This window comes from Novosphingobium huizhouense (genome assembly GCF_020179475.1).
Classification (GTDB): Bacteria; Pseudomonadota; Alphaproteobacteria; order Sphingomonadales; family Sphingomonadaceae; genus Novosphingobium; species Novosphingobium huizhouense.
This window is the reverse complement of the sequence record NZ_JAILXZ010000002.1, coordinates 391,026-445,605: the sequence shown is the minus strand read 5'-3', so window position 1 is coordinate 445,605 and position 54,580 is coordinate 391,026. Positions and strand designations below refer to the sequence as shown.

60 protein-coding genes (2 of these 60 only partly in view) are annotated in these 54,580 nt (G+C 68.6%); 28 read left to right on the top strand and 32 right to left on the bottom strand.

Annotated elements, in window-relative coordinates:
- The 3 genes in view from K3A85_RS10480 to K3A85_RS10470 are tightly spaced (at most 11 nt apart) and all read right to left on the bottom strand, a layout consistent with a single transcriptional unit that may run on beyond the window.
- On the bottom strand, positions 1–265 hold the start of the coding sequence (locus tag K3A85_RS10480) for a CpsD/CapB family tyrosine-protein kinase (RefSeq protein WP_225206455.1). It extends 437 nt beyond the left edge of the window; the window shows 265 of its 702 coding nt (coding positions 1–265); it begins with the start codon at positions 263–265; its stop codon lies beyond the left edge, outside the window.
- Positions 262–1,593, bottom strand: a complete 1,332-nt coding sequence (locus K3A85_RS10475; RefSeq protein ID WP_225206454.1) for a Wzz/FepE/Etk N-terminal domain-containing protein — start codon at positions 1,591–1,593, stop codon at positions 262–264. The genes K3A85_RS10480 and K3A85_RS10475 overlap by 4 nt, the downstream gene beginning before the upstream one ends.
- An 11-nt stretch (positions 1,594–1,604) precedes the next feature.
- Positions 1,605–2,471 (bottom strand): polysaccharide biosynthesis/export family protein, encoded by an 867-nt coding sequence (locus K3A85_RS10470; RefSeq protein WP_225206453.1) that lies wholly within the window; start codon positions 2,469–2,471, stop codon positions 1,605–1,607.
- Between the two features lie 302 nt (positions 2,472–2,773).
- Here K3A85_RS10470 and K3A85_RS18025 point away from each other — a divergent pair, with 302 nt between their 5' ends.
- The 4 genes from K3A85_RS18025 to K3A85_RS10445 all read left to right on the top strand — a co-directional run bounded on the left by K3A85_RS18025 (position 2,774) and on the right by K3A85_RS10445 (position 8,690).
- Positions 2,774–4,690, top strand: a complete 1,917-nt coding sequence (locus K3A85_RS18025; RefSeq protein WP_263624789.1) for a right-handed parallel beta-helix repeat-containing protein — start codon at positions 2,774–2,776, stop codon at positions 4,688–4,690.
- Positions 4,691–4,867: 177 nt separating this feature from the next.
- On the top strand, positions 4,868–6,106 hold the full coding sequence (locus tag K3A85_RS10455; RefSeq protein ID WP_225206452.1) for a polysaccharide pyruvyl transferase family protein: 1,239 nt from the start codon (positions 4,868–4,870) through the stop codon (positions 6,104–6,106).
- A 95-nt stretch (positions 6,107–6,201) separates the two neighbouring features.
- A complete protein-coding gene (locus K3A85_RS10450; protein WP_225206451.1) occupies positions 6,202–7,344 on the top strand; it encodes a Coenzyme F420 hydrogenase/dehydrogenase, beta subunit C-terminal domain in 1,143 nt (380 codons plus the stop codon).
- Between the two features lie 62 nt (positions 7,345–7,406).
- Positions 7,407–8,690 (top strand): porin family protein, encoded by a 1,284-nt coding sequence (locus K3A85_RS10445; protein ID WP_225206450.1) that lies wholly within the window; start codon positions 7,407–7,409, stop codon positions 8,688–8,690.
- A gap of 12 nt (positions 8,691–8,702) precedes the next feature.
- Here K3A85_RS10445 and K3A85_RS10440 read toward each other — a convergent pair whose 3' ends face one another.
- Genes K3A85_RS10440 through K3A85_RS10405 form a run of 8 tightly spaced genes read right to left on the bottom strand, consistent with a single transcriptional unit; the run spans position 8,703 to position 16,713 of the window.
- A complete protein-coding gene (locus tag K3A85_RS10440) occupies positions 8,703–9,662 on the bottom strand; it encodes a glycosyltransferase family 2 protein (protein ID WP_225206449.1) in 960 nt (319 codons plus the stop codon).
- The gene (locus K3A85_RS10435) at positions 9,659–10,990 is read right to left on the bottom strand and encodes a glycosyltransferase family 2 protein (protein WP_225206448.1); all 1,332 of its coding nucleotides are present in this window, start codon (positions 10,988–10,990) and stop codon (positions 9,659–9,661) included. The genes K3A85_RS10440 and K3A85_RS10435 overlap by 4 nt, the downstream gene beginning before the upstream one ends.
- Complete coding sequence (locus K3A85_RS10430; RefSeq protein ID WP_225206447.1) at positions 10,983–12,155, bottom strand: glycosyltransferase family 2 protein; 1,173 nt, start codon at positions 12,153–12,155, stop codon at positions 10,983–10,985. The genes K3A85_RS10435 and K3A85_RS10430 overlap by 8 nt, the downstream gene beginning before the upstream one ends.
- On the bottom strand, positions 12,152–13,387 hold the full coding sequence (locus K3A85_RS10425) for an ABC transporter ATP-binding protein (protein WP_225206446.1): 1,236 nt from the start codon (positions 13,385–13,387) through the stop codon (positions 12,152–12,154). Before K3A85_RS10425 ends, K3A85_RS10430 begins: the two co-directional genes overlap by 4 nt.
- Positions 13,387–14,202 (bottom strand): ABC transporter permease, encoded by an 816-nt coding sequence (locus K3A85_RS10420; RefSeq protein ID WP_225206445.1) that lies wholly within the window; start codon positions 14,200–14,202, stop codon positions 13,387–13,389. The genes K3A85_RS10425 and K3A85_RS10420 overlap by 1 nt, the downstream gene beginning before the upstream one ends.
- Positions 14,199–15,209, bottom strand: a complete 1,011-nt coding sequence (locus K3A85_RS10415; protein WP_225206444.1) for a glycosyltransferase family 2 protein — start codon at positions 15,207–15,209, stop codon at positions 14,199–14,201. The genes K3A85_RS10420 and K3A85_RS10415 overlap by 4 nt, the downstream gene beginning before the upstream one ends.
- 2 nt (positions 15,210–15,211) lie before the next feature.
- Positions 15,212–16,087: a glycosyltransferase family 2 protein gene (locus tag K3A85_RS10410; protein ID WP_225206443.1), complete on the bottom strand. Its 876-nt coding sequence runs from the start codon at positions 16,085–16,087 to the stop codon at positions 15,212–15,214.
- On the bottom strand, positions 16,087–16,713 hold the full coding sequence (locus tag K3A85_RS10405; RefSeq protein WP_225206442.1) for a CatB-related O-acetyltransferase: 627 nt from the start codon (positions 16,711–16,713) through the stop codon (positions 16,087–16,089). The genes K3A85_RS10410 and K3A85_RS10405 overlap by 1 nt, the downstream gene beginning before the upstream one ends.
- A 295-nt stretch (positions 16,714–17,008) precedes the next feature.
- On the opposite strand from K3A85_RS10405, the gene K3A85_RS10400 reads away from it, so the two are divergent.
- A complete protein-coding gene (locus tag K3A85_RS10400) occupies positions 17,009–18,097 on the top strand; it encodes an NAD-dependent epimerase/dehydratase family protein (RefSeq protein ID WP_225206441.1) in 1,089 nt (362 codons plus the stop codon).
- 20 nt (positions 18,098–18,117) lie between these two features.
- Here K3A85_RS10400 and K3A85_RS10395 read toward each other — a convergent pair whose 3' ends face one another.
- Positions 18,118–19,107: a glycosyltransferase family 2 protein gene (locus K3A85_RS10395; protein WP_225206744.1), complete on the bottom strand. Its 990-nt coding sequence runs from the start codon at positions 19,105–19,107 to the stop codon at positions 18,118–18,120.
- Positions 19,108–19,206: 99 nt separating this feature from the next.
- Between K3A85_RS10395 and K3A85_RS10390 the strand changes: the two genes are divergently transcribed.
- The 5 genes from K3A85_RS10390 to rfbD all read left to right on the top strand — a co-directional run bounded on the left by K3A85_RS10390 (position 19,207) and on the right by rfbD (position 23,879).
- Positions 19,207–20,388 carry a glycosyltransferase family 4 protein gene (locus K3A85_RS10390; protein ID WP_225206440.1) on the top strand — a complete coding sequence of 394 codons (1,182 nt, stop codon included), beginning with the start codon at positions 19,207–19,209 and terminating at the stop codon, positions 20,386–20,388.
- Positions 20,389–20,459: 71 nt separating this feature from the next.
- Positions 20,460–21,341 carry a glucose-1-phosphate thymidylyltransferase RfbA gene (rfbA, locus tag K3A85_RS10385; protein WP_225206439.1) on the top strand — a complete coding sequence of 294 codons (882 nt, stop codon included), beginning with the start codon at positions 20,460–20,462 and terminating at the stop codon, positions 21,339–21,341.
- Positions 21,338–21,889 carry a dTDP-4-dehydrorhamnose 3,5-epimerase gene (rfbC, locus tag K3A85_RS10380; protein WP_225206438.1) on the top strand — a complete coding sequence of 184 codons (552 nt, stop codon included), beginning with the start codon at positions 21,338–21,340 and terminating at the stop codon, positions 21,887–21,889. The genes rfbA and rfbC overlap by 4 nt, the downstream gene beginning before the upstream one ends.
- Entirely contained in the window at positions 21,889–22,962 is a 1,074-nt protein-coding gene (gene rfbB, locus K3A85_RS10375; protein WP_225206437.1) for a dTDP-glucose 4,6-dehydratase, read from the top strand. Before rfbC ends, rfbB begins: the two co-directional genes overlap by 1 nt.
- Complete coding sequence (gene rfbD, locus K3A85_RS10370; protein ID WP_225206436.1) at positions 22,959–23,879, top strand: dTDP-4-dehydrorhamnose reductase; 921 nt, start codon at positions 22,959–22,961, stop codon at positions 23,877–23,879. The genes rfbB and rfbD overlap by 4 nt, the downstream gene beginning before the upstream one ends.
- Positions 23,880–23,899: 20 nt before the next feature.
- Here rfbD and K3A85_RS10365 read toward each other — a convergent pair whose 3' ends face one another.
- On the bottom strand, positions 23,900–24,112 hold the full coding sequence (locus K3A85_RS10365) for a hypothetical protein (RefSeq protein ID WP_225206435.1): 213 nt from the start codon (positions 24,110–24,112) through the stop codon (positions 23,900–23,902).
- A gap of 232 nt (positions 24,113–24,344) precedes the next feature.
- On the opposite strand from K3A85_RS10365, the gene K3A85_RS10360 reads away from it, so the two are divergent.
- The 3 genes from K3A85_RS10360 (at position 24,345) to K3A85_RS10350 (ending at position 26,226) form a co-directional block, all read left to right on the top strand.
- Positions 24,345–24,953, top strand: coding sequence for a PEPxxWA-CTERM sorting domain-containing protein (locus tag K3A85_RS10360; RefSeq protein ID WP_225206434.1), 609 nt, complete (start codon positions 24,345–24,347; stop codon positions 24,951–24,953).
- A complete protein-coding gene (locus tag K3A85_RS10355) occupies positions 24,943–25,626 on the top strand; it encodes a L,D-transpeptidase family protein (RefSeq protein WP_225206433.1) in 684 nt (227 codons plus the stop codon). The genes K3A85_RS10360 and K3A85_RS10355 overlap by 11 nt, the downstream gene beginning before the upstream one ends.
- Before the next feature lie 78 nt (positions 25,627–25,704).
- Positions 25,705–26,226 (top strand): CAP domain-containing protein, encoded by a 522-nt coding sequence (locus K3A85_RS10350; protein ID WP_225206432.1) that lies wholly within the window; start codon positions 25,705–25,707, stop codon positions 26,224–26,226.
- 262 nt (positions 26,227–26,488) lie between these two features.
- On the opposite strand, the gene K3A85_RS10345 is transcribed toward K3A85_RS10350, so the two are convergent.
- Positions 26,489–27,544 (bottom strand): zinc-dependent alcohol dehydrogenase, encoded by a 1,056-nt coding sequence (locus K3A85_RS10345; RefSeq protein ID WP_225206431.1) that lies wholly within the window; start codon positions 27,542–27,544, stop codon positions 26,489–26,491.
- Positions 27,541–29,079 (bottom strand): MFS transporter, encoded by a 1,539-nt coding sequence (locus K3A85_RS10340; RefSeq protein WP_225206430.1) that lies wholly within the window; start codon positions 29,077–29,079, stop codon positions 27,541–27,543. Before K3A85_RS10340 ends, K3A85_RS10345 begins: the two co-directional genes overlap by 4 nt.
- Before the next feature lie 242 nt (positions 29,080–29,321).
- Between K3A85_RS10340 and K3A85_RS10335 the strand changes: the two genes are divergently transcribed.
- The 5 genes from K3A85_RS10335 to K3A85_RS10315 are packed head-to-tail and all read left to right on the top strand — an operon-like array spanning position 29,322 to position 34,060.
- Entirely contained in the window at positions 29,322–29,567 is a 246-nt protein-coding gene (locus K3A85_RS10335) for a hypothetical protein (protein WP_225206429.1), read from the top strand.
- Between the two features lie 4 nt (positions 29,568–29,571).
- Positions 29,572–29,820 carry a hypothetical protein gene (locus tag K3A85_RS10330; RefSeq protein WP_225206428.1) on the top strand — a complete coding sequence of 83 codons (249 nt, stop codon included), beginning with the start codon at positions 29,572–29,574 and terminating at the stop codon, positions 29,818–29,820.
- Positions 29,821–29,860: 40 nt separating this feature from the next.
- Positions 29,861–31,555, top strand: a complete 1,695-nt coding sequence (locus K3A85_RS10325) for an N-acyl-D-amino-acid deacylase family protein (RefSeq protein WP_225206427.1) — start codon at positions 29,861–29,863, stop codon at positions 31,553–31,555.
- The gene (locus K3A85_RS10320; protein ID WP_225206426.1) at positions 31,552–32,520 is read left to right on the top strand and encodes an alpha/beta fold hydrolase; all 969 of its coding nucleotides are present in this window, start codon (positions 31,552–31,554) and stop codon (positions 32,518–32,520) included. Before K3A85_RS10325 ends, K3A85_RS10320 begins: the two co-directional genes overlap by 4 nt.
- Before the next feature lie 16 nt (positions 32,521–32,536).
- Entirely contained in the window at positions 32,537–34,060 is a 1,524-nt protein-coding gene (locus tag K3A85_RS10315; RefSeq protein WP_225206425.1) for an NAD(P)/FAD-dependent oxidoreductase, read from the top strand.
- On the opposite strand, the gene K3A85_RS10310 is transcribed toward K3A85_RS10315, so the two are convergent.
- Positions 34,027–34,701: a TetR/AcrR family transcriptional regulator gene (locus K3A85_RS10310; protein ID WP_225206424.1), complete on the bottom strand. Its 675-nt coding sequence runs from the start codon at positions 34,699–34,701 to the stop codon at positions 34,027–34,029. The two genes, K3A85_RS10315 and K3A85_RS10310, sit on opposite strands and share 34 nt — an antisense overlap.
- 32 nt (positions 34,702–34,733) lie before the next feature.
- Between K3A85_RS10310 and K3A85_RS10305 the strand changes: the two genes are divergently transcribed.
- The gene (locus tag K3A85_RS10305; protein WP_225206423.1) at positions 34,734–36,761 is read left to right on the top strand and encodes an oxidoreductase; all 2,028 of its coding nucleotides are present in this window, start codon (positions 34,734–34,736) and stop codon (positions 36,759–36,761) included.
- Between the two features lie 9 nt (positions 36,762–36,770).
- Here K3A85_RS10305 and K3A85_RS10300 read toward each other — a convergent pair whose 3' ends face one another.
- Together K3A85_RS10300 and K3A85_RS10295 are read right to left on the bottom strand one after the other, a co-directional pair.
- Positions 36,771–39,407: an HWE histidine kinase domain-containing protein gene (locus K3A85_RS10300; RefSeq protein WP_225206422.1), complete on the bottom strand. Its 2,637-nt coding sequence runs from the start codon at positions 39,405–39,407 to the stop codon at positions 36,771–36,773.
- Positions 39,340–39,876: a biliverdin-producing heme oxygenase gene (locus K3A85_RS10295; protein WP_225206421.1), complete on the bottom strand. Its 537-nt coding sequence runs from the start codon at positions 39,874–39,876 to the stop codon at positions 39,340–39,342. Before K3A85_RS10295 ends, K3A85_RS10300 begins: the two co-directional genes overlap by 68 nt.
- A 254-nt stretch (positions 39,877–40,130) precedes the next feature.
- Here K3A85_RS10295 and K3A85_RS18130 point away from each other — a divergent pair, with 254 nt between their 5' ends.
- From K3A85_RS18130 to K3A85_RS10270, 4 genes are all read left to right on the top strand, one after another.
- A complete protein-coding gene (locus K3A85_RS18130; RefSeq protein WP_318248081.1) occupies positions 40,131–41,243 on the top strand; it encodes a calcium-binding protein in 1,113 nt (370 codons plus the stop codon).
- A 119-nt stretch (positions 41,244–41,362) separates the two neighbouring features.
- Positions 41,363–41,803: a PaaI family thioesterase gene (locus tag K3A85_RS10280; protein WP_225206420.1), complete on the top strand. Its 441-nt coding sequence runs from the start codon at positions 41,363–41,365 to the stop codon at positions 41,801–41,803.
- An 83-nt stretch (positions 41,804–41,886) separates the two neighbouring features.
- On the top strand, positions 41,887–42,411 hold the full coding sequence (locus K3A85_RS10275; RefSeq protein WP_225206419.1) for a hypothetical protein: 525 nt from the start codon (positions 41,887–41,889) through the stop codon (positions 42,409–42,411).
- Between the two features lie 111 nt (positions 42,412–42,522).
- The gene (locus tag K3A85_RS10270; protein WP_225206418.1) at positions 42,523–42,927 is read left to right on the top strand and encodes a GFA family protein; all 405 of its coding nucleotides are present in this window, start codon (positions 42,523–42,525) and stop codon (positions 42,925–42,927) included.
- Positions 42,928–42,933: 6 nt separating this feature from the next.
- Here the strand turns inward: K3A85_RS10270 and K3A85_RS10265 are convergent, their stop codons facing one another.
- The 3 genes from K3A85_RS10265 to K3A85_RS10255 all read right to left on the bottom strand — a co-directional run bounded on the left by K3A85_RS10265 (position 42,934) and on the right by K3A85_RS10255 (position 44,564).
- A complete protein-coding gene (locus K3A85_RS10265; RefSeq protein ID WP_225206417.1) occupies positions 42,934–43,410 on the bottom strand; it encodes a hypothetical protein in 477 nt (158 codons plus the stop codon).
- A 169-nt stretch (positions 43,411–43,579) separates the two neighbouring features.
- Entirely contained in the window at positions 43,580–43,855 is a 276-nt protein-coding gene (locus tag K3A85_RS10260; protein ID WP_225206416.1) for a hypothetical protein, read from the bottom strand.
- A gap of 280 nt (positions 43,856–44,135) precedes the next feature.
- Positions 44,136–44,564 (bottom strand): OsmC family protein, encoded by a 429-nt coding sequence (locus tag K3A85_RS10255; protein ID WP_225206415.1) that lies wholly within the window; start codon positions 44,562–44,564, stop codon positions 44,136–44,138.
- A gap of 234 nt (positions 44,565–44,798) precedes the next feature.
- On the opposite strand from K3A85_RS10255, the gene K3A85_RS10250 reads away from it, so the two are divergent.
- Positions 44,799–45,443 carry a DUF4142 domain-containing protein gene (locus K3A85_RS10250; protein WP_225206414.1) on the top strand — a complete coding sequence of 215 codons (645 nt, stop codon included), beginning with the start codon at positions 44,799–44,801 and terminating at the stop codon, positions 45,441–45,443.
- Positions 45,444–45,463: 20 nt separating this feature from the next.
- On the opposite strand, the gene K3A85_RS10245 is transcribed toward K3A85_RS10250, so the two are convergent.
- Positions 45,464–45,766, bottom strand: a complete 303-nt coding sequence (locus tag K3A85_RS10245) for an alkylphosphonate utilization protein (RefSeq protein WP_225206413.1) — start codon at positions 45,764–45,766, stop codon at positions 45,464–45,466.
- Between the two features lie 74 nt (positions 45,767–45,840).
- On the opposite strand from K3A85_RS10245, the gene K3A85_RS10240 reads away from it, so the two are divergent.
- Positions 45,841–46,437, top strand: coding sequence for a GNAT family N-acetyltransferase (locus K3A85_RS10240; protein WP_225206412.1), 597 nt, complete (start codon positions 45,841–45,843; stop codon positions 46,435–46,437).
- On the opposite strand, the gene K3A85_RS10235 is transcribed toward K3A85_RS10240, so the two are convergent.
- The 8 genes from K3A85_RS10235 to K3A85_RS10200 form a co-directional block, all read right to left on the bottom strand.
- Complete coding sequence (locus K3A85_RS10235) at positions 46,388–46,825, bottom strand: DoxX family protein (protein WP_225206411.1); 438 nt, start codon at positions 46,823–46,825, stop codon at positions 46,388–46,390. The two genes, K3A85_RS10240 and K3A85_RS10235, sit on opposite strands and share 50 nt — an antisense overlap.
- Positions 46,822–47,262 carry a cupin domain-containing protein gene (locus K3A85_RS10230; RefSeq protein WP_225206410.1) on the bottom strand — a complete coding sequence of 147 codons (441 nt, stop codon included), beginning with the start codon at positions 47,260–47,262 and terminating at the stop codon, positions 46,822–46,824. Before K3A85_RS10230 ends, K3A85_RS10235 begins: the two co-directional genes overlap by 4 nt.
- 46 nt (positions 47,263–47,308) lie before the next feature.
- Positions 47,309–47,776: a hypothetical protein gene (locus tag K3A85_RS10225; RefSeq protein WP_225206409.1), complete on the bottom strand. Its 468-nt coding sequence runs from the start codon at positions 47,774–47,776 to the stop codon at positions 47,309–47,311.
- Positions 47,777–47,796: 20 nt separating this feature from the next.
- A complete protein-coding gene (locus K3A85_RS10220; protein WP_225206408.1) occupies positions 47,797–48,018 on the bottom strand; it encodes a hypervirulence associated TUDOR domain-containing protein in 222 nt (73 codons plus the stop codon).
- Positions 48,015–48,218 carry a hypothetical protein gene (locus K3A85_RS10215; RefSeq protein ID WP_225206407.1) on the bottom strand — a complete coding sequence of 68 codons (204 nt, stop codon included), beginning with the start codon at positions 48,216–48,218 and terminating at the stop codon, positions 48,015–48,017. The genes K3A85_RS10220 and K3A85_RS10215 overlap by 4 nt, the downstream gene beginning before the upstream one ends.
- A gap of 117 nt (positions 48,219–48,335) precedes the next feature.
- Positions 48,336–49,172, bottom strand: coding sequence for a 2,3,4,5-tetrahydropyridine-2,6-dicarboxylate N-succinyltransferase (gene dapD, locus K3A85_RS10210; RefSeq protein ID WP_225206406.1), 837 nt, complete (start codon positions 49,170–49,172; stop codon positions 48,336–48,338).
- A 57-nt stretch (positions 49,173–49,229) separates the two neighbouring features.
- Positions 49,230–49,910, bottom strand: coding sequence for a pyrimidine 5'-nucleotidase (locus K3A85_RS10205; RefSeq protein WP_225206405.1), 681 nt, complete (start codon positions 49,908–49,910; stop codon positions 49,230–49,232).
- Between the two features lies 1 nt (position 49,911).
- Positions 49,912–51,054, bottom strand: a complete 1,143-nt coding sequence (locus K3A85_RS10200; RefSeq protein ID WP_225206404.1) for a PQQ-dependent sugar dehydrogenase — start codon at positions 51,052–51,054, stop codon at positions 49,912–49,914.
- On the opposite strand from K3A85_RS10200, the gene K3A85_RS10195 reads away from it, so the two are divergent.
- Complete coding sequence (locus K3A85_RS10195) at positions 51,053–51,688, top strand: ribonuclease HII (RefSeq protein ID WP_225206403.1); 636 nt, start codon at positions 51,053–51,055, stop codon at positions 51,686–51,688. The two genes, K3A85_RS10200 and K3A85_RS10195, sit on opposite strands and share 2 nt — an antisense overlap.
- A gap of 255 nt (positions 51,689–51,943) precedes the next feature.
- On the top strand, positions 51,944–53,044 hold the full coding sequence (locus K3A85_RS10190) for a site-specific DNA-methyltransferase (protein ID WP_225206743.1): 1,101 nt from the start codon (positions 51,944–51,946) through the stop codon (positions 53,042–53,044).
- A gap of 58 nt (positions 53,045–53,102) precedes the next feature.
- Here the strand turns inward: K3A85_RS10190 and K3A85_RS10185 are convergent, their stop codons facing one another.
- Entirely contained in the window at positions 53,103–53,519 is a 417-nt protein-coding gene (locus K3A85_RS10185; RefSeq protein ID WP_225206402.1) for a hypothetical protein, read from the bottom strand.
- A 90-nt stretch (positions 53,520–53,609) separates the two neighbouring features.
- Positions 53,610–53,933, bottom strand: coding sequence for a GIY-YIG nuclease family protein (locus K3A85_RS10180; RefSeq protein WP_225206401.1), 324 nt, complete (start codon positions 53,931–53,933; stop codon positions 53,610–53,612).
- A 252-nt stretch (positions 53,934–54,185) separates the two neighbouring features.
- Between K3A85_RS10180 and K3A85_RS10175 the strand changes: the two genes are divergently transcribed.
- Positions 54,186–54,580 carry the 5' portion of a 23S rRNA (adenine(2030)-N(6))-methyltransferase RlmJ gene (locus K3A85_RS10175; protein ID WP_225206400.1) on the top strand. The gene runs 436 nt beyond the window's last position, so 395 of the gene's 831 nt are visible here — the first part of the coding sequence; the start codon lies at positions 54,186–54,188; its stop codon lies beyond the right edge, outside the window.

The following is a 54,580-nucleotide window of genomic DNA, read 5'->3' as shown; positions in this document are numbered from 1 at the left end:
CGGTCTGCGCGATGGCGAAGGCCGCGTTGGCCGCGACGAAGGTGGAACCTGCATCGCCGGTGGGCGAGCAAACCGCGAGCGAACGCCGGCCGACGCGGAAGTGTCCGGACAGGAGGTTGGCGCGAAGCGAGGCGAAAGCCTGCATTGCCGGCGTGTCCTCGCCGGCCAGGCTCACCAGCGAACTCGAGAAATAGAAACGCTGCGCCGGTGCCTGGTCGCCTGCGACCGAAGGCGGATGAAGTGCTGTGGCAATCTGGGCGTTCATGTGGCCGGCTCCGGTTGTGGCTGGTTGAGGCCGAGGCGTTTGAACAGTCGCTCGTCGGCGCCTTCGTCGTTGCGTCGTTCGACCATGCTGCCAAGCAGCGGCACCCCGTCGATCGCAAGATCCTCCTCACCGCGAATTCGCCGGTAAATCATCTCCAGCCCCAGTCCGATCGCGAGCCCGAGTCCGCCGCCCAGGATCAGGCCGATCAGGATGAACAGCCAGGTCCCCGGCGAATCCGGCGACATCGGGGTGACCGCTTCGCCGAGCGGTTCGATCCGCGTCTCGGTGGTCTGCGCCTCGAGCTGGAAGTCTGCGGCCTTCTGCCGAGTCTTGGTCAACTGGTCGCGCAGCACGCTGACTTCGCCGGCGAGCATCTGCGCCTGGCCCACCAGCCCGCGAGAGGCGAGCACCTTGCGGGTTTGTGCGTCGAGCATTGCCTGGAGCGACGGCCCCTGCTGCACTGCGCCCGGACGCGCAGCGGCGGTTTCGCGGCCCACCGCGGCGGCGAGCGCGGCGCGTTGGCGCTGCAGTGCGACCATCTGCGGGTGATTTGGCCCGAGGGTCTGCTGGAGGCTGGCGATCTGTGCGTCCACCGCGGCGAGCTGGCCCGACGAGGGGGCGGCGGCGACGGGCGCGGAGGCGACGGCGGGGGAAGCAGGCGGCGGACTCGCCGCGAGCGCCTTGAGCTTGGCCGACTCCGTGTCCTGGTTGTCGTCCTGCAGCACGACGTTGTTCGCGCGCTCGAACTGTGCCTTGCGTTGCTCGGCATCGGCGAGGCGGCGCTTGAGATCGTCGGACTGCCGTCCGAACCATTGCGCATTGCGCTGCGCTTCCTCGCGCCGCGTGGCCGCGGTCCGTTCGATGAACGCGGCACGCACCGCATTGGCGCCGAGTCGCGCGGTTTGCGGATCGTTGGCGGTGAAACTGATCTCGAAGATGTTGCTGTTGGCCAGCATCTTGCCTTCGGTGTTGGCCGAGACGAAGCGGCCGAGCCAGATCGGGAAGCTTGCCGAAGGATCGGCGCGATAAGCGGCCTGCATCGCAGCATCGTTTTGCCAGCCGAGCTTTTCGGCCGCGCTCGCCGCGACGTTGTCGTCGTGGACGAGCTCGGCCATCGTCTGTGCATAGGCCTGGATGTTGCGCACCGGCACGGCCTCGCCCGTCACCGGATCGGGCTCCGTCGCCTTCATCACCATCCGGGTACGCGCGGTATAGTGATCGGGACGGACTTGCGAGACGATCGCGCCGAGCAGGCCCCCGGCCACGAGCAGGGCTGCGATGACGGTCCGGCGCGCTCGCAGCATGCGCCAAATCTGGACGAGGCTCACCGGCGCACTCCTCAGAAGAAACGTTCGCCGACGTCGATCACGTCGCCGGCCAGGAGAGGTTCGGACAGGCGAACCTTCAGTTCACGGTCGTTACGGATCAGCTTGACCTTGTTCTGGCTGCCCAGCGCCGTCAGCCCGCCGCCCCGCGCGAGCGCCATGCGTACGGTCATGCCCTCGACGATCGGATAGGCGCCCGGCGCATTGACCTGACCGTAGATGTAGAACGTCTCCGGCGGCGCGACGAAGACCTTGTCGCCGTCGACCAGCACGGGGTCGGCCTCTGGACCGCTGGTGGCGATCTGGCGCAGCGAGACCTTCTGCGACGATCCATCGCGGTGCGTCAGCGTGATTGCGTCGATCGCCTGGTCCTTGAGGCCACCGACCCGCGCCACCACTTCCGAGAGCCGATAAGGGCGATCGAGAATGACCACGCCGGGAGTGCGGACCTGGCCGAGGATCGTGGCCGTGCGGCTGACCGGGCTGGTGACGGTAAGGTTGACCGCCGGTCGGGCAAAGTACCCGCCACTGCGCAGTTTCCCTGCGATTTCGTTACGCAGCTGCTGCGCGGTTTTCCCGGCGGCCGTCACCGTATCGATCAGCGGGAGCGCGATGGTGCCGTCCTGCTGGACCTGGGTCCGGACATTGAAGGTGTCGGTCCCGAGCACCGAAATCTCGATCGTGTCGCCCGCCCCAAGCACGTAGCCCTGCGTCGGCGCTGCCTCGGCAGCAGCGCTGGCGACAGGGCTGGCCTGGGTGCTTGCCTGGCCGTTTGCAGCGGCAATCGGTGCAGGTGGTGCGAGCGGCGACGGCAGGGCCGTTTGCGCGTGGGCGGGCGCGGCGCCCAGCAGAAGGGAGGCGGTAGCGAGCAGTGTCTTCACGCGTGGTCCGATCGATTCGCAGGAATCCGGCCGGGTGCATGCCCCGACCTCGTCCGCCAACGCCGCCGGGTCGGTCTGGTTCCTGCATAAGAACCTAATAACGTTGCATAAATTCAGGATATGCAAAAAATCGCACGACCCGTCGCCACGAACCCCCGTTCCCTGCGGCCTGCGCCTAGAGGGCCGGCGCCGAAGGTTAAGGACGCCTAACTAAGGTTCTAAATTTCACTGTTATATCATGCACTTAAATTCGGGGCGACGCCGGCGCTGGGGGCCGGCGCGATTGGACGGGATTATCTTCGATGACGGACTTTCAGGTAAACAGCGCCTCGGCGCTGACCACTGCCTTGCGCGCGGCGCAGGCAGGCGACACGGTGTACCTTGCCTCTGGAACGTACTCCGCCGTCAGCCTGCTCGGCTTCAACTTCGGCTCGGGCGGAGTCAAGGTCGCTTCTGCCGACGCCGCGAACCCTGCCGAACTGCTCGGACTCAAGGTTACGCAGAGTTCGGGGCTGACCTTCTCGGGCGTGGTGCTCAAGGATGTCGACGCCACGACCGACTACGATTTCCAGGTCAAGGATTCGTCGAAAATCGTATTCGACAACATCAAGCTCGTCGGACAGGAAGGCGATGCCGGGTACACCGCCAATCCCTTCATGATCCGCTCGAGCACCGACGTGACCGTGCGCAATTCGTCGGTCTCGCATGTCCGCTACGGCATCAACATGCTAGACAACAAGGGCGTGACGATCGCCAACAACACCTTCCGCGATATTCGCACCGACGGCGTGCGCGGCGGCGGCAACTCGGACATCCTGATCACCGGCAACAAGTTCACCGACTTCTTCCCGGCAGCCGGCGACCACCCCGACGCGATCCAGTTCTGGACGACCAACACGACCGCGGTCGCCAGCAACATCACGATCACCAACAACCTGGTGATGCGCGGCAACGGAACCCCGATGCAGGGGATCTTCATGCGCGATGAATCGACCAAGCTGCCGTTCACGAACGTCGTCATCAGCGGCAACGAGATCATCGGCGGGCTCTACAACGGCATCGCGGTCAGCAATGCCAGCAACCTCAAGATCACCAACAACATCGTTGCGGGCTATGCCGACCAGAAGTCGTGGATCTCGGTCAACAATCCCCTCGAATGGTCGGGCAACGGCGCGCAGATCTACATGGTCAACGGCAAGCAGGTCGCGACGCCGGTCGGCAACCTCGCCCTGTCGGTGGTGAGCGACGGTGGCTCTGCGCTCTATTCGCTGTGGCAGTCGCTCGGCGGTGGCGCGCTCACCTCGAGCCTCCTCGCATCGCTCTCGGGCTCGCTCGACACGGGCAGCCTCGCCGTGAACATCAACGGCACCACGGGGAACGACAATCTTGCCGCGCCGCTGAGCGGCGACAGCGTGCTCAACGGACTTGCCGGCGACGACTGGCTTTCGGGCGGTGCCGGGAACACCCGCATGGTCGGCGGCCTCGGCAACGACACCTACGTCGTCGCATCGAGCCGCGACGTGGTGGTCGAGCTCGCAGGCGAGGGCACCGACACGGTCATCACGTCGATCAACTACAAGCTCCCCGACAATGTCGAGAAGCTGCAGCTCGCGGCCGAAGGTCTTACCGTGACCGGCAATGCGCTCGACAACCAGATCACCGGTTCGGCAGGGATCGACACGATCTACGGCGGCGCCGGCAACGACGGGCTCGACGGCCAGGCCGGCAACGACACCTTGTTCGGCGACGCCGGCAACGATCGCCTGACCGGCGGAGCAGGCAACGACACGATGTACGGTGGAGACGGCAACGACACGCTCATCGGCGGCACCGGCAACGACACGTTCTTCGGCGGCGCGGGCAACGACACGCTCGACGCCGGCGCGGGCAACAACCTGATGTGGGGCGAGGGCGGCGCCGACCAGTTCCTGTTCCGCAAGGACGCGATCGGGTTCGTATCGGTGATCAACGATTTCAACGCGGCCGAGGGCGACAGGATCAGCCTCTCGCTGATCGACGCCAATACCAAGACCACCGCCGACGATCCGTTCAAGTTCATCGGCACCCGCGCCTTCACCGGCCATGCGGGTGAATTGCGCTACGTCGTTTCGGGGACGGACGCCAAGGTGATGGGCGACGTCAACGGTGACAAGGTGGCCGACTTTACCATCATTCTCCACGATGTGACGAGCATCGACGCATCGTTCTTCATCCTCTGACCCCATGCGGGCATCGGCGGGCGGCCAACAGGCGCCCGCCGATGCCCGACCCCTGTGCGCGGTTTCGGCATCGGCCCGGGAACATAAGCCAGAACAACGAGTTATGCGGCCCTGTGGGGGCTGTCTGCAGGCTCGTCTGTCTTTCCCGGGAGTGCCGTCTTGCCCAACTCGCCGACCTTGGCTCCGGTCGCTGCGCGCGTCGAAGCCATGCCGCATCCAAGGCCTGCGCCGCGTGCCGCGCGGCCGATCCGCATCGGGCTCGCCTGGCATTCGCTCGACTCTGGCAATCTCGGGATCGGCGCGCTTACCGTCGCCAATCACGCTCTTGCGCGCGAGGCGGCGCTCGAACTCGGTCTCGCCCCGCGGTTCGTGGTCTATGCCCCGATCGGCGGCGATGCCCAGACCCTCGACCTTCCGGATACCGAAGTCTTCGCGATCAACCGACGCACCCTATTAGCGCGTGACGGGTTCCTCGCATCGGTGCGCGCGCTCGACTGCATGCTCGACATCGGGGCAGGCGACAGCTTTGCCGACATCTATGGGCCCCGGCGCTTCGCCTTCCTCTGGCTGACCAAGATGATGACGTCGTGGCGCGACGTCCCGCTCGTGCTCTCGCCGCAGACCATCGGCCCGTTCGAGAAGCCCGTCTACCGTGCGCTCGCGGCAAGCGCTATGCAGCGCAGCGCGATCGTCTTCGCCCGCGACCGGCGCTCGGCAGACGTTGCGCGCGCGATGACACCGCGCGCCGACGTGAGGCTTGCGGTCGATGTGGCGTTCGAACTGCCCTACGAGGACCATTCGGTCGCCCGCGGCGGACGGCGCGTCCGCGTCGGAGTCAATGCCTCGGGCCTGCTGTTCCACGAGGCGGAGGCGGGAACCAACCGCTTCGGCCTGTCCTACGACTATGCCGCAATGACCCGGGCGCTGCTCGGCGAACTCTGCGCGCGTCCCGATGTCGATGTGTTCCTTATCGCCCATGCAATCAGTGCACGCGACCCGCGCGATGACGATTCCCGCCTTGCCGACCGCCTCGCCACGGAATTTCCGGGGGCCGAGCGCGTGCCCGATTTCGCCGGTCCGTCGCAGGCCAAGAGCTTCATTTCCGGGCTAGATGTGCTCGTTGCCGCGCGGATGCACGCCTGCATTGGGGCGCTTTCGTCGGGGACGCCGGTCGTGCCGGTGGCCTATAGCCGCAAGTTCAGCGGGCTGTTCGGACTGCTCGGATACGATGTGCGCCTGCCTGAAACGGGTTACGATGCGCCGCGCGCGGTCCAGCATGTCCTCGACGCCATCGACCGCCGCGACCAGCTGGCGCGCGACGTCGAACAGGCGCGAGCAAAGGTGCGACCGCTGATGGACACCTACCGCGCGGGTCTGCGCGAGGTCTTTGCCCGCGCAGTGGCGGCGAAGGCATGAAGGCGTTCGCGTCGCCTGCCCTGCAGCGCGTAGCAGACGGTAATCTTTGCTCGGGCTGTGGCCTCTGTGCGGGGATCTCCCGGGGCGCGGTGGCGATGACGATGCGCGATCCGGGCTTTGCACGCCCGGTCCAGTCGCGCCCGCTCTCCCCGACGATGGAAACGCTTGTCGCCGAGGCCTGCCCGGGGCTCGCCGTCGCGTCGTGGGACACGGACGTGCCGGGTGCGGCGAGGGGGCCCGATCCGCTGTGGGGCCCCGCGCTCTCGACTTCTGTCGGTCACGCGACCGATCCGGTCCTCCGTTTTGCCGGCGCATCGGGCGGGGCGCTGTCGGGGTTGCTCGCCCACGCGCTGGCATCGGGCCTGGTCGAAGCGGTCCTCCATGTCGAGCCGGACCCGGACGACCCGCTCGGCAACCGGATGCGCTGGTCGCGCACGGGGGCAGAGGTCGAGGCGGGCAGCGGGTCGCGCTATGCCCCGTCCTCGCCGCTCGCGGCGATCGATGGCGCGCTCGCCGCGGGGCGGCGCTTCGCCTTCGTCGGGAAGCCGTGCGATGTCTCGGCGCTGCGCCGCCTTGCGCTTCATGACCCCCGGGTGGCGGCACGGGTCCCGCTGATTCTCTCCTTCTATTGCGGCGGGTTGCCCAGCCGGCGCGGGGCCGTCGGCGTCGTTGCCGCGATGGGGGTTTCGCTCACCGAAGTGACTGGTTTCCGCTACCGCGGCAACGGCTGGCCAGGACTTGCCCGCGCGGTGACCTCCCGCGGCGAGGAACGGACGATGACATACGCGCAGTCCTGGGGCGAGCACCTCAGCCGCGAAGTGCAGTTCCGCTGCAAGATCTGCCCCGACGCTGTGGGGGCGAGCGCCGATATCGCGTGCGCCGATGCGTGGTTCGGCGATGCGGACGGCTATCCCACGTTCGACGAGCAGGATGGCCGAAGCCTGATCCAGGCGCGCACCGAGCGCGGGCAGGCCTTCCTTGAAGATGCGCTTCGTGCGGCCGCCGTGGTCGCGGAACCCATTGATGTTTCAGCAATTGAGGCGATGCAGCCGTTCCAGGCCCGCCGCAAGCGCGCGATCCGCTATCGCGTCGCGGCGTGCAAGGTGCTCGGTCGCCCTGTCCCCGAGATGCGCGGCACGCGCGTTGCCGAGGCGGCGCGGCAGGCCCCGCTCGGAGAGCGGTTGCGCGCGTTCTTCGGCACGCTTCGCCGGCTGGCCCGCAAATCGGCGCGCAGCTAGGCGGGGCGGACCGGATCTTGCGAGAAAAGGGGGCACGGATGATTGCAGGCAGGACCATTGGAGTGTCGCATCGCGGCGTGCGCGCCTTGTCGTTGCTGCTCGCGCTGGGCGCTGCACCGGGCGCTTTTGCGCAAACGCTCGATCCTTCGGCTCTTGCCTTCGACCCTTCCGGGCTGACGTTCGACCGGCCGGCGCCGCGCCTTCACATCGCCGGCGCGGTCGATGCCCATTACGACAGCAACGTCGCGCGCGCCTCGGATGCGGTGACCGAGCGGCGCAACCTCGACAAGTCGGACTTCGTCCTTTCGCCATCGATCAATGCCGACATCGTCGCCCCCACATCTGCGGCGACATTCACATTGGCTGGCTCGGTCGGCTACAATTTCTATTTGCGCAATTCGCGGCTCAACCGCGAACGGATCGACCTTAACGCCACCGCGCAACGCCGCATCGCGATCTGCGACGTCGGTCTCAATGCCGGCATCGCCCGCCGGCAGACCGACCTCGGCGACCTCCAGATCCTCAACGACGACGGGACGCTGATCGACGGAGGCGAGGGGACCATCGTCAATACCGAGACGCAATGGCGGGTCGGCGGCACAATCAGCTGTGGTGCGGCGGTCGGAATCGAGCCGAACGCCTACGCAAATTACCGACAGCTGCGCAACAGCGCCGAGGTGCGCAAGTTCAACAACGCCAACGTGTTCGATTACGGGGGCGGGGTTGCCTATGCGAGCCCTGCCTTCGGCCGGATCGGCGTGTTCGCGGGGCGCACCGATTTCAACTATACCGATCGCGCCAGCGACCCGCTGTTCGCCGCGACCGACCGGTTCCATTATTCCTACATCGGCGCCAAGCTCGACCGCCGGCTCGGGGCAAGGCTGCAGGTCCAGGGCCAGGTCACCTATACCAGGGTCTCGGTTCCGGGCCGCGATCTGTCGCGCTTCGACGGTCTCAATTGGAACATCGCCGCGCAATTGCGGGTGGGCGGCAGCACGCGCGTTTCCGTGGCGACCGCCCGTTCGATCGACGTCTCGGCCGGCTTCCGCTCGGACTTCGCGCGCACGACGATCTACAGCGGCAAGGTGGAACGGGCGCTGACCGCGCGAACCCGGCTCACCTTCACCGCCCTGCGCCGCGAGCGCGACTTCGCGCAAGTCCAGAGCGCGGGCTTTCCGCTTGCCGCGAACGACCGCACCGATCAGCTCGGGCTGGCGCTCGGCTTCGAGAAATCGCAGCGGCTGAACTTCGCCGGCTATGTCCAGGGCCAGCGTCGCCGCTCCGACCTCGCCGCGCTCGATTACGATGCGGTCCAGGTCGGCCTGACCGCCAGCCTGCGCTTTTAGGCCGCCTCGGGGCTAGCGCAGCCAAGCCGGCACGCCGCGCCGATTGCGCGCGCCGTCCCACCAACCTTGCAGCGCGTACGCGAACTGTCGGCGCGCGCCGCGTCGCGCAAACCGCAGGAACGCGAGCGCGGCGGCCAGCGGAATTGCCACCGGCAGGCGCGCGGGCGTCGTGTCGCGGACCACCAGCAGCTTGTTCCGCTCGTCGAGGAAGATCGGCAGCTTCGGCCTGCTGCGGATCGGGTCGGCCGAACCGGTGGTCGCGCCTTGGCCGTGGCAGATCCGCGCGCTCGGCGCAAAGCCCAGCCGCGCGCCCGACCGGAGCGCGCGCAGGCACCATTCGATCTCCTCGGCGTAGAGGAAATAGTCCTCCTGCATCAGCCCCGCCCGGGCCACGAACGAGCGGTCGATCAGCATCGCGGCGCCGAGCAGGTAGTTCATCTCGCGCTCGACCCCGGCTTCGTCGGCGATCTCCTCGACCGACCGGCCCTGGCCGATCGATTCTGCGCGGGCGAGCCAGCCGCGCCAGCGGCCGCCATAGGCCTGGACCTTGCCCGAGGGGTAATGCAGCACGCCGCCGACAGCGTCGCAGTCGCCCCGCTCGAGCCGCGCCACGAGTTCGCCCAGCGCGTCGGGCGCCACGGTTGCATCGGGGTTGAGCACGAACCAGGCCCGGGCCCCCGGACGCGCCCGGATCGCGAAGTTCACGCCGCCCGCATATCCGAGATTGCCCGGCGCCATCAGGCAGGTCACGCCCTGGCCGCCGGGAAGGCGCGCCGGAAGTGCCGCCTCCAGCCGGGCAAAGGCTTCGGGGCCGCCGTTTTCGCAGATCACCACTTCGAAGTCGGCGAAGGACGAACGTTCGAGGCTTGCGAGGCACTGGGCAACGATCGCGCTGTCGCGAAACGCCACGATGCACACCGCAATCGGCGAGCTGGGCGCGAGGGCGGCTTCGGGGAGTCGTGCGATCGTCATGTCCGGTTCCTGGCGCGCGCCCACTGCAGCGCGTTTTCGTGGACGAAGGCGTTGAAGCCCGCGGTGTGGAAGAAGCTGGGCGCTGCCGGCTCGAGCAGCTTCGGCAGCGTTGTCGCATCCCGACCGTCGAGCGCTTCGAGAAGGCGCGCGGGCTTTGCGCGCTCGAGCAGCGCCTGGCGCAGATGGCGTCCCGCCCACGGTTCGTAGCCCGGCACGTCAGGCAGCCGGGCGATCTCGGCGTCGCCGCACGTAACCAGCACGCTCGCCGGGCGAGCCCGGTCCAGCGCGGCTTCGGCAGCAGCGAGGCCTTGCTGCAGGTCGATCCGCAGGCCCGGTTCGGTCGGGGCCTCGTCGGGGAAGATCTTCCACCAGTGTCCGCCCAGCACCTCGCCCGCCGCGCGATGGTACGAGAGGCTGTGCAGCGCATTGAACAGCCGCCGGTGCCTCTGCCGCGACCCGACCTTCTCGAGCGCGCGCAGCGCGGCGATGGCGACCGGGTTGAGCCGCAGCGCGACGGCGCCCTTGCGCCCCAGCAACAGCGTCCGGGTGATGCGGCGGCGCGGGACCATCGCGGTGCGCGTTACCGGCAGCGACCGCCGCAGGTGCGGGTGCTTGAGCGCAAGCAGCGCGTCCGAGCGCCCTTCGTCGCTGGCGCGCTGGAACGCGCGGCGCAGGCTCGAGGTCAGGTGTTCGTGGTGCCAGGCGAAGGCCTCGTCGCAGTAGCGGATCGGCACGCCCTCGCGGATCAGCCGCACGCCCAGTTCGTGATCCTCGCGCGCCCTTGCGAAGGCCTCGTCGAGCCCGCCCATCTCGCGCCAAAGGCTGCGCGCGATCGAAAGGTTTCCGGTCAGCAGGTCTCGGAAGCCGAAACGGTGTCCGGGACGGCGCAGCGCGGCGAAGTGCTCGAGCCAGCTCGCGCGGATGCGCGCCCGGAAGATGTCCTCGCCGGGGTGCGGCCACGGGGGATAGGGGCCGATCACCGCGGTCCCGGCCTCCCGCCGGTGCATCGCGGCATGGGCGCTGACGAGCCCCGGCGAAGGCATCACGTCGTCGTCGAGGAACAGCAGGATCGCGCCGCGGGCCAGTTCGGCGCCGCGATTGCGGGCGAAGGCGGGACCGCGCCCCGGCGTTTCGATCACCCTGTGTACGAAATCCTCGCGCTGCGCGCCGAGCCAGGCGACGGTGTCGTCGCGGCACCCGTCGGCGACCACGATCACCTCGAACGCCGGCGTGCCCGGCGCCTGCGCCGCAAGCGCCGCGAACAACGCCGCCAGCAGGTCGCGCCGGTTGTGCGAAGGGACGACGATGCTGATCGCGGGGTCAGCCATGGCGCACCTGCCGCAGCGCGCGCAGGTATCGCCCCGGCCCGCTCGCCGCGCCGCGCCCCTGCAGCCGCGTATAATCGACCTCGCGTTCGGGCAGCGCCGGGGCGCGCCGCTCCCGCAGGCGCGCCGCGAAGTGGTGGCGCAACCAGCGCGCGGCGAAAGTCGCGGCGCTGGGGTTGCGCTCCTTCAGCAGCGTCTTGGTGACGATCGCGAACGCGCCTGCTTCGTAGGAAAAGACCTGGTGCGCCAATTCGTCGAGCGTGCGCCGGTGACGGTGCCAGTTGAGCGCCTGCGGGTCGTAGACGATGCGATAGCCGTGCCCGATGATCCGCCGGAACAGGTCGAAGTCCCCCCCGGCCAGCGATGCGGAGCCCGCATCGAGTGCGGGATCGAACGGACCGACGAGGTCGAGCGCGCTGCGCCGCACGGCCATGTTCGCGCCCACGCCCGCTTCCCAGGCGAAGAAGGGATCGCACGAACCGGCGTCGAATTCGCGGCGGCGGAAGCCGCGCGACAGGCCGCCGATGCGCTGGAAGGCGATCTGCGCCTCGGTCTCGAGCTCGCTCGCCAGGGTGAGCCCGGTCACCGCAAGCACCGTCGAGTCGGCAAAGCCGGCGAGAAGCTGCGCGAACCAGTGCCGATCCGGGCGCGCATCGTCGTCGATGAACGCGACCACGTCGGTCGAGGTCTCGGCAAAGGCGCGGTTGCGCGCATTGTCGAGGCCGGGGCGCGGTTCGACGACGTAGCGGACTGCCGGATGACGCGCGACCACCGCGCGGCTCTCGTCCGTCCGCGGTGCGTTGTCGATCACCAGGATCGGCGCCTCGCCTGCCATCTGCATCAACCCTTCGAGACAGGTGGCGAGGTCGTCGGGCCGGTCGCGGGTGCAGATCGCGATCGTTCCGGTGACCGGCGCGCCGCGCGGCGGGCTGTCGTCGGGAACGCCCAGGCGCCAGGCCAGCCAGGACTCCCAGGCGGTGCAATCGGCGTGCGCCAGCAGCACATCCCGCAAGGGCGCGTCGGCGTCACCAAGCGGAAGTCCCAGGATGGCCTGACCAGCGATCCTGCCGGCGACCCGCAGCAGGATCGCAGCCCCGTCGTGGCGCGGATCGACGTCGAGACGATCGGGCAGATCGGCAAGATCGAGCTCGAGCACCGCGTAGCTCATTCCGCGGCCTCTGTCCCTGCAGCGTGCTGCTGGTCGGCGGGCGCCCCGGTCCTCCACGTCATCGGCGGTGCGACGACTCCGGCCTCGACTTGCGCACCGACCACATCGAAGCGGGCGGCCTCGTTGACGAAATCGAAGATCGTCTGCCAGTCGCCCGAATAGAGTCCGGCCGAAACGGTGTAGGCGCCGGGCGCTAGGTCGAGCCGTTCCATCCGCAGCGATACCGCGAGGTTCTCGAAGGCCCCCAGCGAGACGCCGCCGAGCGCAGTGTTGGTCTGCAGGCACACCGTGCCCTGCGCATCGTGGATCGCGAAGCCGACGATCGGGCCGAGCGCCAGCCCGTTTTGCCGGACCTGTGCATGGAGCATCACCGCTTCGCCGCTGGCGATCGTGGCGACCGGGCGGCCCCGGTCGTCGTGCACGGCAATCCTCTCCAGCGCGATCGGCCCGCGCGCGCCACGCTCTTCGCCGCCGTGTGCCGGGGCAGTCGGGGCGTCGGGCGCCTGCGTCTGGCTGTACCGCGCCATCGTCGCGTCGAGCGGACCATAGGCCAGCACGCGTCCCTCGCGCATGAACAGGACATCGCTGCAGATCGTGCGGATCTGGGCTTCGTCGTGCGAGACCAACAGGATGGTGCAGCCCCCTGCCTGCATCTCGCGGATGCGCGCGATGCATTTGCGCTGGAAGGCCTGGTCACCGACGGCGAGAACTTCGTCGACCAGCAACACGTCGGGGCCGGTGTGGATCGCGACCGAGAACGCCAGCCGCATGCGCATCCCGGTGCTGTAGGTGCGAACCGGCTCGTCGATGAAGGTGGCGAGTTCGGAAAAGGCGATGATCGCGTCCATCCGTTCGTCGATCTCGCTGCGCAGCAGGCCGGCAATGACCCCAAGCAGACGGACGTTCTCCCGGCCGGTCAGGTCCTCGGTCAGGCCCGCGTCGATCTCGAGCAGGGCGCCGATGCGACCCTCGATCGTCACGCTGCCTTCGTCGGGCAGGCCGACCCCACCGATCAGGCGCAGCAAGGTCGATTTGCCCGCGCCGTTGGTGCCGACGATCCCCACGGCCCGCCCCGGCGGGACCGAGAACGTCACATGGCGTACGCCCCAGAACGCGCTCTGCGCCTGCTGCTTGTAGCCCGAGAGGATCCGCCCCTTGAGCGAACTCGGGCGACCGCGATCGTGCTTGCGGTAGCGCTTGCCGAGGTTCGAGACGGTAATCGCACCGCGCATCACAGCGCCTCGTCGAAGCGCAGCGCCGCGCGGCGGAAGACGGCGAGGCCGATCCCGAATGCGAGCACGCTGACCGCAAGCAGTTCGGCCATGGTCATCGCGGGCGGCAGGTGGTGTGATACCAGCACCTCGCGATAGCAGCGCAGCAGCCAGGCGAGCGGATTGGCCGTGGTCAGCAACTCGAGGTCGGCTCCCGCCGGGATCGGGCGGTAGAACACGGGCGTGACGTAGAAGCCCAGCATCATCGCGATCCCGGTCAGGTGCTCGGCATCGCGGAAATAGACGTGAAGCGCTGCCAGCAGGTAGGCGATCCCCAGCGTCAGCAGCGCCTGGAGCGCGACCACCAACGGCAGCGCCAGCAGCGGCACAAGCGCGAGCGAGCCTGTGTCGATCGCCGCGCACAGCAGCAGCAGCGGCAGCGCCAGCACGAAATGGATGCCCTGGCTCGCCACCACCAGGGTCGGCAGCAGCACTGATGGGAATCCGGGCCGCATTGCCAGCGTCTTGTTCGCGGTGACCGATCCCACCGCTGCCGTCATCGACCCGCTGAACCAGGTCCACGCCAGCACCCCGGTGAACACGAAGGTCGTGTAGTTCTCGATGTTGAGCGGCAGCACGCGGGTGAACACGATCGAGAACACGATCAACTGGCTCAGCGGCTTGAGCAGCGACCAGCCGATCCCGATCAACGAACGCTGGTAGCGCACCTTCAGATCGCGCAGCACGAGCTGGACCAGCAGGTCAAGGCGCTGCTGCAGGCTTCGCGTCGAAGGGGAGGAGGGCGACACTGCGCTCGCTGCGGTTGCGCGGGTCATGCAGGTGTGCTCGCCGCTAGGTAGTCCGCGCCGATCGCAAAGCGTGCGCGCGGTGCGGGCCGGCCTTCAGCGGCGGCGGCATCTGCGGCGGGACGAACCCGGTCGTAGAAGGTCCGCGGCGCTTCCACCAGCGCCAGTCTTGCGCCGATGGCCGGGTAGGCGAGGGCGAGACGTGCGAGGATGCGGGTAAGGACAACCGGCCTGCGCCAGTGAATCGCGCGTCGCACCAGCCAGCGGCCATAGCGCCGCACGCCCTCGCGCAGCAGGCGCTCCTTGCCGGGATGGCGGGCACGCATCTCGTCGACCACCAGCAGCCACGAGCGCAGCATCGCGGCAAGATCGCCCGACATGCTCTCGCGATACTGGCGATAGCCGACAAGGTAGTCCGGGACGACGACGATGGCGTAATGCTCGGCGACGCGGCAATAGAACAGGATGTCCTCGCAGCCTTGCGCGCCGGCCGCGCGCAGGGCGGGATCGAACCCGCGCGCGGCCTCGAATGCCGCGCGGCGCACCAGCGCGGAGCTGCCGTTGCCGATGAAGTTGGTGATCAGCAGCGCGTCGAGCAACCAGCCCGACCGCTCGACGAAGTCCTCGCAATAGAAGATGCGGCTCTCGGCATCGATCATCGCGTACCAGGTGTAGCAAAGCCCCGCCTGGGGCCCCGCGGCCTCCAGCACCGCGCGCTGGCGCGCCAGCTTGTCCGGGGCCCAGAGATCGTCGGCGTCGACGAAGGCGAGGAGGTCGGATCGCGCCAGCGCCGCGCCCTTGTTGCGCGCCGCCGCGACGCCTGCATTGTCCTGCCGGACCGTGCGAACCCGTTGGTCGTACTCGCGCGCATAGCGCTCGGCGAGCTCGGCCGTGCGGTCGCTCGATCCATCGTCGATCACCAGCACTTCGATCGCGGCATGGCTTTGCGCCGAAATGCTGCGCAGCGTCTCGATCAGGGTCGTCTCGGCGTTGTAGGCCGGGACGATCACGCTGATCAGCTCGTCGTCTTGCGCCATGCTCACGCGACTGCGCCGTCCGACGCCAGTTGCAGCGCGTGTTTCATCCGCCACAGCCGGATCCGCGCCAGCGCCGCCAGCGTCACCATCCGCGCCCGCCAGTCGGGCAGGGCGTCGTGCCCCAGCACGCGCGGCGCATGGAAAAGCACCGATGCGGGAAGCGCGAGCGCGCGCAGCCGCCAGTTGAGAAGCCGCCACTTGCGGCCTTCGGTCGCCGCATAGGCCTCGCGGTTGAGCCGCTCCCACTTGCGCTGCAACTGCGTCCAGTCCGCCCGCGCCGGGTGCCACACGCACGCCTCGGCCACATAGCCGATGCTGAAGCCATGCCGCACCGCGCGGTGGCCCCAGTCGGCGTCCTCGGGGACGCCGTTGCGGAAGGCGCCGACGGTGTCGAACGTTGCGCGCCGGCAAAACATGTTGGCGGTGACGGTGAAACCCTTGGTTTCGACGTAGGCGCGATTGTCGAAGGCGAAGACCAGTTCGAACCCCTCGGCGCCGGTAAGTTCGCGCCCGGGCGTCGTCGCCACGCGGACCCGGCCGCCGACGACATCGAGCCGGTCGAGGCCGCGCAGGCCCGCTTCGAGCCAGTCCGGTTCGGGGATGCAATCGGCGTCGGTGAAGGCAAGCAGCGGCGCTTCGCTTGCCTGCACGCCCGTGTTGCGCGCCGGACCCGCGCCGCGCTCGTAGGCGGTCACTAGCCGGGCGCGATCCGCGATGACGCGCTTCAGTTCAGCCGCGGGCACCGGGCTGTCGTTATCGGCCACGACGATTTCGTAGTCGTCCCGCGGCAGCGTCTGCCGGGACAATGCGGCGAGGCAACGGTCGAGCCCGTCGAGGTCGTTGTAATGCGGGACGATGACCGAGGCGCGCGGGGGCATCAATGCCGGACCTTCGCAAAGCGGGCCTCGATGTTCGCCACGGTCGGATGGTGCAGCACGCTGTCGTCCTCGGCCGCGAGCCTCGCCAGCGCCGGCGGATCGAGCTCCCACCACCGGCTCGCCTCGATCGCCTCGATCAGCGCAGGCTCGAAGCGCTGGCGCAATACGCGCGCGGGATTGCCTGCGACGATCGTGTAGGGCGCGACGTCGCGAGTGACGATGGCGCCGGCGCCGATGATGCTGCCGCGCCCTACCCGGCGGCACGAGGGCAGGATGATCGCGTTGTGGCCGATCCAGACATCGTCCTCGATCACTTGCGGATCGTCGTACGCGATGTCGCGGGGGACCACGCCGAACCGCGCCTCGTACAGCACCGGATGGGTGGTCAGCGCCTCGAAGGGATGGTTGATCGGCGCCGAGCGGACGGTGTTGGCGATCGAGCAGTAGCGCCCGATGATCAGCGGACCCGGCATCCGCCACTGGTCGAAACAGCCGTAGCTGTAGAGCCCGACGTCGATTCTTTGCTTTTGTCGGAACCACTTACGCAGACGCAAGTTGTCGAACTGGCTTCGGCGCTGGCGCCAAAGCCACACCTTTTCGGCAAGATTGCGAAGAGCGCTTGTCATCGTTCGTTCCCTGCGGGCGCCGCAGGCAGGTGGGATCGGCGGAGCCTGACGCTCCCACCCGCCGCCGGCAGCCCCGTAACAAACACGGCGTGTGGCATCGAGTTCCAAGCTATTGAAAAAATAAAAAATTTGTAATCTTGGGAAGGGCTGCGTTAAGTTCGCACTCATAAGAGCGTATCAGCCAAGGGTTCGCGTGGCCGCTATTTGGCCACAGCAATTGCTGTTCTTCAGCATCGTGCCGTTTTTCGGCGTATCGACTTCGTGTCGGTCAGGCGCTCTCGGGGATAATTCGTTTATGAGGAAGATACTGGTTTCGGGGGGATCCGGTTTCATCGGATCGTACATCGTCGAGCGTCTCTGCCGGCGATCCGATTTCGACACTCTGGTCGTCGTCGACAATTACTGGACCGGCCTGCCCGAGAACCTCGCCCATATCCGTGATCCCCGGCTCAAGCTGGTGAACCAGGACATCGAGACGTTCGCCACTGCCGAAAAGTTCGACGAGATCATCCACCTCGCCTCGCCGGCCTCGCCGCCGTGGTACATGCGCGAACCGATCCGCACGATCAGCGCCAATCTCATCGGCGGCATGCACCTGGTCGAGATGCTCAAGCCTCGCGGCCGGATCTCGTTCACGTCCACCTCGGAGGTCTACGGCGATCCGCTGATCACTCCGCAGCCCGAAAGCTACCGCGGCTCGGTCGACTGCACCGGCCCGCGCTCGTCCTACGACGAGAGCAAGCGCTGCACCGAATCGCTGCTGTTCGAGTGCCAGCGCACCCGCGGGATCGAGGCCCGCATCGTGCGCCTGTTCAATGTCTACGGACCCCGCACCCGTCCCGACGATGGCCGCGCGGTTTCCAATTTCCTCAGCCAGGCGCTCACCTCGGGCGTGCTCACGGTCTATGGCGATGGCGCGCAGTCGCGTAGCTGGGGCTACGTCGAGGACATCGTCGATGCGATGGAGCGCTTCTTCTGGCTCGACCAGATCGACTACCAGGGCCCGCTCAACATCGGCAACGACCGCGAGATCTCGGTGCTCGAAGTCGCCGAGTTCATCGCCAGCATCGTTCCCGGCGTCCGCCTCGAGTTCTGCCCGCCGGTCCCGCAGGATCCCACCAACCGCCGCCCCGACCTGACGATCTGCCGGCAGGTGCTGCCGGGCTGGGTCGCCAGGACCAGCTACGAAGACGGCGTCCGCCGGACGCTCGACTGGTTCCGCTCGCAAATCGAAGGCGGCGCCAACACCGAGCCGCCCAGCCCGATCCGGCTTGTCGACGGCGACGACGAGGATGGGGAGAAGGACGAGGGCGGCGATCGCGCTCGCGAAGTTGACGATGCGCAGCCCCTAGTCGCGCCGATCGCGGCGGCGGGTGGCGCCTGACCGGTTACGCAGCCTTCGCGTCAGGACGGCATGTGGTCGTCGTAATGCTGCAACCGGCGCAGATAACCTGCCGCCTGTCGGGTGACCCAGGGCCCGTCGGCAACGGTCGGGTCGGCCTCGGCGAAGGCAGGTCCGGGCGCGAGCCGCCCGGTGCCGGCGGCCAGCCGGGTCAGGCCCGCGGCCCCCGTGTTGCGCAAGGCTTCGACGGGATCGGCGCGGAGCGCGGCGGCACAGCGTCGCGCACTCTCGCCGAACCTTGCACGGCGCAGCGCATCGCGTGCAAGCCGCGCGTGCATCTCGGCGCGACGCCGGGCAAGGACCGGTCGCGCACTGGCCGGAAGCAACGGCCCAATCCGGTCGAACATCGCCAGATGCGCCAGCTCCATCGTGCGGCGCGAGGCGGACAGCGATCCGGGCGAACGGCGGTAGCCGACAAGGAACTGCGGCACGCAGGCGAATGGGTGGTCCAGCGCGATCCGCAGCTGGTGCAGGTAATCCTCGCAGCCCGAGCGCAGGTCCGGATCGAAGCTGATCCGCCGCGCCACGTTGCCGCGCACCAGCAAGGCGCTGCCGTTGGCGATGAAGTTCCAGGCAAGGTGCCGGTGCAGCACGCGTCCCTCGACGAACGGATGGGGCGAGGGCGGCAGGATCCGGTCCTGTCCGTCGATCCGCCGGAACCAGGCATAGGCGAGCGCAGCATCCGGCGCGGCCCGCAGCGCGGCGAGCTGCAGCGCGAGCTTGTCCGGGGCCCACAGGTCATCGGCGTCGAGATAGGCGACGAACTCGCCCGAGCTGGCGGCCAGCGCGGCATTGCGCGCCGCGGCGACGCCGGCATTGTCCTGGCGCAGCAGGCGCAGGCGCGGGTCCTGTGCGGCGATCGCTTCAACGATCTTCGCGCCCGCATCGCGCGATCCATCGTCCACCACCACGATCTCGAGTTCGCGATGGCTCTGCCCGAGCGCCGAGCGCAAGGTCGCTTCGATCGTCGTCGCTGCATCGAACATCGGCACGATCACCGAGATCAGCGGCGCGCCTGAGATGATCGCGGGCGTTGTCCAACTCCTTGAAACAGCGCGGGCATTTTTCCGCACGCGGGGAGGATTCGCCCGGTGCGGGTAGTGTTCGTCGCGATTGCCTCGCCGTTCAAGCGGCAATCGTGGAGCGGCATCCCGTTCTTCGCCCTGCGCGAAGTCGAACGCCGCTTTCCAGGGACACAGGTGATCGAGACGCCCCGCCTCGACCGGCTGGTCGAGCGCATCGGCGGGCTCGAACGGCACGGCCTGATGGTCCGTCGCCAGCCCGGCCTCGTGCGGCTCTATTCGCGCCGGATCGAGGCCGAGCTGGAGCGTCTTCGACCCGATGTCGTCGTCGCGATCGGCGCAGCCCACAAGCTCGCCTTCATCGACCGCAAGTGGCCGCTGGTCTACGCTGCCGACTGCCTCTTCGCCTCGGTCGTGTCGTACTACGGCAAGTACCGCAGGCTTTCTCAACGAGCGCGCGCCAAGGGCGAGGCGATCCAGCGTGAGCTGCTCGCGCGCGCCGACCGGGTGCTGCTCGCATCGCAATGGGCGGTCGACGAGGCGCGCATCCACTACGGGCTCGATCCTGACGTGGTCCGCGTCGCGCCGATGGGGGCCAATCTCGAAGAAGATCCCGGTTTCCAGCCGCCGCAGCGTGGCGAGCCGTTGCGTCTGCTATTCGTCGGATTTGATTGGGAACGAAAGGGCGGGTCGAGAATTTTCGCGGTGTGGCAATGCCTTAGGCGTGAATTTCGCGATGTGGAGCTGCACATCGTGGGGTCCGAGCCTGCGGAACTGGACGGTATCGAGGGAGTGCACGTGCACGGACGCATCGACAAGACCGATCCGCTCGCCTTCGCTCGTCTGCGCGAACTCTATGCGCGCTGCTCGTTCCTCGCCATGCTCAGCCGCCAGGAAGCCTACGGCCTCGTCTATTGCGAGGCGGCGGCCTTCGGGCGCCCGTCGATCGCGGCGCGCACCGGCGGCATCGAAACGATCGTCGCGGATGGCGAAAGCGGCCTGCTGGTCGATGCGGCGGAGACCCCGCAGGGCATTGCCGATCGCATTGCCGCGGTGTGGCGTTCGCCCGCCCGCTACCGCGCGATGTGCCTCGCCGCCAGGGCCCGGTTCGAGCAGGCGTTGAGCTGGCGCGCATGGGGCCAGCACGTTGAGGCTGCAATCGTGGAACTCGCGCGCCCGGCCGCCGCTGCCGAGCCTGCTCCTCCTGCGGCGCCTTCGCGCACGGTGCCGCGCCCGCTGTTCGGCCTTTAGGTCCGGCGCTTCTTTCGTATTGTTCCGGTGGTCGCCGCTCGCGCGATGCACCTCGTGAAAGGTGGATGGCGATGAAGGGGATCATTCTCGCAGGCGGGAAGGGGACACGGCTTTATCCCGCGACGCTCAGCATCTCCAAGCAGCTGCTGCCGGTGTTCGACAAGCCGATGATCTACTACCCGCTGACCACGCTGATGCTCGGCGGGATCCGCGAGGTGCTGGTCATTTCGACCCCGCGCGATCTGCCAATGTTCCGCGAGCTGCTCGGCAGCGGGGAGGACTTCGGCATCTCCATCGATTATGCCGAGCAGCCGGAGCCCAACGGCCTGGCCGAAGCCTTCATCATCGGCGAGCGCTTCATCGACGGTGGCCCCGCAGCGCTGATCCTGGGCGACAACATCTACTACGGCGCCGGCCTCGGCGAGAAGTGCCGCGCGGGGGTGCGCAGCGCGCAGGGCGGCGGCGCCTGCATCTTCGCCTACCAGGTCGAGGATCCCGAGCGCTATGGCGTGGTCACCTTCGATCCCGCCACCGGCACCGCCACCTCGATCGAGGAAAAGCCGGCTGCTCCCCGCTCGAACTGGGCGGTCACCGGGCTCTACTACTACGACGAGCAGGTCAGCGAGATCGCGCGCACGCTCAAGCCCTCGCCGCGCGGCGAGCTCGAGATCACCGATCTCAACATGGCCTACCTCGAGCGCGGCGCGCTCACCATCGAGCGGCTGGGCCGCGGCTTCGCCTGGCTCGATACCGGCACCCACGAAAGCCTGCAGGACGCCGGGGCCTTCATCCGCACGATCGAGCACCGCACGGGCATCAAGATCGCCTGCCCCGAGGAAGTCGCGCTCGATCTCGGCTACATCGACGCAAGTCTCGTCCGCCAGCGCGCCCGCGGCCTCGGTCGCACCGGCTATGCGGATTACCTCGATCGCCTCGCGAGCAGCGTCGCATGACGCAGATCCGCGCTCTCGACCTGTCCGGCGTGTTCGAACTCGTGCCGGTGCGCCGCGAAGATCCGCGCGGCTACTTCTGCGAAGTGTTCAACGCGCGCGATTTCGCGCGGACCGGCCATACCATCGACTTCGTCCAGGACAACCAGAGCCTGTCGCTCGCGGCCGGCACGGTGCGCGGCCTGCATCTCCAGGCGCCGCCGCACGCGCAGGCCAAGCTCGTGCGCGTGCTGCGCGGCGCGATCTTCGATGTCGCCGTCGACCTGCGGCCGGGCTCTGCCACCTATGGCCGCTGGACAGGGCTCGAGCTTTCCGCGGACATCGGCAACCAGCTGTTCATTCCCGCCGGCTTCGCCCACGGCTTCATGACCCTAACGGCCGAGGCCGAGGTCCACTACAAGACGAGCGCCTTCTACGATCGCGAGAGCGAGATGGCGCTGCGCTGGGACGATCCCGATCTCGGTATCGCCTGGCCAAAGGCCTTCGCGCCCGTCCTTTCCGACAAGGACGCGGCCGCTCCCTTCTTCCGCGATTTCGTGAGCCCCTTCTGATGTCCGACGAACAGCGCACTTTCCTCGTCACCGGCGGCGCCGGCTTCATCGGTTCGGCCGTGGTCCGCCACCTCGTCGCCAGCGGCAATCGGGTCGTGGTGCTCGACAAGCTGACCTACGCCGGCAACCTCGCCTCGCTCGATCCGGTGGCGCGCTCGCCGCTGCTGCGCTTCGTCCATGGCGACATCTGCGATACCCGGCTGGTTCGCGATCTGCTCGCCGCCGAAGCGGTCGAGATCGTGATGCATCTCGCGGCCGAAAGCCATGTCGACCGCTCGATCGAGAACCCCGGCAGCTTCGTCGAGACCAACGTCGTCGGCACCTCGTGCATGCTCAATGCCGCGCTCGAGCACTGGACCGCCGCGCCCGACGCGTTGCGCGCGCGCTTCCGCTTCCATCACATCTCGACCGACGAGGTCTTCGGCGATCTGCCCTTCGATGACAGCCGCTTCACCGAGACCACGCCCTATGCGCCGTCCTCGCCCTATTCGGCATCCAAGGCGGCGAGCGACCACCTCGTGCGCGCGTGGGGCCACACCTATGGCCTGCCGGTGGTGCTGTCCAACTGCTCGAATAACTACGGGCCGTACCACTTCCCCGAAAAGCTGATCCCGCTCACCATCCTCAACGCGATGGAGGGCAAGCCGCTGCCGGTCTATGGTGATGGCAGCAACGTGCGCGACTGGCTCCATGTCGAGGACCACGTGCGTGCGCTCGAGATGATCGCGCGGCACGGCGCGCTCGGCGAAAGCTACAACGTCGGTGGAGATGCCGAGGTGAGCAACATCGAAGTGGTGCGCACGATCTGCGATTCGCTCGATGCGCTGCTGCCGCCCCCTGCGGGGACGCAGACGCGCCGCGACCTGATCCGTTTCGTCACCGACCGGCCGGGGCACGACCGTCGCTACGCGATCGATGCCGGCAAGATCCGTCGCGAACTCGGCTGGCGCCCGACCCGCACTTTCGCGCAAGGGATTGGCGAGACCATCGCCTGGTATCTCGACAATGCCGCCTGGTGGGAACCGATCCGCAGCGGCACCTATCGCGGCGAACGCCTCGGGCTCGTCGCGTGAGGGTGATCGTCACCGGCAGCCGCGGCCAGCTGGCGCGATGCCTCGCCGACCGCGCCGCGCCGGGCGACGACATTTTCTATGCCGCGCGTCCCGAGATCGACCTCGAATCCCCCGAAGCGCTCGCCCGGCTGGTTGCCGCGCATCGTCCCGAGTTGGTGATCAACGCCGCCGCCTTCACCCAGGTCGACGCCGCCGAAAGCGAGCCTGCGCGCGCGATGCAGGTCAACGCCGTCGCGCCAGACGTGCTCGCGCGCGCGGCGGCCGAGGTCGGGGCGCTGCTCGTCCACGTCTCGACCGACTACGTGTTCGACGGCCGGGCGCCGACGCCCTATGCCGAAGATGCGGCGCCTTCGCCGATCAACCTCTATGGCCGCTCGAAGCTGGCGGGCGAGCAGGCGATCGCGGCCTCGGGCGCGGCGCACGTGATCGCGCGGGTGTCCTGGCTGTTCAGCGAATACGGCCGGAACTTCGTCCGCACGATGCTTGCGCTTGCGGAAAGCCGCGACGCGATCGACGTCGTCGCGGACCAGCGCGGCGTGCCCAACTATGCGGGCGACGTCGCCGATGCGCTTTGGCGCATCGCTCGCACGCGGATTGCGGAACGGCGCGCGGACGGTGAGATCGTCAACGTCGTGGGTCGCGAATCCTGCACCTGGGCCGATTTCGCCGAGGCCATCTTCGCGCAGAGCGCGCGTCTCGGCGGACCGGTGGCGGAGGTGCGGCGCGTACCGTCCAGCGCCTTCCCCACGCCGGCCGCGCGCCCGGCCAATTCGGTGCTCGATGCCCACCGGCTCGAGGCGGACTACGGCTTCGCTCTGCCGTCGTGGCGCGACGCGCTCGAGGTGGTGGTCGGGAGAATCCTCGCCGAGCGCGGCATCGCGTGCGCTTCGGCGCAGCAGAGCACCGCCAGCGCCTGATCCTCCGGGGCGATCGGCTGTCAGTGAAGCTGGGGCGCGCCTTCTAGGCAGACGTGGTCGACGAGGTCGAGGTCGGCGATCAATTTGCTCACCATGTGGCGCTGCATGCCGGGCTCGGTGCGGATATAGGCGTAGGCCCCGCACGTGCAGGCCTGGTCGCGCAAGCCGTTCAGCGCCGCGGCAATGTCGCTCCAGGCGGCGCGGCGAAAGTCGAAGCGGGACGTCTTGATCATCGGCAAACCTTCCCTGAACGTCCGCGCAGGGCATGCCGCGGTCGTCCTGTTCGCCCAATCAACCATCGGTTATTCGTTTAGTTTCAAGTTTTTAACATTTCAGGGAGACGCTGGCCCAAGGCGCGTTATCGATCGATTCCGGACCAGTTTACGGTTGCGCCGGCGGGAAATTTTCCCTTGGTCCGCCGTATTGGAAGAAACTTCTGAAAAAACAATGTCATGGGGATGAGCCGTGTTGTCGAGACGCCAGAAAGTCACCCTTGCTGCGGCCCTTCTGGCAACCGGCACGGCCGGCGCGGTGGTCGAGCTCGGGTTTCCGGTCGAGCGCACGCTGGCGGCGGTGGGTGCAGCGCTGCGCGATCCTGCCGCGCTGATCGCGGGCCGCTCGCCGGGCGATCGCGGCGGCGAGCTGGTGCAGAGCAAGGCCCGTCTTGCCGCTGCCGGCCCAGCGCAGGGACCGGCCCCACACGAGCGGGTCCTCGACGAGGCGCGCACCCGCACCCCGGCGCCGGCGATCCCCGACGAGGCGCTGCCCGCCGCGGTCGAACGCGCCACGGCAGCGCCCGAAACGCCGATCGCCTTTGCCGCGCCCGCCGAGGTTCCGTTGATCGACCAGGGCAGTCCGCTGGTCATCGCGCCTACGGATGGTGGCGGCGGCATCATTCCCGGCGGATCGAGCGGCGGCGGGGGCAGCAGCGGTGGCGGCAGCAGCGGCGGAGGACCGGTCGGTCCGGTGCCCGAGCCTTCGACCTGGGCGCTGATGATCCTCGGCTTTGGAGCGATCGGCGCTGCGCTGCGCCGTCGCCAGCTGCAGCTGCTACGCCGCGCGGATGCAGCATAGCCGCCGGGCGCGACCCGGGCGGGGCCTCGTCGCCCGCACGGTCGTGCTGCCTGTCGCCCGCGCGATCGTTCTCTTCGCGCTTCCGGCCGCCATCGTCGCGGGAGCCCGCGCGCTGCGCCCGGCCACGGTCCCGCGCGCGCCGTCGCCTGTCGCATCCGCGCCTGTCGCTGCCCATCGGCTCGTTCTCGCCCCGCGCGAGCGCCGGGTGGAAGTCGCGCCCGACGGAACCCGTCTGCCCATCGCCAGCCTGCTTCCGGTCACCGGCCCGCAGGCCTGGGGCGCTTCGACCTGGGACGAGAGCGGGGCGGGCGCAGGTCCGGCCTGGGCGCGCGTCGACCTTGCCGCGCAGACCATCTCGGTGTTTCGCGGCGGCGACGAGATCGGCACAGCCGTGGTCGTGTTCGGCACCGACGACTTTCCCACCCCCACCGGCTGGTTCCGCGTGCTCGAAAAGCATCGCGACTACTATTCGCACAGCTACGACGCGCCGATGCCGTGGATGCTGCGCCTCACCGCCGACGGGGTCGCGCTCCACGAAAGCGACGTCGTGCGCGGCCATGCAAGCCACGGCTGCGTCGGGTTGCCGGGCGATTTTGCCCGGCGCGTGTTCGGAGCGCTGCCGGTCGGCGCCTGGGTGCTGATCGTCCCCCGAACGCCGGCAAGCAAACCTTGATATCGGTTAACCCTCTGAACTAACGAAAGATTATGGGCGCAGGCAGGAAACTGCCGCCTTCCGCAAGGGAGGTGCACGATGCTGCCGCGCTGCCGCAGGGTTCTTGCCGTTCTGGTGCTGGCGCTCGGCGCGCAGCTCTCGGTTGCCGCGACCGGCCTGCGCGATGGGCTCGACGAACGCCTGCTCGCCGCGCACAACGGCGCGCGTGCCCGGGCCGGCGTTCCCGCGCTCGCCTGGAACCCCGCCCTTGCCACGCAGGCGCAGGTCTGGGCCGACCGGCTCGCCGCCACCGGTCGCTTCGAGCACTCCTCGCAAGCGGATCGCAGCGATGTCGGCGAGAACCTCTGGGCAGGCACCCCCGGCGCCTTTGCCCCCGAAGCGATGGTCGCTGCCTGGGAGCGCGAGAAGCGCTATTTCAAGCCCGGTCGCTTCCCCGACAACAGCACCACCGGGCGCATGGCCGACGTCGGCCATTATACCCAGCTGATCTGGCGCGACACCGGCCAGGTCGGCTGCGCGCTTGCTCATGGCGCAGCGGAGGATGTCCTGGTCTGCCGTTATTCCTCGGCCGGAAACTACATAGGGGAATCGCCGATCTAGGCCGTGAACTCATAGACGGCGCCTTCGAGGTTTGAGGCAGAAGGGCCAGGTGCAAGGAGGGAAGGCGCAGGAATATGTCGATATTTCAAGCCTTCCCGACGCGGCAGATGGCCCTTCTGGTCAAATCCCGAAGGGACGTCAAAATGGCTTCCATCGCGAACCAAGCCGCCCTTGGAAGGGCAACCAGCCCTCCCGGCGGGCACCTTGGCCCGCGCTGTTCGCCATTTTGACGCCTCGAAGGCGCCGTTTATGAGTTCACGGCCTAGTCCATCTCGACCGCGATGAAGACCGCGCCCGTGCGGGCCTTGTCGTTGGCGCAGTGGAAGGCCTCGTTTATCCGATCGAGCGGGAAGGTGTGGGTGATCAGCGGGTCCACGTCGATCCGTCCCTTGCCGATAAGCTCCAACACCTGGCCCTGCTCCTCGTCGAGCTTCCACCAGGCGAAGCTGGCGCTCGGGACAAGCTGGATCTCGCTCATCTGGATGCGCTGCCATTCGAGCGCCACGGACTGTTCGCCCGCGTCGAAGCCGCCGATGATCACGACCTTGCCGCCGCGCCGTGCGAGCTTCGTCGCCAAGGGGAGGGTTTCGCCCATCGACGCGCCGCCGACGCACTCGAACACGATGTCCGCCCCGCGCCCGTGGGTCATCGCACGCATCGCCTCGACCGGATCGTCGCGCTCGGAATTGACGATCGCGTCGGCGCCGATCTCCTGCGCCAGCGCCAGCGAATGATCGACCTTGTCGACGATCAGCACGTCGGCGCCGCTTGCCTTGGCGAGCAGCAGCTGGCCGAGCCCGATCGGGCCCGCGCCGACGATCGCCACCCGATCGTTGATCGCGAGGCCCGACAGGTGCTGCGCGTGCAGGCAGACCGACAAGGTGTCGATCAGTGCCGCCTGCTTGAACGATACGTGGTCGGGCAGGCGATAGACGTGGCTTGCCGGCGATACGAGGAACTGGCCGTAGGCGCGCGACACATAGCGGCTGCGGGTGGGATAGAGCTCGGGGCAGATGTTGTACTGGCCTCGCCGGCACCACTCGCAATGTCCGCAGCCTAGAACGGTCTCCACCACCACCCGGTCGGCGACCGCGACATTGGTGACGGCATCGCCCGTCGCGACCACGTCGCCGGCCAGCTCGTGGCCCATGATATGGCCGACAAGGTCAGCTTCCGGCTTTTCCCAATGGCGCAGGTCGGTGCCGCAGATTCCGGCTACGCGCACCCGCACCAGCACCCAGTCGGGGCCGGGCAGCGCGGGCATGTCGGTATTTTCGATGCGGAAGGTGCCCTGCTCGGTCTTGATGGCGGCTTTCATCGGCTCGGTCCTCTTGCTGCGATGGGAGGGACGGGCAGCGCGGCGCGTCTCTCGTGTCGCCGGGCAAAGCGGCGACGCACGCGGACTTCGCGAACGATGTTGCCCGGTATTTCGGTCAGCGCCCGAAAACCGGTGACGGTGGAGAAGGCGTGGACCGAACTGCGCGCCTGGATCAGAACGTGGCGCACCATGTCGCGCTGGCCGATCTCGCCTTCCTCGCGCACCAGGCTCAGCCGGTGCAGCGCATGGAGCCCGAGCAGGCCGGAAATCAGGAAGTAGAAGTCCCAATGCCCGAGCCGCAGCGGGAGCAGCGAGAGCACGCCTTCCGGGTTGGTCCAGCGCACGATCACTTCGAGCCGCCGTCCTGCGAAGAACTCGGCGAAGAGGCCGCCGACGATGGGGGCAAGCCCGGCGGCAAGCGCGGTGGTGACGCCCGAGGCGGCGACATAGGATGCCGCCATCCCGCGCGGTGACAGCTTCAGCCCGATGTTGGTCGTCGCCAGCGTCACTCCCGCGACCGAAGCGCCCATCAGCACGTGCAGGCCGACGAGGAAGCCGATCCGCGCCGCAGCACCGGTGATCTGTGAAGCCACCGCCATGCCGGCGATGCAGCCGATATAGACCGGCGCGGCGACGAGCAGGACCGACTTGTTGGAGAAGCGGTCGGTCAGCGCCCCCCAGTTGCGCAAGGCCAGCGCATTGGCGAGCTGGCTCGCGATCGACAGCCCCATCACCGTGGTCATGCGGTAGCCCAGCTGGTCGACGAGGAACACGGTGAAGAACGGCGTCGCGAGGTTCACGGCGAACTGCCAGCTGGCAAGGAACGCCAGCAGCCGGGCAAAGTTGGCGTCGGCCAGCGGTTCGCGCAGCAGGTCGCCCAGCCGTGCGGTCACCTGGCCCGCCTGCGCCATCACCGGCTCGGGAATCCGCGCGACGATCGCCGCGCTCGCCAGCCCGGCAAGGCAGCCCACGGCATAGAGCGCGGCGAACGCGCCGTCCCGCGCGCGCGATCCCGGGGCGGTGTACTGCAGCAGCGCCGCTGCGCCGAGGCCGGCCACGATGGTCGTGATCGTCGCCCAGGTGGTGCGCCGCGCGAAGACCGCGCCCATCCGGTCCTCGGGCGTGAAGTCGCGCATCCACGAATTCCACGCGCAGCCCCCAATGGCCGCCAGCAGGCAGAGCACCAGCGTCATCGCCACCAGCAGCGCCGGGGCTGCCGCGCCGGCGAAGGGCAACAGCGCCATCGCCCCCAGCATCGACCGCCCGATCACGCTCGACCACACCGCGATCGCCTTGCGCCGGCGCAGCCGCTCGACCAGCGTGATCGCCGGGATCTGCGCGAGCTGGGCAAGGAACGGCAGCGAGGCGAGCAGCCCGATCAGCGCGTTGCCTGCGCCCAGGTGCAGCGCGAAGGCGGTCAGCACGACCCCGGTGGTCAACGCCGCGGTGGTGTTTGCGAAGGCCGCTTCGTAGGCGATGCGGGCGAGCCCCGCCTCGCGCTCGGCTTCGCTGATCCTGGCCTGCGGCCGCAGCATCGTCGCTTTCCCGGTCGCCCGTCCTCACCCTGCAAGTCGTTGTCGGAGGGAAGGTTTCGCGCGGTGCGATGAGCCGGTCGCGCCGCAGGAGGGGGCGGGGCAGGGGCCGGCGATGCGCCCCGCGTGCGATTTCGGATTGCTCCGCCGCGCGAATCGTGGTCCTATATCATCTGATAAGTGCGCGGGGAGTCGCAGGCGCCGTGGCGTCCGTCCTCCGACGCGACAATGTGGAGAGAGAAATCGTGACTTCGTTGACCGCCGAGCTGACGCCCGTCCGCAAGTCGATCCTGCCGAAGGGCGGGGATACCTGGGAATCGATCGCCGCGCGCGAGTTGCCGGACGTGGCGCAGTCCGATGCGGTGGGCATGCTGCAGAGCTGGAACCTCCACGTGTTCATGCGCGCTTCCGGCGGCGTCGGGCGCATGCGCGGCGACAACCCGATCCTGCCGAGCGACGTGATCTTCGTCGAAGCGCCGCACCGCGACTGATCCGGTGAGCGGCGCCACCATCAGCGAGGTCCGCATCGCCGCGGCGCACGATGGCGATGCCGAACTCGTGGTCGTGCTGACCTTCGCCAACGGCGGCAAGTCGCAGGTCACGCTCGACGAATACGCCACGCGCAGCCTGATGGCTGCAGCCAATGCCGATCATGCCGATCAGCTCGTCGGGCTTGGTTGGGACAAGGTGCGCGACGCGCTGATCGCCTCGTCCAACCGGTTCGTCGCGCCGGCGGCGCCGTGAACAGCAATAGCGAATGAACAAGAATTCCGGGAGAATGCACATGTACGATCTGGTTATCCGCAACGGACGCATCGTCGACGGCTCGGGAATGCCCGCCTTTTCCGCCGACATCGCGATCACGGGCGATCGCATCGCCCGCATCGGCCGCGTCGAGGAAAAGGCGCTGCGCGAGATCGACGCGACCGGCAAGGTCGTCGCGCCCGGCTTCATCGATCCGCACACCCACTTCGACGCCCAGCTGCTGTGGGACGGCGCCGCCAAGCCCGCGCTTTCGCACGGGGTCACCACGATCGTCTCGGGCAACTGCTCGCTCTCGCTCGCCCCGCTCAAGGCCGAGCACCGGATGAAGCTGGTCGGCATGTTCAACCAGATCGAGGAAATGCCGCTCAAGGCGTTCAAGGAAGGCGTGGTGTGGGATTGGGAGACCTTCCCCGAATATCTAGCCCGCATCCGCAAGGGGCTGTCGATCAACGTCGGCCAGCTCGTCGGCCACAGCGTCCTGCGCCTGTGGGTGATGGGCGAGGCGGCCATGGAGCGCACCGCCACCGCCGATGAAATCGCCGGGATGCAGGCGCTGCTGCGCGAATGCCTCGACGCCGGCGCGATCGGCCTGTCGACCAGCTATGTCGACATGGACGAGACGCTCAAGCCCGTGCCCAGCCGCTATGCCGATGCGGCCGAAGTCGATGCGCTCGCCGCGGTGCTGTCCGAATACGACCGCATCCTCCAGATCGTGCCCGAATTCTACGATCCCGACCTCACCATCGCGCGGCTCGACCAGCTCGCCGAGATCTCGCTCAAGTACGGCATCTCGACCACGTTCTCGCCGCTGTTCGTCAATGCCGACAACATCGCCGCGGTGAACCGGGTGATGGCCCGCGTCGACGAACAGTTCGCCCGCGGCGCGCGCGTCTGGCCGCAGGTCCAGACCCGTCCGATCGACATCAGCTTCAGCTTCGCCGTGCCCAGCCTGATTTTCATCCGCCTGCCCGGCTGGTACAACATCATGCGCTTCGGTAGCCCCGAGGAGATCATCGCGGCCTTCGCCGGCGGCGAGAGCCGCGAACGCCTGATCGCCGAAGCCACGCCGATGATGGACCTGTGGTCGTTCCTCAAGCTGCGCCAGGTCGCGAGCCAGGCCAACCAGCAGTACGTCGGCAAGACGCTTGCCGAAATCGGCAAGCTGCGCGGCGTCACCGCGCTCGAGGCGATGATCGACCTCTCGGTCGAGGAAAAGCTCGACGCGCACTTCATGGCCGAGAGCATGGGCCACAACCAGGACGACCAGGTCGGCCCGTTGCTGCGGCACCCGCGCGTCCACATCGGCGCGAGCGATGGCGGCGCGCACATCCTCTCGTTCTCGACCTATGGCGATACCGGCTACCTGTTCGGCCACTTCGTCCGCGAGGCGGGGATGCTCAGCCTCGAGGAAGCGGTCAAGAAGATCACCTCCGACACCGCCGCGATCTGGGGCATTCCCGACCGCGGGCTGCTCGCCAAGGGGCTCGTCGCCGACATCGTCGTGTTCGATCCGGCCGCGATCGACCGCGGCGCCGAAGTCTACGTCCAGGACGTGCCCGGCGAGGGCAGCCGCTATATCCGCGACGCCCATGGTGTCGACACCGTGATCGTTGCCGGCGGCGTCGCGTGGAGCGCGGCCGAAGGCTACAGCGCCGATGCGCGCGGCGCGATCGTGCCGCCCGCGCTGGCGGCGGCGGAGCTCGAAGCGGCATGAGCTGGGAGGGGGTCACCGAGCGCCGTATCGAGACGAACGGGATCGCGCTCAACATCGCCGAAGCCGGGGCGCCGGATGCGCCGCTGGTGCTGCTGATCCACGGCTTTCCCGAAAGCTGGTATTCGTGGCGGCACCAGTTCGCGCCGCTCGCGGCCGCCGGATACCATGTCGTCGCGCCCGACATGCGCGGCTATGGCAAGAGCGACAAGCCCGAAGCCATCGACGCCTACAACCAGGTCGAGATCGTCAACGACATCATCGGCCTGATTCCGGCGCTGGGCTACGAGCAGGCGGTGGTCATCGGCCACGACTGGGGCGCGCCCACTGCCTGGGCCACCGCGCTGTTCCACCCCGACAAGGTGCGCGCGGTCGGCGGTCTGTCGGTGCCGTTCATGCCGCGCTCGCCGGTCCAGCCGATGCCGGCCATGCGCGAGATGTTCAAGGGCCAGTTCTTCTACCAGCTCTACTTCCAGGAGCCGGGCGTGGCCGAGGCGGAGTTCGAGAAGGACATCCGCCGCAGCTTGCGCAAGTTCCTCGTGATGGCCGCCGGCGAAACCGACCTGACCAAGCTGCCGCCCAAGTCCGAGCACGACGACCTGCTGTCGAACCTGCCCGATCCGGAAGTGCTGCCGGCCTGGCTGAGCGAGGCCGATCTCGATTTCTACGCGGGCGAATTCGCCCGTTCGGGGATGCGCGGACCGCTCAACTACTACCGCAATTTCGACCTCACCTGGCGGCTGACGCACGGCGCGCCGACGCAGATCCACCAGCCGGCGATGTTCGTTGCGGGCGCGGCGGACGGGGTCGTGATGATGGCGGCCGCAGCGATCGCGGCGCTACCGCAGACGGTCACCGACCTGCGCATCAATCGCATGATCCCGGGCATCGGCCACTGGACGCAGCAGGAAGCGCCCGAGGCGGTGAACGAGGCGATCCTCGAATTTCTCAAGATGGTCGACGGCTAAGGGGGCCCATCGTTCCATGACGGAAAAGGTACTGGTGATCGGTGCGGGGATCGGCGGTCTCTGCACCGCGCTCATGCTTGCGCCTTCGGGTCGCGAGATCGTCGTGCTCGAACGCGACGGGCCGCTCGAGACGGCGGACCCGGACGAGCTGTTCCGCACGTGGAAGCGCAACGGCGTCGCCCACGTACGGCAAAGCCACGCGTTCCTCGCGCGGTTGCGAACGATCATGAAAACGGAGCATCCCGCGCTGCTTGACCAGCTGCTCGCCAACGGCGTGCGAGAATTGCCGTTCGAGCTGATGCTGACCGAGGCGCAGCAGCAGGCATACCAGCCGGCGCCCGGTGACGAGGAACTGACCATCGTCACCAGCCGCCGCACCACGCTCGAAATGACCATGCGCCGCTATGTCGAGACGCTGCCCAACGTGGAGCTTCGCTGCGGCTTCAAGGTCCGCCGCCTGATCACCCGGAAAGCGGGCGACGGGGTGATCGAGGTGCGCGGCGTCGTCGGCGAATGGAACGGCGACAGCCAGCGGATCGAGGCAGACCTGGTGGTCGATGCCTCGGGCAAGGGGGGCACCACGATCAAGCAGCTGATCGACGAAGGCGCGCCGATACGCGAGGAGTACGAGAGCGCCGGCATCCTCTACTTCACGCGCCACTACCGCCTTCGCCCCGGCCAGTCCGAGCCCGAGCGCAGCGCGCACCCGCCGGCTTCGGGCGATCTCGGCTACATCAAGTTCGGCATCTTCCCCGGCGACAACGGCAATTTCTCGGTCACCGTCGCCATTCCCGAGGTCGAGACCGTGCTGCGCCAGGGCATCGTCGACCCTGACATCTTTCACGCCGTAACGCTCGCGCTGCCGGGGCTCGAACCCTGGACCAACGCCGCGCGTGCCGAACCGACCAGCAAGGTCATCGGCATGGGTGATCTCGTCAGCCGCTGGCGCGACCTGGTGGTCGACGGCAAGCCGGTCGCGCGCGGCTATTTCGCGCTCGGCGATACGCTGGTGCGCACGAATCCGCTCTACGGTCGCGGCTGTTCGTTCGCGGCGGTGAGCGCGCAGGCGCTGCGTCAGGTGCTCGACGCCAGCCCCGATCCCACCGAACGCTCGCTCGCCTTCCACAAGGCGATCCACGCCGAACTGCTTCCCTACTACCTCAACCAGCGCAAGCAGGACCGCTCGGCGATCAAGCGCGCGCGCCAGGCCCTGACGCCGGGCCATACGCCCAAGCTCAAGGCGCGCCTTGCGACCGGGTTCGTCGAGGACGGCATTCGCATCGCGCTCCGCTCGGATACGCGCCTGCTGCGCGAAGCGATGCGCGGCTTCCACATGCTCGAACACCCCGACGCCTGGCTCAAGCGCCCGCGCAACCTCGCCGGCGTGCTGTGGTACTGGGCGCGCGGCAAGACGCGCAACGCCGCCGCCTATCCGCCGCCGCCGGGGCCCGATCGCGTCGAGATGATGCAAAGGCTCGGCCTCGACTGGCAGGCCGACATGATCGTTCAGGAGGAGGAGGGCGCGCGCCGCGCTGCGTGAGCGGCGCCGCTCGCCCTCGCGCCGCGCGTGATCAGTCGCGCGGCGCTGTGGCGCAAGGTGTCGAACGGCAGCGCGGGGTCGAGCTTGCCCGCCATCTGCAACACGACCAGCCCGTGCAGCACCGCCCAGTAGGCGTGGGCGATCTCGGCCGGCTCGCCCTCGAGCAGCCCGGCCTCGACCATTTCGCGGACGTAGCGGGTCATCAGGTCGGCCGCGCGCGCCTGCGCCGCGAGCAGGTCCGCGCTCTTGTCCTTCTCGTCCTGCTCGAAGGCGAAAATCAGCTGGTAAGCGGCCGGCTCGCGAAAAGCGAAGTCGGCATAGGCGTCGCCGATCGCGCGCGACTTGTCCCACAGGTCGCCGCCGCTCCGGCCCGCCGCCTCGATGCAGTCCGAAAACCGTTCGTAGGCGGCCGCCCGCGTCGCATCGAGCAGGTCTGCCTTGCTCGCGTAGTAGCGATAGAGCGAAGCCGCGGTCCATCCCATCTCGGCGGCGATCGCGCGCATCGAGGCGCCGTGCGGTCCGTCGCGTGCGATGTGGCGTTCGGCCACTTCGCGGATCTTCTGCCGGACGTCGGCGACCTGTTCCTTGGTGAGCAGCACGGCCATCTGCTTGCCATAGTGAACACTGTTCGGTACGTCCACGCCAAACAGTGTTTAGCATGAGGGGATTCGCCGTGAGCACCAGGTATCCGCACGTGTTCTCGCCGCTGAAGGTCGGCCACACCACGATCAAGAACCGCATCCTGATGGGCTCGATGCACACGGGTCTGGAAGATGTGCCCAACGCCGCCGAGCGCCTCTCGGCCTACTTCGTCGAGCGCGCTAGGGGCGGCGTCGGCATGATCATCACCGGCGGCATCGGCCCGCATCCGACGGCAGGCCACGGCGCCAAGCTGATCGACGCCGAAGGCGTTGCGTTGCATTCGCAGGTCACCCGCGCGGTCCACGAAGCCGCGCCCGACGTAAAGATCGTGATGCAGGTGCTCCATACCGGACCGCTCGCCGGCACCCCCGATTGCGTGGCGCCGTCGCCGGTCAAGTCGCGCATCGGCCGCTACCAGCCCAACGAACTGACCGAGGAAGGCATCGAGGAACAGATCGAAGCCTTCGCCCGCTGCGCCGCGCTCGCCAAGGAAGCGGGCTACGACGGGGTCGAGATCATCGGTTCGGCCGGCTACCTCATCTCCACCTTCCTCGTCTCCAAGACCAACCAGCGGACCGACCGCTGGGGCGGCGAATGGGCCAACCGCATGCGCTTCCCGGTCGAGATCGTCCGCCGCACGCGCGCCGCGGTGGGCAAGGATTTCATCGTCATCTTCCGCATCTCGGCGATGGACATGCTCCAGGAAGGGCTCGCCTGGGACGAGGTCGTCAGCCTTGCCAAGGCGCTCGAAGCCGAAGGCGTCGATGTCATCTCCACCCACTTCTGCTGGCACGAAAGCTTCGTGCCGACCATTGCCACGATGGTCCCGCGCGCAGCGTTCACGCAGGTCACCGGCCGCCTGCGCAAGGAGCTGTCGATCCCGCTGATCACCTCGAACCGCATCAACATGCCTTCTGTGGCCGAAGAGGTCCTCGCGCGCGGCGATGCCGACATCGTCTCGATGGCGCGGCCGATGCTCGCCGACCCCGAGCTGGTCAACAAGGCTGCGCAGGGCCGCGAGGACGAAATCAACACCTGCATCGGCTGCAACCAGGCCTGCCTCGACCACACCTTCACCGGCCGCCTGACCACCTGCCTGGTCAACCCGCGCGCCTGCCGCGAAACCGAGCTGTCGATCGAGCCGGCGTCGACGCGGCGCAAGGTGGCCGTCGTCGGGGCAGGGCCGGCGGGCCTCGCCTATGCCGTCACCGCGGCCGAGCGCGGCCACGCGGTCACCCTGTTCGATGCGGCGAGCGAGATCGGCGGCCAGTTCAACTACGCCAAGCGCATCCCGGGCAAGGAGGAGTTCTATGAGACCCTGCGCTACTATGGCCGCATGCTCGACAAGCTCGGCGTCGACGTCCGGCTCAATACCCGCGTCGATGTCGCTGCGATCAAGGCCGGCGGCTTCGACCACGTGATCGTCGCCACCGGCATCGCCCCGCGCACGCCGGCCATCCCCGGTATCGACCACGCCAAGGTCGTCAGCTACGTCGACGTTATCACCGGGCGCGCGCAGGTCGGGCAGAAGGTCGCGATCATCGGCGCGGGCGGCATCGGCTTCGACGTTGCCGAACTCATCACCCACGCCGGCAAGAGCAGCGCGCTTGATGTCGAAGTCTTCGCGCGCGAATGGGGCATCGACTTCAAGAACCACCCGCGCGGCGGCGTCACCGGCGTCACGCCCGAGGTCGCCACCAGCGGGCGCGAGGTCACGCTGCTCCAGCGCAAGGAAACCGCGGTCGGAGCAGGCCTTGGCCGCACCACTGGCTGGACCCATCGCATCACCCTCCAGCGCCGCGGCGTGAAGATGATCGCGGGCGTCGCCTACGACCGGATCGATGACGCCGGCCTTCACGCCACCGTCGGCGGCGCGCCGGTGCTGTTCGATGTCGACACGATCATCGTCTGCGCAGGGCAGGATCCCTTGCGCGACCTGCACGACGCGCTGCAGGCCGAAGGGATTTCGTCCGAACTCGTCGGCGGCGCCTACGAAGCCGCCGAACTCGACGCCAAGGCCGCGATCAAGCAGGCGACGGAGCTCGCCGCCGCCGCCTGATCGTCCGGTTCAGCGCTCGCTGTCGCCGCTCTGGCCGGCAGCGAGCGCCCGCGCCGCCGCCGCGGCGATCTGGCTGGCGCTGTAGGGTTTCTGCACCAGCGGCACGTTGTCGAAGCCGTCCACCGCCAGCGTGTCGCCCAGCCCGGTCATGAACGTGAACGGAATGCCGCGCTCGCGCAGTCGCTCGGCCACCGGCAGGCTGGTCGCATCGCCGAGGTTGAAGTCGAGCGCCGCGAAGTCCGGGGCGGCTTCGTCGACCAGCGCAAGCGCCTCGTCGGCGGTCGGCGCCACGATCACGTCGGCCGCGCCGAGGTCGAACAGGTGTTGCTCTGCATCGAGCGCGATGATCATGTTGTCCTCGGCGAGCAACACTTTCAGCCCCTTGAGCGGGGCCTCGTCGAGGCGCGGCGGGGCGGGGCGGGGGCGCTCGGCGGCGGGCGTGCCGCCCGTGCCGACGACGTGCTGCGCGGGGATGCGGAAGTGCGCTTCGAAGCCGTGGCGGCGATAGTCGATCGTCGCCTCGCCGCCGAGGTCGTGCGGGATCGACGTCTCGATGATCACCGAGCCGAAGCCGCGGCGCGTCGGTGGCGCCACCGGCGGCCCGCCGCTTTCGATCCAGTCGAGCAGCAGGTCGCCCGCCGCGTCTCGCCGCCACGCGATCAGCACCGTGCCCTGCGCATCGCCCGACAGCGCGCCGTACTTGGCGGCATTGGTCATCAGCTCGTGGAACACCAGCGCCAGCGCGGTGAACGCGACCGGCTCGACCAGCATGTCCGGCCCCTTCATCACCAGCGCCGATCGCTTGTCGTCGAGGTAGGCGCTCGCCTCCACGTCGAGCAGCTCGATCAGGCTCGCCGGGCCCCAGTGGTCGTGGGTCACCTGGTCGTGCGCGCGCGCCAGCGCCTGCACCCGCCCGTCGAGGTTGGTGACGAATTCCTCGATCGTGTCGCTCGAACGCTGCGTCTGCGAGATCAGCCCGCGGATCAGCGAGAGGATGTTGCGCACGCGGTGGTTGAGCTCGGCGATCAGCACTTCCTGCCGGTCGTGCGCCCGCTCGCGCTCGAGCGCGGCGTCGTCGGCCAGGCGCAGCAGCACCTCGAGCATCCCGCTGCGCAGCGATTCGGCGACCTGACGTTCGGCCTTGGTGAACGGCAGGCTGGTTCCCTGCACCAGCCTGGTCCACGCCTCGAAGCTCTTGCGCGGGGTCAGGCGGTCGCCGTTGGGGCCGTGCTCTACGGATTTCTCGGGGTTACCGGCCCAGCGCACCGTGCGCAGCTGCTCGGCCCGGAAGAGGACGATGTGGTTGCGCGGCGAGCGCGACAGCGGGATCGCCAGCATCCCCGCCGCGACATCTGCATGGACCTGCGCCTCGGGCACCAGGCTTGCGATCGATTCGGTCGCCACCACGTTCCCGCCGGCATTTTCGTTGAGGAAGGCGAGGATCCGCCCGCACTGCTCGACCGTCGGGGTCAGCCCGCTCAGCGTCACTTCGCCCTCGAGGAACACCGCCACCCCGTCCGCCGGGATCAGCTCGAACGTCACTTCACCGAGCCAGGCGGGATCGGCCAGCAGATGCGGCGTCTGCGCGACCGTTGCCATGATCCGGTCGCTTGCCCGCCGCGCGCGCAGTTCGTACTCGCTGGTCTCGTTGCGCAGCCGGCTCTCGAGCATGAACGAGAACAGCTGGCCGAACAGCTCGGCGGTCGTCCGCATCGCCAGGTTGGGCAGGCGCGGGCCGTAGTGGTGGCAGGCGAACAGCCCCCACAGCTTGCCCTCGACGATGATCGAGATCGACAGCGAGGCGCCCACGCCCATGTTGCGCAGGTACTCGACGTGGATCGGCGAGACCGCGCGCAGCAGCCCGATCGACTGGTCCAGCGCCGTGCCGCGCGCGCTCGGCGCCGAAAGCAGCGGCACCGGCTCGGCGGTCACGTCGGCAATCACGCGGAAGATGTTGCGCAAGTAGAGCCGGCGCGCCTGTGCCGGGATGTCCGAAGCGGGGTAGTGCAGGCCGTAGAAGCTGTCGGTGCCCGGCGTCAGCGCCTCGGCCACGACCTCGCCCGATCCCGCATCGTCGAAGCGGTAGACCATCACCCGGTCGAACCCGGTCAGAGTCTTCACCTGCCGCGCCGCCTCGCGCAGGAACGCCTGCGTCGTCTCCGACTGGCGCAGCCGCCCGGTGAAGGTGCGCATCAGGTTGCCGGCTTCGGCGCCGTTGTCCGATGCGGGCTCGGCCTCGATCACGAATTCGTCGCCGGAAAAGTGCACGGCCACGTCGTAGGCGGTCCGCCGGTCGAACAGATGGACCCCGAACAAGCGCTCGACCGCATCGCCGCCGCGCAGCTGCTGCATCCGTTCGCGCAGCGCGGCGAGCGCGCCCGCATCGAACAGCGTTTCGGCCGGGGCGTCGAGCGCCGCGCCGGCCTCGCAGCGGGCGAAGGCGGCGAGATTGGCCGAGGCCCGCCGGATCTTGCCATCGGCGTCGAGCGAGACCAGCACGCCGAACGGCTGGATCGTGCCGAGGATATGGATCGGCTCGCGATCGCAATTGGTCAGGTCGACGGGCGCGTCGAGGCGGTCAACGGTATGCAGCCTGGGCCTCCTGCGCTGCGGACTGGAACAGGGCGAACACGCTTTGCGCGCCATCAAGTGCGCGCGCGCGCCAATGAGCGCCGCGATCGGCCGCCTTCGCATCGAGCAGCGCGAGCAGCGCCTGCCACTGCCCGGGCGCCGCGCGGGCGGTGAGATAGCGCTTGGGAAACGCCTCGGGCACTTCGCGGGCAAGCACGGCCGCCCCCATCCGCGACCCCTCGAGCACGTAGAGCGCGCCCAGCCGCATCGCCTCGTCGTGCTGCCAGCCAAGGCTCGGCGGGTCGGGCAGCTCCGCCGCGAAATCGCGCAGGTCGGCGTCGACCGCCCGCGCGCGGCCCTGCCATCCCGGCAGCAGCGCGCCGGCATCGAGCCAGCGCTCCAGCGGAGCGAGGACCTGGCCGTGGGCGGTCAGGAAGCGGCGATAGGAGGCGGCATCGTCGAGCCGGAACGCCGCGAACGCGGCATCGACGCGCGCGTGCGCCTCTCGCGTGGCATCGCGCAGCCACGAACGGACCTCACCCACGCGCAACGGTCCGCCGGACGGAAGCCGACCATTCGGGCCATCGTGCTGGAATTGCGGTCATTCTGCCTTCGTCTGCGCGCCGGAACGGCCTATACGCGCGCCGTACCCGGGCGGTTCCTGCGCTTGGCGGAAAAAGGTCTGCGCCGGTTGCGCCGGCGCGCCCTCCTGACGGCTGTCGCACGATTGCAACACGCCAGCCCCATGGCGCACTGCCCCGAACGCTTGCGGGGCGCGCGCTCCACCACGGGTCCGACATGACTACCGCTGCTGCACCTGCCTCTCCGCGTGTCTTCAAGGGCACCGACAACTACGACGACCTCGTCGGCACCGACGGGCCCGACATTCTCTATGGCCTGGGCGGCAACGACGACCTCGCCGGCGGGCTCGGCGACGACGTGCTCGATGGCGGCAAGGGCAACGACCGCATGGTCGGCGGCGATGGCGACGATACCTATGTGGTCGATTCGCTGGGCGACAAGCTGACCGAGAAGCCGGGGCAGGGCACCGACCTCGTGCGCACCGGGCTCACCGTCTTCAAGCTCGATGCGAACTTCGAGGACCTCACCTTCACCACGGCCGGGTTCCACCGCGGCACCGGCACCAATGCCGCAAACACCCTGACCGGCAACGCCGGCGCCGACGTGCTCAGCGGGCGCGGCGGCGACGACGTGCTTTTCGGCCTTGGCGGCAACGACATCCTCTACGGCGGCAACAAGAACGACCGCCTCGACGGGGGCGCCGGCGCCGACATCATGTATGGCGGGCGCGACAACGACACCTACGTCGTCGACAATGTCGGCGACCGCGTGATCGAAAGCCGCAACAAGGGCACCGACACGGTCGAATCCTCGATCTCGTGGACGCTCGGCAACAATCTCGAGAACCTGGTGCTGACCACCACAAAGGCAATCAACGGCACCGGCAACAAGCTCGACAACGAGATCACCGGCAACACCGCCAAGAACGTGCTGTCCGGCGGCGCGGGCGACGACGTGCTCGATGGCCTCGGCGGCGCCGACCGCCTGATCGGCGGCGCCGGCGCCGACCACTTCGTCTTCTCGACCGCGCCCTCGGCCGCGAACATCGACACGATCGTCGATTTCCGCCATTCCGAAGACGACGCGATTTCGCTCGACCGCGGCGTGTTCGACGCATTCGACGGGGTTCGCACCGTCGCCAACGGCGCCTTTCTCGCCACGAGCGGCGCGGACGAGGCGCTGACCCGGGCGCAGCACCTCATCTACGATACCGACAGCGGCACGCTCTATTACGATGCCGACGGCGCGGGCGGCGACGCCGCGGTCAAGATCGCGGTCCTCACCGGGGCGCCAACGCTGACCGCGCAGGACTTCCTGCTGTTCGGCTGATCGCCGCGCCGGACGCCCGCCCATCCGGCCTGTCGCTTGACAACGCCCGGCCTGTCGCTTGACAAGCGGTCGCCTCGTCTCGCACTCCCACCTGGCGAAAAACAAAGGGAGAGAGTGACATGGCCGAGGCGATCAGCCCGCCCAACGAAATGCTGGCAACGCTCGGCCTGCAGCGCATCGTGGCGATGAGCGGCGGGCGCTCGCGCCTCGAATTCCTCGCCGGCATGCACATGTGCCATTCGGGCGGAGTGGTGCAGGGCGGCTTCGTCAGCGGCTGGATCGATGCGGCGATGGCCCACGCTATCATCGGCCTGCATCACGAGAGGGGCGATTTCGATGTCTCGCCGATCTCGCTCGAGCTCAAGATCAGCTTTTTCGCCCCGGCGCGGCCCGGTCCGGTCTTCGCCGAAGGCTGGATCGAGCAGGGCGGGCGCTCGACCTGCTTTGCCGAAGGCCACCTGCTCGATGCCGCGGGCAAGGTCCTCGCCAAGGGCAGCTCGACCATCCGCCTCATGTCGAACGCCCGGATCGAGGCCGCCTCGCGCGCCGCGCTCGCCTGATTTCGGCGGGCGACAGGGTTGAGGCCGCGCGCTAGGCTGCCCGGCGGACGCGACACCGGATCGATCGATCGAGGGGAATGCCGATGCCTGCCCAGTTCAAATACGTCCTGCCCGATCTTGCGCGGCCCGCTTCCGCGCTGCTCCTCCTCGCGGCGACGGCGCTCGCCGGCTGCTCGGGCGGCAAGAGCGAGGCGACTCCTGCTGCCACGCTTTCGGCCGAGGCCTCGCTCGACGCTGCGCCGGCAGCAAGCGCCGCCGCTTCCGCAGCGGCCGCCACGCCCGGGGACGGCGACGGCCAAGGCGACGCCAAGGTCGGCGGGACCGACTACAACGCCACGGCTGAAATTCCCTGCGGCGGCGGCAAGACCTGCAAGGCGGGCGTCAACCGCGAGGCCGAGACCGGCCCCTATGTCGACGTGACCAAGGCCGATGGCCGCCCGCGCACGCTGTTCTTCGACAAGAGCGGCAAGTTCCTCTCGATCGACACCAACGAGGCCGACGGCTCGTCGGGCTACAAGGTCGCCGCGCGCCGCGATGGCGACACCACGATCGTCGACGCCGGCCCCGAACACTACGAAGTGCCCGACGCCTTCCTTCAGGGCGACTGATCCTCCCCGCGGCGTGCGACCGGGCTTAACCGTTCGGTTAATTCCGGTTGCGGCCCGCCCGGCGCTGGGGCACTCTCGGCGTGAACGGGTTTTACGGGAAGGATGCCAGCCATGGCCGAACATACCGGCGGATGCCTTTGCGGCGCGATCCGCTACACCATCGCGATCGATCCGCCGGTGCAGGCAGTGTGTCACTGCCGGAACTGCCAGAAGCAGGCGGGCAGCGCCTACTCGATGCTCGTCGGCGTGCCCGCCGCAGCCATCGCCATTACCGGCGAACCCAGCGTCTACATGGACAGGGGCGACAGCGGCGCCGCGGTGACCCGCCAGTTCTGCGGCACCTGCGGCTCGCCGCTGTTCTCGCTGGTCGAGGCGGCGCCCGGCATGGTCTTCGTCAAGGCGGGCACGCTCGACGACACTTCGGGCTTCCGGCCTTCGGCGCAGTTCTGGACCCGGAGCCGGCAAGCCTGGGTCGATCTCGGACCGGTCCCGGAATTCGACACCGTGCCCGGCTGAACGCCGTCAGGCAGGGGGCGCGCCGTCGTCGCCCGCGCCGAAATCATCGCCGGGATCGTCCCCGCCCGGATCTGCCGCGGTCTCGGCGGGGTTGTCCGCGCGATCGTCGCCGCCCGGGGGAGCTTCGTCGAACACCTCCGGCGCGTCGGCGGCAGGGTCTGCGCCAAGGTCGGCGTCATCCATCCGCCACTGTGCATCGTCGCCGAAGCGCGCGGCCGGCGGCGGCAAGGCCTCGCCCTGCGGAGCGCGGCTCCAGCGCGGCGCGGGAAAGACCTCGTAGGTCGCCGCCGAAAACCAGCCGCTGTCGGTCGCGGCGTCGTCCTGCGCGAGGGCCACGCCGTCGCGCGGCGCGGTCAGCTGGCGCCAGGGCGGCTCGGGCGCTTCGCGCATCCGCGTCGGCGTCGCTGCCGCCAGGACGCCGCCGAAGGCGAGGCCGCCGGCAACCAGCAGCAGCGGCAGGCGGGAAGGGTCGATCGTCGCCACAGCACGTCTCCATCGCCCCTTCCGCGCGATCAATCCGCGAAAAGCCAACGATGTTCCCGCGTCCTGGCTGCGTGGCGCGCATGCCAAAAGCCCCGCCTGGCGGCCAGGCGGGGGCTTCGGGGTATCGGATCGCGCGGCGCAGGTGCTCGCGCCGCGTGCGCCGGGCAGATTACTGCGCGTCGACGACGATGCCGGCCTTCTTGGCTTCGGCGAGCGAGAAGGTCACCGGCTTGTTGTTGAAGGTGCCCTCGACGGTCTTCTTGCGCACGCGCAGTTCGAACGGAACCTTGCCCGAGTAGGCGGTGCCGCGCAGGATCTGCTCGCCGTCCTTGCTTTCGGCGGTGTAGTTGTACTCGACGCCCTTGTGCTTGAAGGTCTCGGCGCCGGCGACGGCGGGAGCGGCAACGACGAGGGCGGCAGCGGCCAGTGCGAAAGTCTTGATCATGGCAATATCCCCTGTGCACGATCGCGGACCATTCCGCGACGAAGCTGGATCTTGCCTTCGAGCACCCAATTCATGTTCTGTTTGCACCGCGATATAGGGATGCTGCAGGTGCGAGCAATTGCATTCGCTGCCGTGCCGGTTGCGCGAAATGCAATTGGGTTGCAAATCGGGACTGAACCACGCGCTGGGCCCCTACGGCACGCGCGGTTTGGCTTGCAGGGCTAGGTAATGCACCGGATCCGCCGACCTGCCCATTCGGACAGGTCGCTGGGCGCCGCAATCAGCCTTGCAGCGTCTTTTCGAGCGTGATCTCGCACGTCAGCAGCTTCGAGACCGGGCAGGTCGCCTTGGCCTCGTCGGCGATGCGCTCGAACTCGGCGACCTCGATTCCGGGGATGCTCGCCTGCAGCACCAGCGCTGACCGGGTGATCGCGAACCCGCCGTCCTGCTGGTCGAGCGTCACCTTGCAGGTGGTCTCGAGCGTGCCTGCGGCGTGGCCGGCGCGCGCCAGGGCGAAGCTCGTCGCCATCGTGAAGCACGCCGCATGCGCCGCCGCGATCAGCTCCTCGGGATTGGTGCCCGGTTGCCCCTCGAAACGCGTGCCGAAGCCGTAGGGCTGGTCGGAGAGCACGCCCGAGCGCGTGCTGATCGCGCCCTTGCCCTCCTTGCCGAAACCTTCGTAGCGGGCGGAGGCGGTGCTGGTGGGCATCGGGTCATTCCTTCCTGAAGCGCGGGCGAAGCGGAGCGGATCGATCGCCGGAGCGCCAACGCCACATCGCCGCAGCCGTTCCCGCGCACTCCGCCCTTTTCCGCCAAGTGCCTGAAAAGGCGGAAACAACATTTGAACGGGAACCCGCCCCGCCCGGTCGCAGGCACGGCAACGAAGCTCTCCCTCGCGCGCTCAGGTGTCAGCCGCGCCCGCGCGCCATCCGGAGAAGTCCCCATGCTTGCTGCCAAGCCGATCGCCCGCCTTGCCCTGCCGCTCTCGCTCGTCGTCGCGCTTGGCGCCTGCGGCAATCGCAGCGAAGGCGGCGCGACCGCCACCGACGCCGCCACCGGCACCGCCACCGAGGCGAGCGACGACACCGCGGCCGCCACCGCCGCACCGGGCATGGACACCGGCGGGACCGGCGCCGCCGCCGACGCGGCGATGCCGCTCACCGGCCAGGCTTTCGTCGACCAGGCCGCCGCCAGCGACCAGTTCGAGATCCAGAGCGCGCGCATCGCGCAGTCCAAGGGCGTCACCGGCCCGTGGCGCGACTTCGCGCAGATGATGACCAAGGACCACACCCGGTCCAGCGCCGAACTCAAGGCCGCCGTCGGCAAGGCCCAGGGCGTCACGCTGCCCGAGGCGACCGAGCTGCCCGCCGACCTGCGCGCACAGGTCGATCAGCTCCAGGCTGCGAGCGGCGACAACTTCCGCAAGCTCTACGCCAGCCAGCAGCTCGCCGCGCACGAAAAGGCGCTGCAGATGCTCAAGACCTACGGCCACAGCGGCGACGCCCAGCCGCTGATGGACTTCGCCAACAAGACCGCGCCCGTGGTCCAGCACCACCTCGACATGGTGCGCAAGATGCAGCCGGGCTGACCCGACCGGCTCTCACGCGGCTAGCGCTTGCGCACGAACTCGGCGCGCAGCACCAGTCCCTTGATCCCGTCGAACTTGCAGTCGATCTCCTGCGCATCGCCGGTCAGCCGGATCGCCTTGATCAGCGTGCCGCGCTTCAGCGTCTGGCCCGCGCCCTTGACCTCGAGGTCCTTGATCAGCGTCACCTGGTCGCCGTCGGCAAGCAGGTTGCCCACCGCATCGCGCACTTCGACTGCGCCTTCCGACGCCTGCCGCGCGGCCAGTTCGCTCGCCGGCAGCCATTCGCCGCTGTCCTCGTCGTAGACGTAGTCTTCGTCGCTCATCGCCCGTCCCGCAGAAATCCGTTGCGCCCGCCTGCGCCCATGCCATGTTCCCGGCAAAAGGGAAGGGGATGCCCATGGATCGCAGCATCATTCGCCTGGGGCCGGAGCATCGCGACCGCGCCGTCGCCACGCTCGCCGCCGCGTTCCAGGACGATCCCGCGATGTGCTGGATGCTGCCCGACCGCGCGACCCGGGCCCGCCGCCTGCCGCGGCTGATTGGCTGGATCGTCGACGATCACCTTGCCAACGCCATCGTGCTCGGAACGCCGGGCTGCGAGGCGGTGACGCTGTGGCGCCCGCCGGGGCTGGTCCATGCCCACGCCCCGCTCACCCCGCGCTCGATCGTCCGCTTCCTCGGCATCCTCGGCCCCGCCATCCTGCGCGCCGAGCGGCTCGACCGCACGATCGGCAAGCACCTGCCCGGGGGCGAGGACTGGTTCTACCTGCGCATGGCCGGGGTGCGCCCGGATTGCCAGGGCCAGGGCCTCGGCGGCCTCGCTATCCGCGCCGGACACCGGCTGGCGGCAGAGCGCGGCCTGCCCGCGGTGCTCGAGACCGCGACCGAAAGCAACGTCGGGCTCTACCTGCGGCTCGGCTACACGGTTCTGCGCGAATGGGACGTCACCCGGCGCGGTCCGCACTTCTGGACGATGACGAACCCTTCCCCCTGAACGGCCAGTCCGTCGCGCCGCTGCTCCACAGCGCCAGCCACACCAGCAGCGGCTGCGCGAACATCCGCGGCACGTGGTAGGCAAGGCCGAGGCCGCCGTCGCTGCGCGCCATGTCGAGCGCGAAGTGGTGGATGTTGGCGGGGAACACGCAGACCGCATAGGCGGCAAGCCCGATCCCGCCCCATGCCCGCAGCCGCGCCGACGCGCCCTGCGCCAGCGCCGCCGCGCCCGCCAGTTCGGCAAGGCCGGTCAGCAGGATCACCGCGGCGGGGAAGGGCACCCAGTCCGGGGTGATCCCAAGGAACGGCCGCGGCAGCGCGATGTGCAGCACGCCGGCCAGCGCGTAGAACGCCACCAGCAGCCAGCGCGCGACGGTGCGCGCCCTCACGCGCCCGGGGCCCAGCCCGGCGGCGCGAGCACGAAGCCCGAAAAGTCGAACCCCGGCGCCACCACGCACGACACCAGCGCAAAGCCTTGCGCCCCTTGCGGATCGGGCGCGGCGGCCTGCCAATGGCCCTTTGGCACCACCTGCTGCACCGCCTGTCCCGCAAGCACGTCGGGGCCGAGCATGGTCGTCGTCACCGGCCCCGCATCGCCCGGCGCGATGGAGAGGCGCACCGCATCGCCCGCGTGCCAGCACCAGATCTCGCTCGCGTCGACCGTGTGCCAGTGCGAGGCCTGGCCCGCCTCGAGCAGGAAGTGGATCAGCGTTGCCGTGGGCCGGCCGGACCCGTTGTCGGGGCCACGCCAGGTCTGGCGATACCAGCCGCCTTCGGGGTGGGGTTCGAGCCGGAGCGTGTCGATCAGGTCGCGGGCCTTGGTCATGCGCGCAACCGTCGCCGCGCAGCCCCTGCCTGTCAACGCCGCCGCATCACCACGCCGCGGGCTCCAGCTTGACCGGGCCGCCGTCGACCGGCTCCCAGCCACGCTCGGCGATCACCGTGTTCGATTCCCGCGCCGCGCGCCCCTCGGCCAGCGACCAGGTGATGTGCCAGGTGCCGCCGTCGGTGCGCGTGGTGCTGCCATCGATCGCCACGACCAGCGCCTCGCAGCCGGCGCCGTCGTCGGCGCGGCCGACCACGCGGGCATGGGCAATCCTGGGCGGCAGCGGGCTTGTGGCCGAGCCTTCGACGTGGCGCGTCACGTGATGGGCGATCGTCTGGGCATAGCGCGGCGGAAATCGCTCGAGCAGGCGGTCGCGGCATTCGGGTTCGACAATCCAGCCCACCGGCATCGCAGCGCAACTCCCCTTGCGCGAACCTATCCCCTCCTGTTCGAACAACGCAAGCGCCGCGCCGGGTTCCGCGCCCGGCGCGTTCGATGCGACGAAGCGAGCCACGCACGGCGCGGCCTCGCGGGTCACGACAGCTCGAGTTCGGACGCGCGCTTCAGCGCCTTGTCGCCATCGGCCTGCTCGACCAGCACCGCCGGGTTGTCGGCGGTGCCGTTGCGGGTGATGCGCTTGCCCTTGATCGTGCGCGACACGCGCCGTTCGAACACGTCGGCGACCTTGCCCTCGGCGCTGCCCGCGCCCCAGTGCCAGCGCACCTGCGTCCCCTTGCGCAAGCTGCGCCCGCTCATGGCGCGGGGGTCGCCTGCCCGCTGATCGGGCCATCCTTGTCGGGTTGCGGCGAGGTGGCAGCGCCGGTGATCCAGATCGCGGACAGCGCGAGGATGGCGAGCGTGATCCCGATCAGCAGCACCCAGCGCACGATGCTCGGCGTCTCGCCGCTGCGGGCTTCCTCGGTGGTGACGTGGGTTTCCGGGCCCTGGCGTTCCATGACGGGCGTCTCCTGTTCGGCGGGACGCACAGGCGTCCCGGGTTGCCGAACCTACGCCCCTGGCGCGAAGGGGTTCCTGTCCCCGGTGGGCAGGAACCGTCTCGCGAAAGACGCCGGTCAGTCGCGCAGCAACTCGTTGATCCCGGTCTTGCTGCGGGTCTGCGCGTCCACCGTCTTGACGATCACCGCGCAATAGAGCGACGGCCCCGGCGTGCCGTCGGGCAGCGGCTTGCCCGGCATCGCGCCCGGCACCACCACCGCATAGGGCGGCACGCGGCCGATATGCACTTCGCCGGTGGCCCGGTCGACGATCTTGGTCGAAGCGCCCAGGAACACGCCCATCGACAGCACCGCGCCTTCGCCCACGATCACGCCTTCGGCCACTTCCGAACGCGCGCCGATGAAGGCGCCATCCTCGATGATCACCGGCCCGGCCTGCAGCGGCTCGAGCACGCCGCCGATCCCGGCGCCGCCCGAAATGTGGACGTTCTTCCCGATCTGCGCGCACGAACCGACCGTCGCCCAGGTGTCGACCATCGTCCCTTCGTCGACGAAGGCGCCGATGTTGACGAAGCTCGGCATCAGCACCACGCCCTTGCCGATATGCGCGCCGCGACGGGCGACCGCGCCCGGCACCACGCGGAAGCCGGCTTCGCGGAAGCGGTTCTCGCCCCAGCCTGCGAACTTCGAGGGCACCTTGTCGAAGGCCGGCGCGCCGCCCGCGCCGTGCTCGATCACGGCATTGTCGTTGAGGCGGAACGAAAGCAGCACCGCCTTCTTCAGCCACTGGTTGACGCGCCATTCGCCATCGACCTTCTCGGCCACGCGCGCCTTGCCGGCATCGAGCAGCTCGAGCGCCTGTTCGACCACGGTGCGCACGTCCGCGCTGGCGGGCGTGACCTCGGCGCGCGCCTCCCAGGCGGCTTCGATGGCGGCTTCGAGCTGTGCGGTCATGGCAGGGCGGTCCTTTTCGGGCGTCTCGTGATCTCGGCGCGGCGGTTAGCCCAGCGGTCAGCCCACGGCAAGCTCCGCCAGCACCGCATCGAGCCAGGTGGACAGGTCGCCGATCACCAGGTCGATCGCGGCATCGTCCTTGGCCCGGTCGCCCCATTCGCTGCCCAGGTCGAGCCACACGGTCTGTATCCCCAGCGCCTTGGCGGGCGACAGGTTACGCGCCGAATCCTCGACGAACACCGCGCGTTCCGGCGCCGTCACGCCCAGCCCCGCCAGCATCCCGGCATAGGCCGAAGGTTCGGGCTTGGGACGGTACTCCATCGCGCAGATGTCCCACATGCCGTCGAAGCAATGGCCGATGCCGAGCTTGTCCAGCACGCGGCCCGCATAGGGTGCATCGCCGTTGGTGAAGATCAGCCGCCGCCCCGGCAGCGCCATCAGCCGCGCCTCGAGCCGAGGCGCTTCGTCGAGCATGGCAAGGTCAATGTCGTGGACGAAGTCGAGGAACGCGTGCGGGTCGATCGCATGGTAGTGCATCAGCCCGGCGAGCGTGGTGCCGTGGTCGTGGAAGTACATCTTCTGGATGCGCCGCGCCTCGGCCGCGTCGCAGCCCAGCAGGTCCTCGATGAACAGGCCCATCTTGCGGTCGATCTGCTCGAACACTTTCGCCGACGCCGGATAGAGCGTGTAGTCGAGGTCGAAGATCCAGGTGTCGACGCGGGTCGGATCGAACGGCATGTCAGCGCTTCGTGATCTTGCGCAACCGGCCCGTCTCGCCGTCCTCCAGCACCCAGATCGCGCCATCCGGGCCCTCGACGATCTCGCGGATGCGGTTGTCGAGCCCGATGCGCTCGACCTCGCGCGCCTTCTCGCCGTCGATCGCGACGCGCACCAGACCCATCGCGCCCATCCCGGCGATCAGCGCGTTGCCTTGCCACTCGGGAAAGCCCTTGCCCGAAACGAAGATGAAGTCCCCGGGCGCGATCACCGGGTTCCAGCTGATCGCCGGCGCGGCAAGGTCGGGCCGCGTCGCATGGCGCGGGATCGGCGTGCCGTCGTAGTGGTCGCCGTCCGAAACCAGCGGCCAGCCATAGTTTTGCCCGGCCTTGACGAGATTCAGTTCGTCGCCGCCGGCCGGTCCGTGTTCGAGGTCCCACAGCCGCCCTTGCGCGTCGAACTTCAGGCCGAGCAGGTTGCGGTGGCCATAGGACCAGATCTCGCGCGATACGCCGCCCTTGGCTTCGAACGGATTGCCCGCCGCTGCCGTCCCGTCGAGGTTGAGCCGCAGCACCTTGCCAAGGTTGTTCGACAGGTCCTGCGCGGGCGTGAACTTCTGCCGCTCGCCCGAACTCAGGAACAGGTACCGGCCGTCGGGCGAGAAGGCGATGCGGTGCGAAAAGTGGCCGCGCCCGGTCACCTTGGGGCTCTGCCGCCAGATCACCTGGAGCCCTTCGAGCCGCGGCGCATCGCCCGCGACCAGCGTCGCGCGGCCCAGCACCGCGCCCCGCGTGTCGCCGCGCCCCGCCTCGACCCAGGTCAGGTACACCGTCCCGCTCGTCGCAAAATCCGGCGCGGGCTTCACGTCGCCGAGGCCTCCCTGTCCGCCGTGATCGACCCGGGGCGCGCCGGCCACGTCGCGCACCGCGCCGCCTTCGCGCCACCACTTGAGCGCGCCCGCCTTCTCGGTGATCAGCGCGCTGCCGTCGGGGAGGAACGCCATCGCCCAGGGCTCGCGGAAAGTGCCCGCGTCCGTCACCGCGATCGGCACCGAAGCCTCGCCGGGCGCGTGCTCGACCACGTTCTGCGCCGAAGTCGGCGACCCGCAGCTTGCGAGCAGCAGCGCGATTGGCGATAGGGCGGTGAGGATCGGATATCTGTTCATGGCTTCCCCAATGCCCGACGCGCCCGAAAGTGTCACCCTGCCGCGCGGGGTAACCATCGGCGTCGACGAAGCCGGCCGCGGCCCGCTGGCAGGTCCCGTGGTCGCCGCCGCCGTCGTGCTGTGCAAACCGCGCCCGTCGGGGCTCGACGATTCCAAGAAGCTCTCGCCCTCCCGCCGCGCCGAACTCGAAGAGCGCATCAAGCGCCGCTGCCGCTGGGCGGTGGGCGTGGTCGACGTCGCCGACATCGACCGCCTCAACATCTTCGGCGCGACGATGCTGGCGATGACGCTCGCGGTCCAGGGCTTGTGCGAGCAACTGGCCAACGAGGCCGTCGGCGAAGTCCTCGTCGACGGCAACCTCACGCCGCACGGCCGTCGCCCCGAATGGTGCTGGCCCGCCCGCGCCATCGTCGGCGGCGATGCGCTCGAACCGTGCATCTCGGCCGCCTCGATCATCGCCAAGGAACACCGCGACCGCCTGATGCGCGAGGCGGCGCGCGAGCACCCGCACTATGGCTGGGAGCGCAACGCCGGCTACGGCACCCCCGAACACCTCGCCGCCCTGCGCACCCACGGCCCGACCCCGCTCCACCGCCGCAGCTTCGCCCCCGTCGCGCAACTCGTGCTGCTCTGAGCCCCCAAGTTTTCGCAAGGCAGAGTCCTCGGCGCCACACCACCACATCTTGAGTCCGCGCCTGCCCGCAGGACTCAACATCTGGTGCCGGACTCGTTCCGTTCTCACCGTGAGCATCGCGCGACTCGCCCGAATCCGCCGAGTCGCTGCTTGACGCGAGTCCACCCTTGCGTCAGATTCGCCGCTCCAACCCGGCGAAAGATACCCCACACGATGACGACCGCGGTCAAGACCCGCACCCGCGCCCTGCGCACCATGGACGATGCCCGCATCGCCGCGCCCGCGCTTCCCCTCAACCGCATCCTGCGCGGCGACTGCATTGCCGAGATGCGCGCGCTGCCGTCCGGTTCGATCGACATGATCTTCGCCGATCCGCCCTACAACCTGCAGCTGGGCGGCGATCTTGCCCGGCCCGACGGCAGCCACGTCGATGCCGTCACCGACGATTGGGACAAGTTCGACAGCTTCGCCGCCTATGACGCGTTCACCCGCGAATGGCTGGTCGAAGCGCGCCGCCTGCTCAAGCCCGACGGCTCGATCTGGGTGATCGGCAGCTACCACAACATCTTCCGCGTGGGCGCGATCCTGCAGGACCTCGGTTTCTGGATCCTCAACGACATCGTCTGGCGCAAGGCGAACCCGATGCCCAATTTCAAGGGCACGCGCTTCACCAATGCGCACGAAACGCTGATCTGGGCGGCGAAGAGCGAAAAGGCGAAGTACACCTTCAACTACCGCGCGATGAAGACGCTGAACGATGAACTGCAGATGCGCTCGGACTGGGTCCTGCCGATCTGCAGCGGGCAGGAACGCCTGAAGCGCAACGGGGCCAAGGCGCACCCCACGCAGAAGCCCGAAGCGCTGCTTTACCGCGTGCTGCTTTCGACCACCAACAAGGGCGACGTGGTGCTCGATCCCTTCTTCGGCACCGGCACCACCGGCGCCGTCGCCAAGCGCCTCGGCCGTCACTTCATCGGTTGCGAGCGCGAGGACGCCTACATCGAGGTGGCCGAGGAACGCATCGCCGCCGCGCTGCCCCTGGATGAAAGCGCGCTGACCACGATGCAGTCCAAACGCACCGCGCCCAAGGTCGCCTTCGGCCAGCTCGTCGAAGCCGGCTGGATCGCGCCCGGCACCCGCCTGTTCGACAAGAAGCACCGCCTGTCCGCCACCGTCCGCGCCGACGGCTCGCTCGCCGCCGACGGCATCGAAAGCGGCTCGATCCACGGCGTCGGCGCCAAACTGCAAGGCGCGCCCTCGTGCAACGGCTGGACCTTCTGGCACCTCGAGCACGAAGGCGAGATCAAGCCCATCGACGCCCTGCGCCAGCGCTACCTGCTGGCGGTGGAGGACTGAGTAGGGGGAGGGGACGGCGCACAGGCGAACGGCGGTTCGCCGGGTTGCGGACGTTCTCTCAATCGTAATAGCCTGCCCGGAACGTAACCGTGGATGAGATTGGCTCGTCTGGATTCTTCGTGGCAGACCAAACCGAAAGCCCAGCAGCCTTTGAAATCGCTCCGTCGTCTTCCACAAGGGTGTTGGGGTCAAAGTCTAGGAGCTTTGCAACGGCCTCTTTCCGGGACAGGTTGTTTAACGTCGCCTCAAAAAAGGTAGGCGTGACCGGTCCAGCAAACTCCAGCGCCTCCAACTTATCATCAGCCGAGTAGTAGGCGAAAACGCCAAGTGACGGCCAGTAATCCGAAGATGTGTCACCCGATGACCTCATGAACGCTTGGTGGTCCCCTCCAAAAAACTCTCGGACACGAGCTTTTGCAACGCTCATCGGTAAGCTCACCAAGCCACCGCCGGGATTGAACACGAGGTCAGACATCGCGCTGCTATACATTGATGAGGCTGCAAGCGGCAACGTCCGCTTTCCACCCACTACCTGTCGTCGCCCCGTGCTTGACACGGGGCTTGGCTACTTCGCCCTCTCGCCTTGCGCCACCGCCACCGGAAACCACTGCTCCCAAAGGTCCAACCAATCAGGATTGTCCGCCTCGATCAGGGCGAATTTCCATTCCCGGCGCCACTTCTTGACCAGTTTTTCGTGCGCGATCGCGGGCTCGATTTCTTCGTGCCGCTCGGCATAGACCAGCCTTGTCTTGCCGAAGTCCTTCGCGTGGATCGAACCGCAACCCTCACGATGCTGCCCCACGCGTCGGATTAGGTCGGATGTGACGCCAACGTACATCCCGCCGCGGAAGCGGTTTGCCATGATATAGACCCAGCCGCCCTTTTCCATTTTTCCACCATGCCAAGCGCAAGATCGCAAGGACAGCCAAGCCCCGTGTCGAGCACGGGGCGACGGATAGGGTGTGCGATTGGTTGCCTCCGTCACCCCGGGCTTGACCCGGGTTCCCGCTTCCTGCCCAAGCGCGCCAGGCTTCCGCAATTCGCACGCAGAAGTGCTTTCAAGCTCTCCGCCGGACGTTTACCCGGGCAATCCCTCCCCCCGCGCCAGGCGTTGTCGCCGCGCGCACAAACGCAGTCACAAATGAACTACCGCCACTCCTTCCACGCCGGCAACAGCGCCGATGTCGTCAAGCACGCCCTGCTGATCGCGCTGGTGCGCGCGCTGCAGATCAAGGACAGCGCGCTCACCCTGATCGACACCCACGCTGGCTGCGGCATCTACGACCTCCACGGCGATGCGGCGCAGCGCACCGGCGAGGCGGCGCAGGGCGTCGCGCGCGCCTTTGCCGACGCCGATCCGCTGCTCGACGACTATCGGGCGGCGGTGCGGGCGGTGAATGCGGGGCCGGAGCCGCTGCTCTATCCCGGCTCGCCTCGGTTCCTGTCGCAGCTACTGCGCGCGCAGGATGCGCTGATCCTCAACGAAAAGCACCCCGAGGACGCGCTGGCGCTGCGCGATGCGATGCGGGGCACGCC

Bases quoted from the DNA above. Each gene is read 5' to 3' on its own strand.
- K3A85_RS18025 (WP_263624789.1), top strand. From the start codon at position 2,774: ATGACGGACTTTCAGGTAAACAGCGCCTCGGCGCTGACCACTGCCTTG.
- K3A85_RS10450 (WP_225206451.1), top strand. From the start codon at position 6,202: ATGACGATGCGCGATCCGGGCTTTGCACGCCCGGTCCAGTCGCGCCCG.
- K3A85_RS10440 (WP_225206449.1), bottom strand. From the start codon at position 9,662: ATGACGATCGCACGACTCCCCGAAGCCGCCCTCGCGCCCAGCTCGCCG.
- K3A85_RS10435 (WP_225206448.1), bottom strand. From the start codon at position 10,990: ATGGCTGACCCCGCGATCAGCATCGTCGTCCCTTCGCACAACCGGCGC.
- K3A85_RS10430 (WP_225206447.1), bottom strand. From the start codon at position 12,155: ATGAGCTACGCGGTGCTCGAGCTCGATCTTGCCGATCTGCCCGATCGT.
- K3A85_RS10425 (WP_225206446.1), bottom strand. From the start codon at position 13,387: ATGCGCGGTGCGATTACCGTCTCGAACCTCGGCAAGCGCTACCGCAAG.
- K3A85_RS10420 (WP_225206445.1), bottom strand. From the start codon at position 14,202: ATGACCCGCGCAACCGCAGCGAGCGCAGTGTCGCCCTCCTCCCCTTCG.
- K3A85_RS10415 (WP_225206444.1), bottom strand. From the start codon at position 15,209: ATGGCGCAAGACGACGAGCTGATCAGCGTGATCGTCCCGGCCTACAAC.
- K3A85_RS10410 (WP_225206443.1), bottom strand. From the start codon at position 16,087: ATGCCCCCGCGCGCCTCGGTCATCGTCCCGCATTACAACGACCTCGAC.
- K3A85_RS10405 (WP_225206442.1), bottom strand. From the start codon at position 16,713: ATGACAAGCGCTCTTCGCAATCTTGCCGAAAAGGTGTGGCTTTGGCGC.
- K3A85_RS10400 (WP_225206441.1), top strand. From the start codon at position 17,009: ATGAGGAAGATACTGGTTTCGGGGGGATCCGGTTTCATCGGATCGTAC.
- rfbA (WP_225206439.1), top strand. From the start codon at position 20,460: ATGAAGGGGATCATTCTCGCAGGCGGGAAGGGGACACGGCTTTATCCC.
- rfbC (WP_225206438.1), top strand. From the start codon at position 21,338: ATGACGCAGATCCGCGCTCTCGACCTGTCCGGCGTGTTCGAACTCGTG.
- rfbB (WP_225206437.1), top strand. From the start codon at position 21,889: ATGTCCGACGAACAGCGCACTTTCCTCGTCACCGGCGGCGCCGGCTTC.
- K3A85_RS10365 (WP_225206435.1), bottom strand. From the start codon at position 24,112: ATGATCAAGACGTCCCGCTTCGACTTTCGCCGCGCCGCCTGGAGCGAC.
- K3A85_RS10355 (WP_225206433.1), top strand. From the start codon at position 24,943: ATGCAGCATAGCCGCCGGGCGCGACCCGGGCGGGGCCTCGTCGCCCGC.
- K3A85_RS10350 (WP_225206432.1), top strand. From the start codon at position 25,705: ATGCTGCCGCGCTGCCGCAGGGTTCTTGCCGTTCTGGTGCTGGCGCTC.
- K3A85_RS10345 (WP_225206431.1), bottom strand. From the start codon at position 27,544: ATGAAAGCCGCCATCAAGACCGAGCAGGGCACCTTCCGCATCGAAAAT.
- K3A85_RS10340 (WP_225206430.1), bottom strand. From the start codon at position 29,079: ATGCTGCGGCCGCAGGCCAGGATCAGCGAAGCCGAGCGCGAGGCGGGG.
- K3A85_RS10325 (WP_225206427.1), top strand. From the start codon at position 29,861: ATGTACGATCTGGTTATCCGCAACGGACGCATCGTCGACGGCTCGGGA.
- K3A85_RS10320 (WP_225206426.1), top strand. From the start codon at position 31,552: ATGAGCTGGGAGGGGGTCACCGAGCGCCGTATCGAGACGAACGGGATC.
- K3A85_RS10315 (WP_225206425.1), top strand. From the start codon at position 32,537: ATGACGGAAAAGGTACTGGTGATCGGTGCGGGGATCGGCGGTCTCTGC.
- K3A85_RS10300 (WP_225206422.1), bottom strand. From the start codon at position 39,407: ATGGCGCGCAAAGCGTGTTCGCCCTGTTCCAGTCCGCAGCGCAGGAGG.
- K3A85_RS18130 (WP_318248081.1), top strand. From the start codon at position 40,131: ATGACTACCGCTGCTGCACCTGCCTCTCCGCGTGTCTTCAAGGGCACC.
- K3A85_RS10280 (WP_225206420.1), top strand. From the start codon at position 41,363: ATGGCCGAGGCGATCAGCCCGCCCAACGAAATGCTGGCAACGCTCGGC.
- K3A85_RS10275 (WP_225206419.1), top strand. From the start codon at position 41,887: ATGCCTGCCCAGTTCAAATACGTCCTGCCCGATCTTGCGCGGCCCGCT.
- K3A85_RS10270 (WP_225206418.1), top strand. From the start codon at position 42,523: ATGGCCGAACATACCGGCGGATGCCTTTGCGGCGCGATCCGCTACACC.
- K3A85_RS10260 (WP_225206416.1), bottom strand. From the start codon at position 43,855: ATGATCAAGACTTTCGCACTGGCCGCTGCCGCCCTCGTCGTTGCCGCT.
- K3A85_RS10255 (WP_225206415.1), bottom strand. From the start codon at position 44,564: ATGCCCACCAGCACCGCCTCCGCCCGCTACGAAGGTTTCGGCAAGGAG.
- K3A85_RS10250 (WP_225206414.1), top strand. From the start codon at position 44,799: ATGCTTGCTGCCAAGCCGATCGCCCGCCTTGCCCTGCCGCTCTCGCTC.
- K3A85_RS10245 (WP_225206413.1), bottom strand. From the start codon at position 45,766: ATGAGCGACGAAGACTACGTCTACGACGAGGACAGCGGCGAATGGCTG.
- K3A85_RS10240 (WP_225206412.1), top strand. From the start codon at position 45,841: ATGGATCGCAGCATCATTCGCCTGGGGCCGGAGCATCGCGACCGCGCC.
- K3A85_RS10230 (WP_225206410.1), bottom strand. From the start codon at position 47,262: ATGACCAAGGCCCGCGACCTGATCGACACGCTCCGGCTCGAACCCCAC.
- K3A85_RS10220 (WP_225206408.1), bottom strand. From the start codon at position 48,018: ATGAGCGGGCGCAGCTTGCGCAAGGGGACGCAGGTGCGCTGGCACTGG.
- K3A85_RS10215 (WP_225206407.1), bottom strand. From the start codon at position 48,218: ATGGAACGCCAGGGCCCGGAAACCCACGTCACCACCGAGGAAGCCCGC.
- dapD (WP_225206406.1), bottom strand. From the start codon at position 49,172: ATGACCGCACAGCTCGAAGCCGCCATCGAAGCCGCCTGGGAGGCGCGC.
- K3A85_RS10205 (WP_225206405.1), bottom strand. From the start codon at position 49,910: ATGCCGTTCGATCCGACCCGCGTCGACACCTGGATCTTCGACCTCGAC.
- K3A85_RS10195 (WP_225206403.1), top strand. From the start codon at position 51,053: ATGGCTTCCCCAATGCCCGACGCGCCCGAAAGTGTCACCCTGCCGCGC.
- K3A85_RS10200 (WP_225206404.1), bottom strand. From the start codon at position 51,054: ATGAACAGATATCCGATCCTCACCGCCCTATCGCCAATCGCGCTGCTG.
- K3A85_RS10190 (WP_225206743.1), top strand. From the start codon at position 51,944: ATGGACGATGCCCGCATCGCCGCGCCCGCGCTTCCCCTCAACCGCATC.
- K3A85_RS10185 (WP_225206402.1), bottom strand. From the start codon at position 53,519: ATGTCTGACCTCGTGTTCAATCCCGGCGGTGGCTTGGTGAGCTTACCG.
- K3A85_RS10180 (WP_225206401.1), bottom strand. From the start codon at position 53,933: ATGGAAAAGGGCGGCTGGGTCTATATCATGGCAAACCGCTTCCGCGGC.